Source organism: Propioniciclava sp. LT432 (assembly GCF_059515965.1).
Genome location: NZ_JCAKNE010000011.1, coordinates 1 through 57671 on the forward strand (window position 1 = coordinate 1; position 57671 = coordinate 57671).

Below are 57671 nucleotides of genomic sequence, written 5' to 3' on the forward strand. Positions count from 1 at the left end.
CCGTGATGCCTCATGTCAATACCTCCGGATGGATTAGGTCGTTGCCTCACCTGTGACCTCCGGTTCGGCAGGAGTCGTTGCCTCACGTGTCTCCTCCGGTTCAGCCGGTCGCGGCACGGCGTTGCCGGGCGGTACGGCCCTTGGCCTGGGCGAGGGCTTCGAGGCGTCCGGTGTGGTGGAGGATCTCGCGTTGCAGGGCACCGAGGCGAAGCTTCTTGAACCGGGCGTTCATCGTGATCACGGGCCGTTTCCGGGTCGCGGGGTGGGCGAGGGCACGCTGGTGCGGGGTGGCGGCCTGGTGGTACTTCTTGACGACCTTGGCGCCGTCGCGGTGCTTGGAGGCCAGCTTCAGGCTGGGCAGGAAGTAGTTCGCGAACGCGTCATCCAACGCCCAGATCCGGTTCAGCAGCTCGAGCTCGGCGTCGGTGTCGTACCGGTAGTAGCCGACCAACTCCCGCACCCGGGCCCAGTTCTTCTGCTCCACGTAACAGCCGTCGTTCTTCTTCCCCGCCCGCCCGCGCGTGAACGTGATCTTGCGGGTCTCGCAGTAGTGCAGGAAGTGGTGGTTGATGAACTCCGACCCGTTGTCGGAATCGATCCCCACGATCGGGAACGGGAACATCCCGGCGGCGTGGTCGATGGCCTCGATCACCCACCGACGGGCCCGGTTCGGCACCGACCGGTTCACCGTCCACCCCGTCGCCACATCGGTCATCGTCAACGTGTAGCAGTACTCACCCGAGGCCACCCCACCGTCGTGGGCGACCAGGTCGATCTCGACGAACCCCGGCGTCGCATCGTCCCAGTCAGCGAACGTGCGGATCGGGATCTGGTGTTTCAACAACGACCCCGGCTTGGTGTGCGTCCGGCCGCGTAGCGTCATCCGCTTCCGCTCCCCGGCGAGCATCCGGTCGATCGTGGCCGCCGAGATACCGGCCAACAACTCGGCCTGGGTGTCGTCCAAGACGATCTCCCCCTCCACCCGCAGCAGGGGCACCAGCACGGGCATGAACGGCGCCAGGATCTTCCCCGCCGGCGCCCGCAACAGGGTCCAACAGCGCACCAGGGCGGGCAGCAGGTCATCGCCGTAGACCCGCGACCGCGGCTTGCGAGGCCGGACCGGTTTGACGACCAGCACCTCCCGTAACGCCGCCCGCGCATAGTCACGATGCCAGCCCGTCAACTCGACCAACTCGTCCAGGATCCGCGACTTCCCGGCCCGGTCCGCCCCCTTGTAGGCCAACGCCTTCTTCACCGTGACAGCCCTGCGCTCGCTCAAGGTCAGCTCCATCCCCGGATCGTTCAGGCGGAGACCCTTACGCGAGGCAACGACACCCCCGAACCGGAGAAACTCACCTGAGGCAACGACCCCCTCGAAGCGGAGGTCTTAGGTGAGTCAACTCGGGGTCTTGTCTTTGTTGTGTGCCCACGAGTACCTTGCCTCATACGCTCGGGCCCTGGAGCGTGGCCTTGGAGGCTGCAATGGAGGCTGCAATGGAGCGCCAGGAGATCGTCGGGGAGCAGTTCGACCGCGCGACCGCGACCCAATTCGTCCGGACCTCGATCGACGAGCGGGGGGTGGCGGTCGTGACGCTGGCCGCGCCGGCGACCCGCAATGCCCTGTCGGAGCGCCTGCTCGACGAGTTGCTGGACGCCCTGGCTGCCTGCGAGCAGCGGGAGGACGTGCGCGTCCTCGTGCTGGCGGCCGAGGGGACGGCGTTCTGCGCGGGCGCGGACCTGAGATCCACGGCCGGACGGATGGACGGGATCATCTCGCGGCTGGTCGCCGTCGAGTCCGCCATCGTGAAGCACCGTGTCCCCGTCATCGCGCGCGTCCAGGGACCGGCGCGCGCCGGGGGGATCGGGATCATCGCGGCGTGCGACATCGCCATCGCCTCCACCGAGAGCGACTTCGCCCTCACGGAGGCGCGGCTCGGGCTGGCGCCCGCGGCCATCAGCCTGACGATCCTGCCCCGGATCACCGCGCGGGGGGCGTCCGAACTCATGCTCACCGGCCGGCGCTTCACCGCGGAGGAGGCGCGGGCCGACGGGCTCGTGACCACGGTCGTCGCTCCCGACGACCTCGACGACGGGGTCGAACGGACCGTCGCCGAGATCCTCGGGGCCGAGCCCCAGGGCGTCCAGGCGACCAAGGCGTTGGTCAACGCGCCGCTGGCGCACCACATCGAGGCCAACGCGGCGCGGATGGTGGCGTTGTCCGCGGACCTCTTCGCCAGCGACGTGGCCCAACGCGCCGCCGAGCGGTTCCGGTCCCCGGCGGCCCCTTCCGGCACCTCGAAGGGAGCACGTCCGTGACCGACGGCCTCAGGGAGTTGACCGCGGACCTGGAGCGGCGCCTGAGGGAGGTCCGGGTCGGGGGGACCGAGGCGGCCCGCAACAAGCACGTCGCGCGCGGCAAGATGCTGCCGCGCGATCGGGTGGACGCCCTCCTCGACCCCGGCAGTCCGTTCCTCGAGCTGAGCCCGCTGGCCGCCTGGGGAATGTACGGCGACGAGGTCCCGAGTGCCGGGATGATCACCGGGGTCGGCCGGGTCTCGGGGCGCGACTGCGTGATCGTCGCGAACGATGCCACGGTGAAGGGCGGCACCTACTACCCGCTGACGGTCAAGAAGCACCTGCGTGCGCAGGAGGTCGCCCTCCAGAACAACCTGCCGTGCCTGTACCTGGTGGATTCGGGCGGCGGGTTCCTCCCGCTCCAGGACGGCGTGTTCCCGGACAAGGACCACTTCGGGCGCATCTTCTACAACCAGGCCCAGATGAGCGCCCGGGGCATCCCGCAGGTCTCGGCGGTCCTGGGGTCGTGCACCGCGGGGGGCGCCTACATCCCCGCGATGTCGGACGAGACGGTCATCGTCCGCAACCAAGGGACGATCTTCCTGGGCGGCCCGCCCCTGGTGAAGGCCGCCACGGGTGAGGTCGTCACGGCCGAGGAACTCGGCGGCGGGGACGTCCACGCCCGCACCTCGGGCGTGGTCGACCACCTGGCCGAGGACGACGCGCACGCCCTGGAGATCATCCGCGGCATCGTCGCCACGATCGCCCCGGTGCCCGAGCTGAGCCTGGTCCCGGCGACGCCGCGCGAGCCGGTGGACGACCCCGAGGGCCTCTACGACGTCGTCCCCACCTCCTCGCGCATCCAGTACGACGTCCGTGAGGTCATCCGCCGGATCGTCGACGGGTCGGAGCTCCGTGAGTTCAAGGAGCTCTACGGCACCACGCTCGTCTGCGGATTCGCGCGCATCTGGGGTTACCAGGTGGGGATTGTGGCGAACAACGGCATCCTCTTCTCGGAGTCCGCCCTCAAGGGGGCGCACTTCATCGAGGTCTGCAACCAACGGCGCATCCCGCTGGTCTTCCTGCAGAACATCAGCGGCTTCATGGTGGGCAAGGAGTACGAGAACGCCGGCATCACGAAGGACGGCGCGAAGCTGGTCACCGCCGTGGCGTCGTCGGTGGTCCCGAAGTTCACGGTGATCATCGGCGGGTCGTTCGGGGCCGGGAACTACGGCATGTGTGGGCGCGCCTACGAACCCCGCTTCCTCTGGATGTGGCCCAATGCCCGCATCTCAATCATGGGCGGGGAGCAGGGCGGCCTCGGTCCTCGCGACCGTCCGTCGGGACGCCATCGAAGCCAAGGGCGACACGTGGTCCGCCGCGGAGGAGGCCGCCTTCAAGGAACCCATCCTGGAGCAGTTCGAGGAGCAGGCGTCCGCCTACTACGCGACGGCCCGGCTGTGGGACGACGGGGTGATCGACCCCGTCGACACGCGCCGGGTCCTGGGCATGGGCCTCTCCGTGGCGGCGAACGCGCCGATTCCCCACCCCTCCTACGGCGTCTTCAGGATGTGAGGGGAGCCATGACCTTCTCCAGCGTGCTGGTCGCCAACCGTGGCGAGATCGCGGTCAGGGTCATCCGCGCCGCGCGGGCGCGCGGTCTGCGCACCGTCGCGGTGTACTCGGACGCCGACGTCGCGGCCCAGCACGTCCGTGAGGCCGACGTGGCGCTCCGGATCGGCCCGGCGCCCGCGCTCGCCTCATACCTGAACGTGGACGCCCTCCTCGCCGCGGCGCGCCGATCGGGGGCCGAGGCCGTCCATCCGGGATACGGCTTCCTCTCCGAGAACGCCGGCTTCGCCCGTGCAGTCACCGAGGCGGGGCTGACGTTCATCGGCCCGGACGCCAGCGTCATCGAACTGATGGGGCGCAAGGACAAGGCGCGGGAGGTCGCCGAGCGGGCCGGCGTCCCCGTCGTCCCGTCCGCGGTCGTGACTGCCGGTGACCCGCCCCAAGGCGTCCCGTTCCCGCTCATGGTCAAGGCCGCCGCCGGCGGCGGTGGCAAGGGCATGCGGATCGTCCACGACCCCGCGGCGTTCGCGGAGGCGTTCGAGGCGGCGCGGCGTGAGGCGGGGGCGGCGTTCGGCGACGACACGATGATCGTCGAGCAGTACGTCGAACGGGGGCGGCACGTCGAGGTCCAGGTCCTGGGGGACCTCCACGGGAACGTGGTGCACCTCTTCGAACGCGACTGCTCCACGCAGCGACGCCACCAGAAGGTCGTGGAGGAGGCGCCCGCGCCGGGCCTCAGCCCCGCGCTTCGCACCACCTTGACGGACGCCGCGGTCCGGCTGGCCCGGTCGGTCGGGTACACGAACGCCGGGACCGTGGAGTTCATGGTGGCCGGCGACACCGTCCACTTCCTCGAGATGAACACCCGCATCCAGGTGGAGCACCCCGTCACGGAGTTGGTCACGGGGCTGGACCTGGTCGACCTCCAGTTCGCCATCGCCGCGGGCGAACCGCTTCCGTTCGAGCAGGCGGACGTGCGGTGCGAGGGCCATGCCATCGAGGCGCGCGTCTACGCGGAGGATCCCTACCACGGCTACCTCCCCCAGACCGGCACGGTGCGCCTGCTGAGCTGGGGCGGGGGCGTCCGGTGGGAGACCGCGCTCGAGGCGGGTCAGACGGTCGGGACGTCCTACGACCCGCTGGTCGCGAAGGTGATCGCCCACGCGCCCACGCGGGACGGAGCCCGGGCACGGCTGGCCGCGGCCCTGCGCGACACCGCGATCCTGGGCCTCACGACCAACGCCGGCTTCCTGGCGGACCTCGTCGAGTCGGCCCCCTTCGCCGCGGGCGAGGTGGACACGTCGTTCCTGGACCGGACGCCCGAACCGACCCCGGCTCCCGATTGGACGCCCCACGCGGTCGTCGCCGCGTGGGTGCTCGCCACGCCGAACGACCCCGCGGCCGGACCCTTCGGGGTGGGGGACGGGTGGCGCCTGGGGGCCGAGCGCGCTCCGTGGTCCCGGCGTCTGGCGCGGGCCGGGCAGGCGCTCGACGTCGGTGTCGACCGGGTCGCCGGGCGCGTCCTGGTCGACGGGCGGGTGCACGAGGTCAGGGCGTCCGCCGACGAGGGCACCGAGGTGCGACTGGAGATCGACGGGCTCCTCCGTCGGGCCCACGTCCTGCGCACGGACGACGCGGTCCTGGTGTCGGTCGACGGCCACGCCACCCGCTTCAGCGCGGCCACCCACATGGGGTTGGGGTCGGACGCTGCCACCGCCGACGGCACGATCACGGCACCGATGCCCGGCGTGGTCCTCAGCGTCACCGCGGAGCCGGGCCAACACGTGGTGGCCGGGGAGGTCCTGGGAACGATGGAGGCCATGAAGATGGAGCTCGCCCTGCGGGCGCCGACGGACGGTCAGGTCACCCAGGTACTCCTCAAGACGGGGGACCAACTGGCCATGGGGGACCGCATCTTCGTCCTGGAGCCGAGCGATGCGTGACCGCGACCTCCCCACCCCGGTCCGTGTCGACGGGTTCCCGACCTCCGTCACCGTCCACGAGGTGGGTCCCCGGGACGGGCTGCAGAACGAGGCGGAGATCGTGCCCGTCGCCGACAAGGCCGAGTTCATCCGGCGACTGGCCGCCGCGGGGCTGCCCTACGTCGAGGCCACGAGCTTCGTTCGGCCGTCGTGGGTTCCGCAACTGGCCGACGCGTCCGAACTCCTGGCGGCGCTGACGGCGTCCGGGGACTTCGTCCCGGCCCGCATGCCCGTCCTCGTGCCCAACGAGGCGGGCCTGGAGCGTGCGCTGGCCGCGGGGGCCGGCCACATCGGCGTGTTCGCCAGCGCCACGGAGACCTTCGCCCAGCGCAACCTCAACCGAAGCCTGCGCGGCCAGTTCACCCTGATCGAGCCGACCGTGGCGCGGGCCCTGGCCGCGGGGGTGCGCGTGAGGGGCTACGTGTCCATGTGCTTCGGCGACCCGTGGGAGGGCCCCGTCCCGATCGAGGCGGTCGTCGCGGTCGGTGCCAAGCTCGTCGAATCGGGCGTGGAACAGCTGTCCCTCGGTGACACCATCGGAGTGGGCACCCCGGGGCACGTCGAGCAACTGGTGGAGGCGTTCGACCGGGCGGGCGTGCCGAGGAGCCGCCTCGCCCTGCACTTCCACGACACCTACGGCCAGGCAGTGGGCAATGTGCAGGCGGGACTCCGTTCCGGGGTCACGACGTTCGACGCCTCGGCTGGGGGCCTCGGGGGATGCCCCTACGCGCTCTCGGCCACCGGCAACCTCGCCACGGAAGACCTCGTCTGGCTCCTGGACGGCCTCGGCATCGACCACGGGATCGACTTGGACGCCCTGGTCGAGACGTCGCTGTGGATGGCCTCGTTACTGGGTCGGCCGGCGCCGTCGAAGGTCGTCGCGGCCCTGTCGAAACGGAGGTCAGGAGCATGAGGATCCTCGTCCTCGTCAAGGAGGTCCCGGACACCTACGGTGCTCGACGACTGGACGCCGAAACCGGCCTCATCGTCCGGTCGGACGGGCCTGCGCTGGACGAGATCTCCGAGCGCGCGCTCGAAGTCGCGCTCAATCACGCCGACCACAACCCGGGGACCGAGGTGGTCGCGGTGTGCATGGGGCCGCCCACGGCGGCGACGTCGGTGCGCAAGGCGCTGGCCATGGGGGCGGATTCCGCCCTGCACATCTCCGACGACGACCTCGTCGGGGCGGACGCCATCCTCACGGCCACGGCTCTGGCCGCCGCCATCCGCCGCGCGCCCTTCGACCTCGTGATCACGGGGAACGCCTCGACCGACGGGGTCGGCGGCGTGCTGCCGGTCCTGCTGTCCGAACTCCTGGACGTCCCCGCGGCCACCCTGCTCACCACGCTGGAGATCACGGAGGGGACGCTCCACGGAACACGCGTGGCCGACGGCGTCCGGATGACGGTCACGGCCTCCCTGCCCGCTGTGGTGTCCATCACGGAGGCGTTCCCCGATCCGCGGTTCCCCAGCTTCAAGGGGACGATGGCCGCCAAGAAGAAGCCGCTCGAGCAGCTCACCCTCGGCGACCTCGGCATCACCGTCGACCCCGCCGCCACGCCCTACTCGATCATGACGTCCGTCGCCGCCAGGCCACCCCGCACGGCCGGGACCAAGATCACCGACAGCGGCGACGCGGGGCTCCAACTCGCCGCTTTCCTCCGCTCCGCCAATCTGGGATCGAGGACGCCATGACCAGCGACCACACGATCCTCGTCCTGCTGGACACCACGCCCGGCGGAGCACTGGCCCCGACCGGCGCCGAGGTCGTCGGGGCGGCGTCCGAACTTGGTGACGTGGTCGCCCTCGTGGTGGCCCCCGAGGGGGTCCTGGCCGGACTGGCCCGGGACGCCGCCGGTGTGGGCGCCCAGCGCGTCCTCACCTTCGCGCAGCCCGACGGGCCGGGCACGCACGAGGCCGATGCGCTGAGCGCGGCCTGCCGCCAGGAGAACCCCGTCGCGGTGCTCGCGGCGCATTCGATCCGGGGGCGTGAGGCGTTGGCCCGCGCCGCGCTCCGCACCGGGGGAGCCTTGGCCTGGGACGCCGTCGGGCTCTCCCGCGACGACCTCGGCGTCCTGGCGCAGCACTCGCCGTTGGGCGGCTCGTTCCAGGTGACCAGCGCCGCGACGTTCGGGACGCTCTTCGTCACGCTCCGGCCGGGTGCCGTCCACGACCGGGCGGGGGCACGGGAGCCAGCGGTGTCCCAGCTCGAGGTCGAATCCCAGGAGCGTCGGGCGGTGGCGGTGAGCGACGTGGAGCCGGTCGAGGTGGCGTCCGAACGGCCCCCCTTGTCGACGGCCGCCCGGGTGGTCGCGGGTGGCCGCGGTCTGGGCAGCCGGGAGGGTTTCGCGCTCGTCGAGCGATTGGCGGACGCCCTGGGCGCCGCCGTCGGTGCGTCGCGCGCAGCGGTGGACGCCGGCTTCATCGACGCCAGCCACCAGGTCGGACAGACCGGCGTCCTGGTGTCGCCCCAGCTGTACGTCGCCCTGGGCATCTCGGGAGCGACCCAGCACCGCGTGGGCATGCAGACGGCCGGGACGATCGTGGTGATCAACAGCGACCCCTCCGCGCCGATCTTCGACATCGCTGACTTCGGCGTCGTCGGGGACGTGTTCACCGTCGTCCCGCAGTTGATCGAGGCGCTGGACGCCGAGGCGGGTGGGTGACGATGGGCGCGCCATCGGTCCGGCAGGGGCTACCCCGCACACGCGGTGGGGATCCCTGGCCCCCCGCCGGCGTGGGGATGGCGGAAGCAACGCCGCCCGGGGCGGAGGCGGTCGCTGTGCCGAGCCGCGACATCGCTCCCGATCCCGGTCCGGACGTGCTGCGCTCGGCCGAGCCGTTGGCTGTTTCTGCTGGCCACGTCGCCCTCCGACAGGGATTGCCAAGGTCCCCGGGACAGGAACCCTGGCCCCCCGCCGGCGTGGCCGTCGCGCCGGCGTCCGTGGAAGTGTCTCCTGCGGCGTCCGTGGAAGTTACTCCGGCGGCGTCCGCGGAAGTGCCTTCCTTGGCCGCCGCGGAGGTGACGGACGCGCGGTCCCCGCAGAAGCCCTCGAGGAAGTGGCCCTGGATCACGCTCGCCGGCGCCGCGGTGGCGTCCGTCGTCCTGGTCCTCGTCGCCCGGTGGCTCCGCACGGAGGACGCCGGCGTCCAGTTCGTCGCCCGCTACCCCGGGACCTACCCGCTCCCGGACGGGGCTCCGGTCGGGATCCCCGCCTGGCTCGCGTGGCAGCACTTCTTCAATTTCTTCCTGATGGTCCTCATCGTGCGAACCGGCCTCCAGATCCATGGTGAGAAGCGGCCGCCCGCCTACTGGACCCCCCGTGGGGACTCCGGCCGCAAGGTGAGCATCACCGTGTGGTTCCACCAGGCCCTGGACGTCCTGTGGCTCGCCAATGGGGCCCTGTTCCTGGTCTTGCTCTTCGCGACGGGCCAGTGGGTGCGGGTCGTCCCGACCAGCCCGGACGTGTTCCCGCATGCCGTGAGCGTCGCGCTGCAGTACCTGTCCCTGACGACACCGGCGGAGAACGGGTGGGTCCACTACAACGCGCTCCAACAGCTCGCCTACTTCGTGACCATCTTCGTCGCCGCGCCGCTGTCGGTGCTCTCGGGCCTGCGCCTGAGCAGCCTGTGGCCCCAGCAGGACGGGAGGCTGAGCAGGGTCTTCCCCGTGGGGGTGGCCCGGGCCATCCACTTCCCGGTGATGGTCTACTTCGTCGTCTTCATCGTCACCCACGTGGTGATGGTGCTGGTCACGGGAGCCCGGAGGAACCTGAACCACATGTTCGCCGGACGCGGCTCGGCGACGGATCCCCTGGCGTACGCGACGGACTGGACCGGAGTGGTCATGCTCGGCGTCGCGGTCATTGTCACGGCGGTGGCCTGGATCGCCGCCCGGCCGGCCGTCCTCGCTGCGCTGGCCGGGTTCACGGGGCGGGTGACCAACCGCTGACCGTCCCAGCACCTTCCCGTCACCCGCCGGATGAGCGCACTCGCGCCGTTTCTATCCGTGGCATCCTTCTGGACCTGGCGCGCGGGAGGGGCGCACGTTTCCTCACCCGGCGGATCTTTCCTCATCCGGGGGATGTTTGCTCATCCGGCGCCGAGAGAGCCGGCGCCGGGGGAGACAGCCGCCAGGGAAGACAACCCCAAGGAAGACAACCCCAAGGAAGCCAACCCCAAGGAAGCCAACCCCAGTAAAGCTGGCGCACGCCGCGCGGTGCAGCGAGCCGCCGGTTTGTTCGGGCACCGTCCCGGGTAGTGCAGCAGAAGTGACCGCGGCGATGTGCCCGGCCCAGATCCAGGAGGTGTCAGATGGTGGTTCGCGATCCTCTCCAGACACTGAGGAGTTCCGATCTCGGGAAGCCCCGCTTCGCCAAGGCCTACGGCTTCGGCCTCGTCACCGGCGTGCTGTTCCTCGGAGCCTGGATCGGCCAATTCGTCACCCAGCTGATGGTGGTGCGCAACGAAGCCGAACAGCACGGCGCTCCCTTCGCCTGGAGCGATTTCCTCGCGCAGTTCTTCGCGTCCACGTTCGAGAACTGGCAGTCGGAGTTCCTCCAGCTCGTGTGGCAGGCCGCCGGACTGGGGCTGTTGCTGTTCTGGGGGTCCTCCCAGTCCCGCGAGTCCGACGAACGCATCGAGGCCAAGATCGACCTGCTCCTCGAGAAGCAGGGCATGGATCCCGACGCCGTCACGCGTGAGGTCAACGGAGCCGTCTGAGGTGGACGGCGATGAGCGCCCAGGTGGACGGTGATGAGCGGCCGGCTTCCCGATGAACCCGTCGCGATCCCCGTCAACCTGCAGGACTGGGAGGACCTGACCTTCCTGCACTGGGAATTCCCCGTCGGCGTGATCCAGGGGTTGCTACCCCCTGAGTTGCGCGCCCAGGAGTGGGAGGGCAGCACGTGGGTGGGTCTGACACCCTTCCGCATGGCGCGGGTCCGGGTGCCCGGCCTGCCCACCATCCCGGGGTGGGGAGCGTTCGCGGAGATGAACGTCCGCACGTACGTCCGGGGCCCCGGAGGCAAAGACGGCATCTGGTTCCTCGGGATGGTCGTGGCCAAGCCGACCTTCGCCCTGGCCCTGCGCACGCTCGGGTTGCCCTACCTGCCCTCGGACAGTGCCGTCCTCAGCTGCGACGGTGGGGTCACCCACCGGTTCGGTGCTCCGGGCCTGAAGGGGTCGGGCGCCGACGACTGGTTCCTGGCACGCACCGAGTGGGGGGACCCGCTGCCCGAGGCGGAGCGGACCCCGCTCGTCGACAGCCTGACCGGCCGCTGGAACGCGTTCCACCGGCGGGCGGGCGTCCTGTGGCGGACGCCCGTGGAGCACGAGCCCTGGCCCTTGCTGCGCGCAACGGTCTCCGGACGCCTCACGGCGCCGCTGCGCTGGGTGGGTCTGCCCGAACCGAAGGGACCGCCGCTCGTGCAGGCGGCTCGGGTGGTGCACGCTCGGCTGGGCGCACCGCGTCCGGCCCGCGAACGCTCAGGGCGGACGCGCTGGGCGGACGACAGATGACCGGACCGATCGCTCGGAACCGTTGCCATGGGGCTTGTTCGCCCTTAGGCTCCCGCATGACCCGACCGTGGTCCCGCTAGGAGAAACCCCATGTTCCCTTCTCCCTCTCACCGGACGCTGCGTGCCCGCCTCCTCTCCGTGGCGGTGAGTCTGGCGCTCGCCTTCACCGGTGCTGTGGGGCTGACGTCCGCCGGGGCGCCGCCCGCGGCTGCGGCGACCGCGTCCGTCACCCTGGTCGGGGACATGCAGTCGGAGCTGGGTTGTCCGGGGGACTGGCAGCCGGAGTGCACGGCGACCAACTTGGCGGACGCCGACGCCGACGGCGTGTGGTCGGGCGACTTCACCGTTCCGGCGGGCAACTGGGAGTTCAAGATCGCCCTCAACGGCACGTGGGACGAGTCCTACGGCAACGGGTCCGGGAACTATCCCCTGCGCCTGGCCGAGGCGACCACCCTGACGTTCCTCTTCGACGACGCGACCAACAAGGTCTCCATCGCCGCGCCGAACCTGCCGGGCGCCTATGACGCAACCGCGGACGCCGGCCTGGTCGCCCCGCCGGTGCGTGAGCTTGGTGAGGGGGAGAGCTTCTACTTCGTCCTGACCGACCGGTTCGACAACGGCAACACAGACAACGACACCGGCGGCCTGACGGGCGACCGGATGACCACCGGCTTCGACCCCGCGGACAAAGGCTTCTACCACGGCGGCGACATCGCCGGCCTGTCCCGGCAGCTCGACTACATCGAGGGCCTCGGCACGACCGCCATCTGGCTGACCCCGTCGTTCAAGAACAACTACGTGCAGGGCACCGGGGCCGACGCATCCGCCGGCTACCACGGCTACTGGATCACCGACTTCACGCAGATCGACCCGCACCTGGGCACCAACGAAGAACTCCAGGCCTTCATCGCCGACGCGCACACCCGCGGCATCAAGGTCTACTTCGACATCATCACGAACCACACCGCCGACCTCATCGACTACGCCGAGGGTCAGTACGACTACATCGACACCGCGACCAAGCCCTACAAGGACGACGACGGGAACGTCGTCAACGTGTCCGAGTTGGCCGGTCAGCCGGGCTTCCCCGACTTCCACCCCGACACCCGCTCGTTCCCCTACACCCCCGTGCGCAGCGCCGAGAACACGGTGATGGTGCCCGACGTGCTCAACGACGTCACGCTGTACCACAACCGCGGCAACTCGACCTGGAGCGGCGAGTCGGTGACGTTCGGCGACTTCGTGGGCCTGGACGACCTCATGACCGAGGACCCGGTCGTCGTCAACACGATGATCGAGATCTACAAGACCTGGGTGGACCTCGGCATCGACGGCTACCGGATCGACACCGCCAAGCACGTCAACTTCGAGTTCTGGGAGGCGTTCACCACCGCGGTCAACGACCACGCGGTCACCTCGGGCAATCCCGACTTCTTCATGTTCGGCGAGGTCTACGACGCGGACGCCACCAAACTGTCGCCCTACGTCCGCGACACCGACATGACGAGCGTGCTCGACTTCGCCTTCCAGTCCTCGGCGCTCGGCTACGCCAAGGGACTCCGCGCCGACGGGCTCTCCGGCCTCTACGCGACCGACGACTACTACACCACGGACCACTCGTCGGCGTCCGCGCTGCCGACCTTCCTCGGCAACCACGACATGGGTCGCGTCGGTCGCCTGCTGCAGGGTGCGGGCTCGGAGCTGGATCGCTCGCGGCTCGCGCACGCCCTCATGTATCTGACGAGGGGCCAACCGGTCGTCTACTACGGCGACGAGCAGGGGTTCATCGGCGACGGCAACGACAAGGACGCCCGCGAGGACATGATGGCCTCCCAGACGGCCAGCTACCTCGACAACGTCCTGCTGGGCGGCCAGCAGTACGGCACCGGGACCCACTTCAACACGGGTGCGCCGCTGTACACCCACATCGCCGCGCTGTCGGCGCTGCGCGACGCCCACCCGGCCCTCGACACGGGCGCCCAGGTCGAGCTCTTCGCGGCCGACGGCCCGGGCATCTACGCGGTCGCGCGTGTCGACCGCACGGAGAAGGTCGAGTACGTGGTGGCGTTCAACAACACCACCGCGGACGCCACGGCCACCATCACCACGCTCACCCCCGCGGCCACCTACGCGCCGCTGTTCGGCGGGGGCGCCTCCGTCGATTCGGACGCCGAGGGTGCGCTCACGCTGACGGTGCCGGCGCTCTCGGCCGTCGTCCTCAAGGCGGACGCCCCGTTGGCGGACGCCGGCGCGACGCAGGCGATCACGTTGGCGTCCGGGCCCGTGGACTCGATCGGCCTCGTGCCGGTCATGGCCGACATCGCGGACAACCGCTGGGCCGAGACGTCGTTTGCGTACCGCGTCCTCGGGTCGGCTGACTACATCCCGCTCGGCACGGCTGAGGACGACACCCCGCGCGTGTTCGCGGACTTCCGCGACCTGCCCGCCGGCACCACAGTCGAGCTGCGCGCCGTCTCGGTGGACGCCGACGGGTCCGCTGTCGCGACCTCCGCCCTGCACGTGGTGGGCACCGACCTGACGGATCCGTTCGTCGAGCCGGAGCCGGAACCCGTCGGCGGTCGTACCGGACTGGTCGTCACCGTTCCCGGCAGCATGAACAGCGAGCTCGGCTGCAACTCCGACTGGCAGCCCGACTGTGAGGCGATCAAGCTGGACGACCTGGGCAGTGGCGTCTACGCCAAGACGCTCACGGTGCCCGCCGGTTCCTGGGAGTACAAGATCGCCATCGGTGGCACCTGGGACGAGAACTACGGGGCCGGCGGCGTCCCGGGCGGTGCCAACGTCACCTTCACGCTCGCGGCCACCCAGCCCGTGACGTTCGTCTACGACGACGCCACCAAGTGGTTCACCTCGAGCGCCCAAGGTCCCCTCATCACCCTGCCCGGCTCGTTCCAGAGCGAGGTCGGCTGCCCGGGTGGTGACTGGCAACCCGACTGCCTGCTGACCTCACTCCAGGACCTTGAGGGTGATGGCACCTACACATGGACGGCCGCGGCCCTGCCGGCCGGCTCCTACGAGGTCAAGGTCGCGCACAACCTCAGCTGGGCGGAGAACTACGGCGAGGGAGGGGTTCCGGGCGGTGCCAACTACGCCTTCAGCGCGCCCGGCGGCAAGCCCGTCACCTTCACCTACGACATCGCGACGCACCTGCTGACGATCGCCGTCACCGACCCGCCGCTCGCCGGCGTGGGCCAGTTCCTCGGTCACTGGATCGACGCGGAGACGATCGCCTGGCCGTCGAACCTCGCCCCCGACCCGGCTGAGACGACGTGGCAGCTGTGGGGGGACGCCGACGGCGGCCTCACCGTCACCGATGGCGCGGTCACCGGTGGGGCCGGTGAGCCGGCGGTCCTGCTCGGCACCCTGACCCACGACCCGGCCGGTCTCACGGCCGCGCAGCTGGAGAACCGGAAGCACCTGTCCGGCTTCCTCGCCCTCAAGCTCACGCCTGAGGAGGGTGTTTCGATCGAGGAGGCGCTCAAGGGGCAACTCATGGTGCTGCAGGCGGGCACGGATGGCGTCCCGGACGTGTTCACCGGACTGCAGGTCCCGGGCGTCCTCGACGACCTCTACGCCGCCTCGGCCCGCGAGACCGACCTCGGGGTGACGTTCGCGGACGGCGTCCCGACGTTCCGGGTGTGGGCGCCGACGGCCCGCTCGGTGGCGCTGGAGCTGTTCCCGGGAGTGGACGTGACGGAGACGCCAGAAGTCATCACGATGACTCGCGCCGCCGACGGCACCTGGAGCGTGCCGGGCAAGCGGGGCTGGAAGAACCGCGCCTACCGGTACGTGATCGAGGTGTACGCCCCGAGCGCCGGCGGCGTGGTCACCAACCACGTCACCGACCCGTACTCAGTGGGGCTCACGCTCAACTCGACCGCGTCCGTGGCCGTCGACCTCGACGATCCCGCCTGGGCGCCGGACCTGTGGGCCGACACGCCCGCGCCGGTGATCGAGCAGTTCGTCGACCGGACGATCTACGAGCTGCACATCCGTGACTTCTCCATCTCGGACGAGACGGTCCCCGAGGAGCTGCGCGGCACCTACGCGGCGTTCGCGCTCGAGGGGACGGACGGCGTCCGGCGCCTCGGTGAGCTGGCGGACGCCGGCATGAACACCGTCCATCTGCTCCCCAGCTTCGACATCGCGACGATCGAAGAGGACCGGGCGGCCCAGGTTGTGCCCGCGATCCCGACTGGCGCGGCGCCGGATTCGGACCAGCAGCAGGCGGCCGTGATGGCTGTCGCGGACCAGGATGGCTTCAACTGGGGCTACGACCCGTTCCACTACAGCACCCCCGAGGGCTCGTACGCCTCGCCCGGCAATCAGGTGGGTGGCGAGCGCACCGCGGAGTTCCGCTCGATGGTCGGCGGCCTGCACCGCACGGGCTACCAGGTCGTGCTCGACGAGGTGTACAACCACACCGCCCAGTCGGGGCAGGGCGACAAGTCGGTGCTCGACAAGGTCGTGCCCGGCTACTACCACCGCCTGAACCTGACCGGCGCCGTCGAGACCTCGACCTGCTGCCAGAACGTGGCGACCGAGCACGAGATGGCCGAGGAGCTCATGGTCGACTCGGTCGTGACGTGGGCGCGTGACTACCGCGTGGACGGTTTCCGGTTCGACCTCATGGGCCACCACTCGTTCGACAACATGGTGGCCGTGCGCGCCGCCCTCGACGAGCTCACCCTGGCCGAGGACGGGGTCGACGGGAAGAACATCTACCTGTACGGCGAGGGCTGGAACTTCGGCGAGGTGGCCAACAACGCCCGCTTCACGCAGGCGACCCAAGGCCAGCTCGACGGCACCCACATCGGCGCCTTCAACGACCGGCTGCGCGACGCCGTCCACGGTGGCGGCCCCTTCGACGACAACAAGGCGAAGTTCCAGGGCTTCGGCACCGGCCTGTACACCGACCCCAACGGCGTGACCGACGAGTCGGAGGAACAGCAGCTCAAGAACCTGCGGCACGACCAGGACCTGATCCGGCTCGGCATGGCCGGCAACCTGGAGGACTACGCCTTCGAGACGTCCGCGGGTGCCGTGCAGACCGGCGCCCAGCTCGACTACAACGGGTCGCCCGCCTGCTACGCCACGGAGCCCGACGAGTCGGTCAACTACGTGGACGCCCACGACAACGAGACGCTGTACGACCTCGGGATCTGGAAGCTGCCGGTCGACACCCCGATGGCGGACCGGGTCCGGATGAACACGGTGTCGCTCGGCACCGTCGCGCTCGGACAATCGCCGGCGTTCTGGCACGCGGGCACGGATCTGCTCCGATCGAAGTCGCTCGATCGCAACTCCTACAACTCCGGTGACTGGTTCAACACGCTGGACTGGTCGATGCAGTCGAACAACTTCGGGGTCGGCCTGCCGCCGGAGCCGGACAACGGCTCGAAGTGGGACGCCATGCGTCCGCTGCTGGCCAACCCGGCGCTCAAGCCGGCGCCGTCCGACATCGCGACGTCGCACGACGCCGCGCTCGAACTGCTCCAACTGCGGTCGACGAACCCGCTGCTCACCCTGGGGTCAGCGGACCTCATCAAGGACCGGGTCACGTTCCCGAACGCCGGCGCCGATCAGACCGCGGGCCTGATCGTCATGCGGGTCGACGATCCTGCCGGGGACGGCGACCTCGACCCCGCCCGGGACGGCGTGCTGGTGGCGATCAACGCGTCCCCCGAGCCGATCACCGAGGCGATCGAGGGTCAGGCGGGCGTCGAGTACGTCCTCGACCCGGTGCTGACCGACGGCGTCCGGGATGATCCGGTGCTGCTGGGCACCACCTGGGCGGCCGCCACGGGCACGCTGACCGTGCCCGCACGGTCGGTCGTGGTGCTCAGCGAGAACGCCGAGCCGCCGCTGACGATCGTCTCGCCCGTGGCCCCGACGTTCCACGACGTCAACGGGTGGAAGCACGACCGGGTGGTCATCCCCAGCACCGAGGGTGTCGAGTACCTCCTCGACGGTCGCGTCGTCGCGGCGGGCTCCCATGAGGTCACCAAGGCGCAGTCCGTCGTCGTGACGGCTCGCCCGCTGGAGCGGTACGCCTTCTCCGACGGCACGGTGGCGCGCTGGGAGTACCAGTTCGGCAACACCGCAGCGAAGAAGAACGGTCCGGTCTGATCACCGGGCAGGGAGGCAGCCTCGACATCGTTCGGGATCAAGCCGGTGAAGCCAGCGACCCGTTGGCGCAGGAGTTCACGGCATGATCCCGAGCGTGCGAGAAGCAAACCGAATGAGACACTGAGCTGTCTCCGGAATATCTCCTAGTCAAGAAGAGTGCTCCCCGCTCAGGCGGGGATGATCCGGGCACCGCGCTCCCCGCCGACGAGACCACCACGTGCTCCCGGCTCAGGCGGGGATGATCCCTCGCAGGGCTTCACTTCGTCATCTCCTTGGCGGTGCTCCCCGCTCAGGCGGGGATGATCCGAGTTTCCTCGGCATCCGGTCGCCGTCGCGGCTGTGCTCCCCGCTCAGGCGGTGATTGTCGACGCCGCCTGAAACGGAACAGTTTTCGCCGGTGAGAAGTGGACACCACCACGTCGCTATGGCCTCATTTTCGAACGTCGCCGACAGCCCCCGCCAGGGCGGGATGATCCAATGGCGCAGCGGTGGGGCCCCTCGCGTGTTCCCTGCTCACCATCACCAACCCCCCGCGATGGCCAGCAGGACCGGCGAACGCCGCACGATGGTCCAGACGGCGGCCGGGACGTCCCCGGAGGCGATGATGTGGCCGTCCGGGCGGACGAGGGTCACGGGCGGCAGGTCGGCGTCCGCTGGGACGGCCACGAGGGGGAGGCCGCCCCACGGCCCGTCGGATGCGGGTTCGCGCACCACCCACGTGGGGTCCTGCGGATCCACGTGGGAGAGCACCCGGGAACCGTCACCCAGGTGGACGTTGGCCAGCCGCGCGCCCGAACCCGGGGCTTCCTTCACGACGAGCGGACCGCCCGCGTAGGCGACCTCGAGTCCCGCCAGCGGACGCCCCAGCGCGAGCCGGAGGCGGGTCCTGGGCAGGATGCGCGGACCCAGCGCCCCGACGACGCGCCGGGCGAGCCCGCCGCGTCCGGCCACCAGCGAAGTCGCCCGACGGACGCCGCCCACCATCGCGTGCGCCACGAGCCCCCGCTCGACGGCGTAGCTCTCCAACAGGTCCTCCCGCGCCTCGGCGGGGATCCGGTCGGCGAGCGCCAGCTTCCAGACGAGGTTGTGGGCGTCCTGGACGCCCGTGTTCAGGCCCTGTCCGCCGACGGGGCTGTGCACGTGGGCGGCATCGCCGGCCAGGAACACCCGTCCGCGGCGGTGCACGTCGGCCACGCCGTGGGTGAGCGCGAAGCGGGAGGTCCAACCGAGGTCGCGGGCGCCGAACTCGATGCCCGTTCGCCCGCGGACGAGGTCGTCGAGGTACCCGGCGTCGATGGGGGTTCGTGCCGCGGGCGACTCGCCGGGCGCGTGGGCGATGATGCGCCACCGTCCCGGATCGGGCAGGGGCACGATGATCAGGAGCCCGTCGGGGTGCAGGAAGAGGTGGCCCTCGTCCTCGGCGAGCGACGCCGAGGTCTGCGCATCGGCGAGGATGAACGTCGCCCCGGCGTCCTCGCGTTCGAGGGTTCCGCCGATGGCGTCCCGGACGGTGCTGCGCCCGCCGTCCGCACCCAGCAGCCAGCGTGAGCGGACGACCTCGGTTCCGGCCGGGCCCGTGAGGGTGGCCGCCACGACGTCATCCTCCTCGGCCACGCCGGTGAAACGGGTGGCCCACTCCACCTGGACGCCGAGGGCGGACAGGGCGTCCTCGAGCACACGCTCGGTCTCGTACTGCGGCAACGTGAGCCAGTGCGGGTGGTCCGTGTCGCCCCAGTCCAGGTCGAGCAGGTCGATCCGGCCGCGGGCGCCGGCCACGCCGCGGAGGTTCAATGCCGAGAACCGGGCGCTGCGCGCGGTGAGGTGCTCGGCGAGCCCGAGCCCATCGAAGACCTCCATCGTGCGCGCGTGGACGACCAGCGCCTTGGAGAAGGGGGACCGTCGCTCGCGGCGCTCGACCACGCGGACGGAGAGTCCGCGGCGGCGCGCCTCGACGGCGGCGGTCAGGCCGGTGGGGCCTGCGCCGACCACCAGCAGGTCCAGGTGATCGTGGGTGCGGGACGCCATGGATCCTCCAAAGTGAGACTGTAGTGTCCCAGTTTAAGGCATGGCTCAAGAAGCCGGACGCCAGCCCTCGACGACGGTCTCCCAGACGAGCCTCGCGGGGTCCTCCCTCTCGTCGGCCACCGCCGCCTGAAGGAGGGCGATCAGCGCGACGACGGCCCAGGTCGGGTCAAGGTCGGAGCGGAACTCGCCCGCGGCCTTGCCGCGCCGGACCAGATCGGCGATCGGCTGGAGGACCTGCTGGCGAGCCGTCGTGAAGCGGGGATCGGACCCGATGTCGAGCCGGAGCAGCACACGGAACCCGGCACCCTCGATCACGAGTCGCTCCAGGAGGTGGCGCAGTCCGGCCTCCGCCGAGCGGTCCGGGCTGTCCGGGGCGCCCGGGGCGTCCGTGTCGGCCACCGCCCGACGTGCGGAGTCGAGGGCCCACTCCGACAACTCCGCCAGCAGGTCGGCGCGTCCGCTGACGTGGCGGTACATCGTCGCCCGCCCCAGACCGGCGCGGGCGGCGATGTCGTCCATGCTCGCCGAGGGATCCGCGGCCAGCACCTCGGCGGCCGCCTTCAGCAGCGCCTCACGGTTGCGACGTACGTCGCTGCGCTCATGCCTGTCCACCATGCGATGCCTCCTGTGCCGGACGACCCGTGCGGCCCTGAACTCCTCCGGCATCCTCGCACGGGGGCCGGCCGGCCGGGAGGGGCCGGCGTTTGGCGCTGGTCAGCCCAGGTTCGCCTCAGCCCAGGCGATGAGGTCGCGCGGCCGCAGGAACGGCGGGAGCAGGTCGATCTCCTCGTGCCCGCAGTGGGCGATGACGCTGCCGCCGTCCGGGGTGATGGCGGACCGGAGCAGCGGCGCCCCTCCCGACGGTGTGACCCCGGTGACACCGCGTCGGCTCCGGATGCAGAACGTGTTCAGGCGCACCGAAAGGCCGCACGAGCGGTACTTGAGGTAGCTCTCCTTCAATGCCCACACGGTCGTGAACCGAACAGCCTCCGCCTCGGGCCCCCGCCCGAAGACGAAATCGACCTCGTCGGCGGTGAAGTGGGATCGCGCAAGGTGGACCGCGCGGCCGTCGACGGTTTCCACGTCCACACCGACCGGACGGCGGCTCGTCGCGCACACGACCAGGTCGCCGGCGTGGGAGAGGTTGAAGTGCAACTGCGGGTGGTCGCGCAGGAACGGCTTGCCGTGGTGTCCGGTGGCGAATGCAGCGCGGGAGGAGACGCCGAAGTCCTGCGCGAGGGCGAGGTCCAGCAGCAGACCCGCGCCCAGGCACCGCACCTGGTCCTGCGAGAACCGGAATTGTGCGGCTCGGTCCCGACGTTCATGTCGGGAATGGGTGTGGAATGCTGCCCTCTCGGACGGAGAAATGCCACTCAGGTCGAGCACGCGGATTCGTCCCATGCCAAGAGGGAAGGACTTGGAATCACACGTGGACGGAGTCCTGAATGATCGGCTCCAGCCGCCGGATGATGGCCTCGGCGATCTCGGCGACGTGCTCGGTGATGAAGAAATGGCCACCGCTGAAATAGGTGAGGTCGACGCGGGAGGTCGAATAGAAGGCCCAATTGTCCACCGTCACGTTGTCGTCCTCTCCCTGGAACAGGAAGAGGGGGCACGGCAGAGGGTCGGGGCGAGGATCGCGGTAACCCGACAGCAGGCGCAGGTCGTCGGTGATGATCGGGCGGAAGTAGCCCATGAACTGCGGATCGCGCAGGGTCGCCTCGTCGAGCCCCCCGTAGCGCCGGAGGATCCGTTCGAGGCCCCCGGCCGTCGACAGGGAGCCGGCGTCGCGAAAGGTGCTGTCACAGGGGGCCGATGACCCGGACGAGAAGAAGGCCAACGGGAGGTTGACCAGCCGCTCCCGGGCCAGCTTCGCCAGTTCGTACCCCACCACGCTGCCCATGCTGTGGCCCCAAACCACGTAGTCGCCGCGCAATTCATCTTCGAGCTGCCCGTAGAGTTGCTCCACGAGCCCGCTCACCGTGGCGGGCATGGGCTCGGCCAGGCGCTGCTCGCGGTGGGGGTACGCCGCGACCCGGAAGTCGACCGTGGGCTCGAGCAGCCGGCGCCACCGCTCGTAGAAGAGTCGCCCGCCACCGGCGTGGGGGAAGCACAGCAGGGTGACGCGTCGGTCATCGCGGTTCATGTCACAGCTCCAGACGGGGGGTGGACGGCCATGGTCGAAGGACGAGCGAGACCCTAGCAGGCTCCGGGGACGATCAGGGGACTCTCGGATGGCGGGCGGGATCCGGTGCCGGAGGTGCGCCATCTCGTCCGTGGGGGTTCATTTTCCTGTGGTATGAACACGCGCGCGTGTCTGCTGTGCATTCGGATTCGGACTCTTCAATTGCTTTCCTCGAATGTGTCGGATGACGTGAAGATGACCAGTCGGTGACCGCTGGGAGTTGGGTGGCTGAACTCTCCCAGTCCGGGTGGCACCGGGGTTTCTCCCGCTGCTATCTTCCAATCAGGAATGCGACCCCCCGTGTTCCGCCCACCCCGAAGGACACCGTGATGAACTCCGTGCCCGCCCTGGCGCCCACGCGCCGGGAGACAGCGTCCCCCAGCGGCGCGGACCCCCGCGACCCGAACGCCCGACTGGCGGCGCTCTTCGATCCGGGGTCGCTCGCCCTGATCAGCGCCCACGACGGGTCGGGCATGCTCGCCGGACACGGCACCATCAACGGGCTGCCGACCGTGGCCTTCTGCTCGGACGCCACGGTCATGGGTGGAGCGATGGGGGAGCAGGGCTGCCAGGTGGTGGTCGAGGCCTACCGCCGCGCCCGTGTTGCCGGGTGTCCGATCGTGGGCATCTGGCACTCAGGTGGCGCGCGCCTCGGCGACGGCGTCCTGTCGCTCGACGGGGTGGGGCAGATCTTCAACTGCATGACCGCCGCCTCGGGCAAGATCCCCCAGGTCTCGGTCGTGCTCGGTGCCGCGGCCGGCGGTGCGGCGTACGGGCCCGCGCTGACCGATGTCGTCGTCATGTCGGAGGGTGGGCGCATCTTCGTCACCGGCCCGGACGTGGTCCGGTCCGTGACCGGCGAGGACGTCGACATGGAGAGCCTCGGAGGGGTCGACACCCACGCTCGCCGCTCGGGTGTCGTCCACGTCGGGGTCGAGACCGAGGCTCAAGCGCTGGCCTGCGCCCGGCAGGTCGTGGACCTGTTCGGCAACCAGGGACGTGTCGACGACGAGGTCACCGACGTCGAGGTGGCCCCCCTGCTGCCGGCCCAGCCCAAGCGCGCCTACGACGTCCGCCCCCTCGTGGAGGCGCTCCTGGACGACGACACGGTCCTGGTCCTGCAGGAGCGCTGGGCCCCCAATATCGCCACGGCGATCGGACGCCTCGGCGGCCGCACCGTGGGCGTCATCGCCAACAACCCCCTGCGCCTCGGGGGGTGCCTCGACTCGCTGAGCGCCGAGAAGGCGGCCCGCTTCGTCCAACTGTGCGACGCCTTCGGCATCCCCCTGGTCGTGCTGGTGGACGTGCCCGGTTACCTCCCCGGCATCGGTCAGGAGTGGGGCGGGGTCGTGCGTCGCGGGGCCAAGCTGCTGCACGCGTTCTCCCGCACCGTGGTGCCGCGCGTCACGGTGGTGACGCGCAAGGCCATGGGTGGGGCCTACATCGCCATGAACTCGCGGGCCCTGGGTGCCACCCGTGTGTTCGCGTGGCCCACCGCCGAGATCGCCGTCATGGGTCCCCTCGCCGCGGTGCGCATCCTGCACCGCCGCGCGCTCGCCGCGGCGCCCGAGCACGAGCGTGCGGCCCTCGAGCAGGCGTTGGCCGACGAGCACGCCCTGACCGCCGGCGGTGTCGACACCGCCGTGCGCATCGGCGTGGTCGACGAAGTGATCGACCCCGGGCGAACCCGCTCCGCCGTGGCCACCGCGATCCGCCGGGCGGACGACGGTGTCTGCGGCCACTCGACCAACATGCCGCTGTGACGGCTCGTGACGACATCGCCGACGGCGGGCCGCGCCCCGCGTGGGGGACCCCCCAGGAAGGAGACAGGCCGTGACGGTCGTGGGCATCATCGGTGCCGGGGTGATGGGCAAGGACGTGGCCCTCACCTGCGCCGCCCATGGATACGAGGTCGTGCTCTGCGACGCCGACCCCGATGTCCGTTCCCAGGCGCCCGGGCAGCTGCGCCGCCTCGTCCGCAGTTATCGCATGATGCCCGACGGGCCCACCTGGCACGCCGACGACGTGCTGGGGCGGATCACGGTCACGGGCGAACTCGCTGAGTTGGCGCCGGCCATCTGGATCATCGAGAACATCACGGAGGACCGCGCCGCCAAGGAGTCGCTCTACCGCGACCTGAGCGCCACGTGGGTGACCGGCCAACGCCTGGCGATCAACACCAGCTGCATCCCCATCACGCGCCTGGCGGCACGGCTGCCCGAGCCCGAGCGGGTGGTGGGCATGCACTTCATGAACCCCGTCCCCCTGATCCCGGGCCTGGAGGTCATCCGGGGGCACCGCACGTCCGACGACACCACCGAGGCCGCCCGCGAACTCGCCCGGGTGCTCGGAAAGACGCCCATCGTCGTGAACGACCAGCCCGGGTTCGTCTCGAACCGGCTCTCGCACCTGTTCATGAACGAGGCCGCCTTCCTCGTCCAGGAGGGCGTCGCCGGCCCGGACGAGGTGGACGCGATCTTCCGGCTCGGCTACGGCCACAAGATGGGCCCCCTCGAGACCGCGGACCTGATCGGGCTGGACACCGTCGTCGACTCGCTCGCGGTCCTCTTCGACGAGCTCCAGGACCCCAAGTTCCGGTGCTGCCCGCTGCTCAAGCGGATGGTCGCGGCGGGGGAGCTCGGCAGGAAGTCGGGTCGTGGCTTCTACACCTATTCAGCGGCACGAGCGTGAGGAACCCGAACATGAAGATGGCCAAGTGCGTCGTGTGGGATCTCGACGACACCCTGTGGACCGGCACGCTCAGCGCGGGCGACGACGTCGTCCTCAAGCCGGGCATCCGGGAGCTGGTCGTTGCCCTCGACGAGAGGGGCATCCTCCAGTCGGTCGCCAGCAAGAACAACCACGCGGACGCGTGGGCGAAGATCCAGGAGTTCGGCCTCGCCGAGTACTTCCTCTACCCCCAGATCAACTGGAACCCGAAGTCGTCGTCCGTCGAGGAGATCCGGGCCCGCCTCAACATCGGCGCGGACACCCTCATCTTCGTCGACGACCAGCAGTTCGAGCGCGACGAGGTGTCGTTCCACCTGCCCGAGGTCGAGACGGTCGACGCCCTCGAATACGGCGAGCTCGCCTCGCGGCCGCGGCTCTCACCCGCCGTCGTCACCGAGGACGCCCGGCGTCGTCGCCTCATGTACGTCGAGGACCAGGAGCGCACCCAGTCCGAGGAGGCGCACCAGGGGACGCGCGAGGAGTTCCTGCGCGGCCTCGGCATGGACTTCCGCATCTCGCGTGCGGTGGAGGGCGACCTGCCGCGGCTGGAGGAGCTGACCCGTCGGACGAACCAGCTCAACTCGACCGGCGTCCAGTACTCGTACGAGCAGCTCGACGAGCTGAGCCGCGACCCCGGCCACGACCTGTGGGTCTGCGAGCTCACCGACCGGTACGGCTCCTACGGGAAGATCGGGCTCGCGCTCGTCACGCGCGGCACGGACGCCTGGACGATCCGGCTGCTCCTCATGTCGTGCCGGACGGTGTCCAAGGGCGTCGGCACGGTGCTGCTGTCCTTCCTCAGCCAGTCGGCCCGGCGCGCGGGCGTCCGGCTCCTGGCCGACTTCCGTCGGACGGACCGCAACCGCCAGATGCTCGTGACCTACCAGCTGGCGAACTTCAAGCCGCTCTCCCGCGACGGGGACGACTACCTCTACGAGAACGACCTGTCGACGTGGCAGGAGTTCCCCGACTTCCTCACCGTCTCGGTCGACGAGACGTCCACCCAGCGATTCGAGACGAGTGACCATGCCTGACGTTCGCGACGAGATCCGCGCCTTCGTGGCGGCCAACATGAGTGCCCTGGCTGACGGGACGCTCCAGGACTCCGACAACATCTTCGAACTCGGGTTCGTGACCTCACTGTTCGCGATGCAGCTCCTGGACTACCTGGAGACCACGTTCGGCGTCGAGGTGCCCGACGAGAGCATCACCCTGGCCAACTTCAGCTCGGTCGACCGCATGGCCGAGCTCGTGGAGGAGCTGCGCAGTGTCGCTGCTCGCTGACCACCTCACCGACGTCGCGGGCCGCGCCCGGGGGCTCGCCGACGAGATCGCGCCCCGGGCCGGCGAGTTCGACACGCAGCAGGCGCTCCCGCGCGACGTCATCGACCGCATGGCCTCCGAGGGCTTCCTGGGTGCCATGGTGCCGACCGAGTGGGGCGGCCTCGGCCTCGACCCGCTCGCGTACGGCGAGCTCACCGAGACCATCGGCAAGGCCTGTTCCTCGACGCGCGCCCTGCTCACGGTGCACGCCTCGCTCGTGGCCGAGACCCTGGTCAAGCGGGGGTCGGAGGACCTGAAGGCGCGGTACCTCCCCGACCTCGCGTCGGGGCGCAAGCTGGCGTGCTTCGCCCTGTCCGAGCCGGAGGTCGGGTCGGACGCCACCGCCGTCCGGACGACCTACCGCCAGGAGGGGGACACCTTCGTCCTCAACGGGCTCAAGCGCTGGATCTCGTTCGGCGCCATCGCCGATGTGTTCCTCGTGATCGCCTCCGACCAGGGGGCCGTCACCGCCTTCCTCGTGGAGCGCGAGATGGGTGGCGTCACGACGCGTCCCATCACGGGCATGCTGGGCAGCCGCGCCGCCCACCTCGCCGAGGTGGAGTTCAAGGACGCGGTCGTGCCGGCCGAGAACGTCGTGTCGCGCGTCGGCGTGGGGTTCAGCTTCGTGGCCAACACCGCCCTGTTCTACGGCCGCTACAGCATCGCGTGGGGTGGTGTGGCCATCGCCCAGGCCGCCCTGGACGTCATGTGCTCGTATGCGACCCAGCGCGAACAGTTCGGCCAGAAGATCGGCTCGCACCAACTCGTCCAGGGCCTGGTGGCGGACTCGGTCACCAAGGTGGCGGCGGCCCGCGAGCTGTGCCGTCGAGCCGGCCGGCTCCGCATGGAGAACCACGTCGACGCGGTCATGGAGACCAACGTCGCGAAGTACTTCACCTCCACCGTGGCGCGTGAGGTCACGGACGCCGCGGTCCAGGTGCTGGGCGGGAACGGGTGTTGGGACGGGTACCCCGCCGAGCGCCTGTACCGCGAGGCGAAGATCCTGGAGATCATCGAGGGCACCTCCCAGCTGCAACAGGTGATGATCTCCAACTTCGGTTACAAGAAGTTCGGTCGCGGCACCCAGGGGCGCAAGCCGTGAGCCGCTTCGAGACGCTGACGGACGCACTGGCGGCGCAGGACGACCAGCGCATCGGGCTCGGGCTGGTGCAGGAGTCCGGTGGCATCGACCAGGTGCCCTACCCGGATCTGCGCGAGCGGGCCGAGGGCTACCTGTCGTACCTGCAGGAGCAGGGCGTGAGCCGGGGCGACGAGTTGGTCATCGCCTTCCGATCGCCCGGCAACCTCATCGTCTCCTACTGGGCGGCCCTGCTGGGCGGGATCGTCCCCGTCCCGTTGGCGACGCCCAAGAGCGACGACGAGCTGGAGAAGCTGCGGAACGTCTGGGGGATCCTGGCCAGCCCGTGGCTCGCCCTCGACGACGCGTCCGTGCTCGAACGCCTGCAGGACGGGCCCGAGTCGGACCCCTTCGCGTCGGGAACGGCGACCCCTCGCATGCTGGTGTCCGAGGACTGCTCCGCGCTCCGCGGGTCCTCCCCGGCCCGGGTCGTGCCGGCGTCCCCGGACGACGTGGCCTTCGTCCAGTTCTCGTCCGGCTCCACCGGGTCGCCCAAGGGCGTCACCCTCACCCACCGGAACCTGCTGACCAACGCCTACGACATCATCGAGGCGTCCTCCATCACCGCGGACGACGTGTTCCTCTCGTGGAAGCCGCTCTCGCACGACTTTGGCATGATCGCCTTCCACATCACGCCGCTCGTGGCGGGCTGCCACCAGTACCGGATGACCACCAAGCACTTCATCTGGAACGCCACCGACTGGCTCGTCCAGGCGTCCCGGGTCGGCGCGACCGTGCTGGGCACCCCCAACTTCGGCGTCCAGCACCTGCTCAACCGCTTCGATGCCGAGCGGGCCGACCGCGAGGCGCTCGACCTGAGCGCGGTCCGCATGGTGTGGAACGCCGCCGAGATGATCAACGCGGAGCTCTGCGCCGACTTCGTCCGCACCCTGGCCCCCTACAGCCTGCGCGAGGACGTCTTCCGCCCGGGCTACGGACTGGCCGAGAACACGCTCGTCGTGTCGGTCGTCCGCGAGGGCCAGCGCCTGGAGACCGTGGTCGTCGACCGGAACCACCTCTCGGTGGGTGAGCGCGTCGCGGTCCTGGCGACGGACGTGGAAACCGACCCCAACGCCCTCGAACTCGTCCTCTGCGGGGAGCCGTGCACCCACTCCGAGGTACGGATCGTGGACGACGCGGGACGGCCCGTCCCCGAGGGCGTCGTCGGACACGTCCACGTCCGTGGCGACTGCGTCACCCTCGGCTACTATCGCAACACGGCCGCGTCCGGCGAGATCCTCCTCGACGACGACTGGATGAACACCCAGGACCTGGCGTTCCTCCACCGCGGCCAGATCGTCATCGTGGGGCGCCTCAAGGACGTCATCATCATCGGTGGCGTCAACTACCACCCCAATGACATCGAGAACGTCATCCTGCGCGGGGTGGGCAACGCCCGGCTCAACCAGTTCGTGGCCTGCGCGATCCCGGGCGCGGAGACGAACAGCGACGAACTCGCCGTGTTCGTCCAGCACCGGGGGAGCGCCGAGCAGTTCTCGGAGGTGGAGCGCGAGGTCCGCCGCCTGGTGATGACCGGGCTCGGCCTCACGGTCGAGCACGTCGTGCCCGTTCGCAGCATCCCGCGCACCACGAGCGGGAAGGTGCAGCGCTTCCGGCTCGTCCGCGACCACCTGGCCGCCACGCGTCCGGCCGCGGCTCCGGCGTCCGACACACCTCCCGCCGCACCCGCGGCCCCGGCGAGGGCGACGCCCGCCGCGGACGACGTCACCAGGGCCGTCCTCGCCGTCGTCGCCGACTTCGTCACCCTGCCTCCCGACGGACGCGGGCGCAGCCTGTTCGAGCTGGGGTGCAACTCGTTGCAGCTCATCTCGCTGCAGGAGGCCCTCCAGAAGCGCCTGGGCCTGACGCTGGAGAGCACGTTCGTGCTCGACCACCCGACCGTGGACGACATGGTGGCCACGCTGTCCGGACGCCTGGCCGGCGGCGGTCCCGTGGACGCCGCGCTCCCCGTCACCCCGACGCTGCGCCACCCCGACGCGTCGGACAACGAGCCGATCGCGATCGTGGGCATGGGGTTCCGCCTGCCGGGAGACCTCCGGACGGAGGCCGCCCTCTGGGCCGCGCTCGACCGGGGCGCCGACTGCGTGGGACCCCTGCCGTCCGGACGGTGGCGCCACAGCCCGCTCGACCGGTCCACCCTCACGACGACCCAGGGCGGCTACCTGTCGGACGTCGCGGGGTTCGACCCCCTGCTCTTCCGTATCTCGCCCACCGAGGCGGAGTCCCTCGATCCGCAGCACCGCCTGCTGCTGGAACTCACCTGGGAGGCCCTGGAGGACGCCGGCCTCGACCCCCTCACCGTCGGGGCGCAGCGCCCCGTCGGCGTGGTCGTCGGCATCTCGTCCCACGACTACCTGCAGGTGGCCCGTGACCTCGGCCGCGAGCCGGAGGCCTACTCCTACACGGGAGGCCTGTCCAACGCCGCGGCGGGTCGGATCTCGTACACGTTCGGCCTGCGCGGGCCCTGCATGTCGGTGGACACGGCGTGCTCCTCGTCCCTGTACGCCGTCCACCACGCCGTCCGCGAGTTGCGGCACGGGACCTGTGACGTGGCCCTGGCGGCCGGCGTCAACCTCATCCTGTCGCCCGAGGGCCACGCGTCCTTCGCCCGTCTGGGCGCCCTCGCGGCCTCCGGTCGGTGCCGCAGCTTCGACGACTCCGCCGACGGCTACGTCCGCAGCGAGGGCGGTGCGGTCGTCGTGCTCAAGCGGCTGGTGGACGCCGAACGCGACGGCGACGAGGTGCTCGCCGTGGTGCGCGGCACCGCGGTGAACCACAACGGCCACAGCGGCGGGTTCACCGTCCCCAGCGGCGAGGCGCAGGCGGGCGTCGTCCGCGCCGCCCTGGCGAACGCCGGGTTGACCCCGGCGGACATCACCTACGTCGAGGCCCATGGCTCGGGCACGCCGATCGGTGATCCGCAGGAGATCAACGCCCTGGCGACGGTGTTCGCCGGCCGCGAGGACAAGGTGCTGGTCGGAAGCATCAAGTCCAACCTCGGCCACCTCGAGGCCGCGGCTGGCATGGCCGGCCTGTGCAAGGTCATCGTCTCGCTGCGCGCCCGGCACATCCCCGGGACGGCCCACCTGCACCGTCCCAACCACCTGGTCGACTGGGATCGCGTGCCCCTCGAGGTGCGCGCGGACACCACCGCGTGGCCCCCGGCGGCCGACGGGCGACGTCGCGCCGGGATCAGCTCGTTCGGCATCAGCGGCAGCAACGCGCACATCGTGGTGGAGGAGCACGTCCACCACGTCGTCGAGGACGCCGTGGGCGTCGCCGAGGGCCCGCAGTTGCTCCGGCTCTCCGCCGGCTCCCCGGCCGCCCTCGAAGCGGCGGCGGCCGGTGTGGCGGCATGGAGCGGGTCGGGGGTCTCCCTTCCCGACCTCGCAGCCTCCCTCACGGTGCGGCCCGTGCTGGCCCATCGGGCCGCGGTCGTGTGCGACTCGGTGCGTGACGTCCCGGAGCGGGTCGCGGCTGCGGCGGCCGACAGCCGGCACGTCCCGGGCTCCGCGGCGCCCGTCGCCTTCGTGCTGCCCGGCCAGGGCTCCCACTACCCGGGCATGACGAGCGGGCTCCACCGGGCGTCCCCCGCCTTCCGGGAGGAACTGGAGCGCATCGACGAGGTCCTCTCCGACGCCGCCGGCTTCCCGGTCGTCAAGACGATGCTCACCGGTGACGCGGAGGCGTTCGACTCGCCCCGCCTCACGCAGCCGATGATCTTCGCCGCCGAACTCGCGCTGGCCCGCCACTGGGTGGCTCTCGGCGTCCGCCCGCACCTGGTGCTGGGGCACAGCATCGGCGAGTACGCCGCCGCGTGCTTCGCCGGCGTCCTGTCGCTGGAGGACGCGTCCGCGATGGTCAGCGCCCGCGGGCGCATCATGGCGGACGCCCCCCAGGTCGGCCACATGGCCGCGCTGCTGTGCCCGTTGTCCGAGGCGGTGGAGCTGGTGGAAGCGTTCGAGGGCGTCCACGTGGCGGCCGTCAACGGTGCCCAGAACGTGACCATCGGGGGCCTGACCGAGGCCATGCACGCGCTGCGCCGCGAAGCCCGCAAGCGCAGGATCTTCGTGGAGGCCCTCCCCATCTCCCACCCGTTCCACACCCCGCTCATGGCCGACGGCGCGGCGCGCCTGGCCGACGAGATCGCAGGGGTCGGCTTCGGGCAACCGGAGGTCCCCTGGGTGTCGGCGCAGACGGGCAGGCTCGTCGACTCCGACACGATCGTCGACGCCGCCTACTGGGCGCGACACCTCACGTCACCGGTCCGGTTCGCGGACGCCGTGGCCACGGCCCGCTCCCTGGGCCACGACACCTTCCTGGAGACCGGAGCGATGGCCACCCTCGGTGGGCTCATCGCCCAGGACCACCCCGACACGGTCGCCCTCCCCAGCCTCCGCAAGGGACGCGACGACCAGCACCAGTTCCTCCAGACCGCCGGCGAGCTCTGGAAGCTCGGACACCCCGTCGAGGATTCACTCCTCCCGGGCGGTCGGGCCGGACGCCGTCGCCGCGGCCTCCCGCACACCCCCATGGACCGGCGACCCATCTGGTACCCCACCCCGACAGAGGAGACCCCGGTGTCCCACCACGAGGCACGGCCGTCGGACGACCACCGGGCCGCGGACCGCGATCGCGTCCTGTCGTTCCTGACCCAGTCGCTGAAGCAGATCACCGGGGTCGCCCCCGACCAGCTGTCGGGGAGCGTGGAGCTGTTCTCCCTCGGCATGGACTCCCTGATGCTGGTGCAGCTCGGGCGTCGTCTCGAGAAGGAGTTCTCGATCGAGATCCCGGTCAAGACGTTCTTCGAGTCGCTCCACACGCTGGATGCCGTCGTCGAGCACGTCGTCGGCGTCATGCCCCAGCCCGAGCAGGCCGCGTCCGTCGCGGCGGCCTCCGTCCCCGCTGAGGCACCGCTCGTCCCGGCCGTCGCACCGGCCGCGTCCGCCGACCGCGCCGTGGTCCCGGCGGCGTCCGGCGGTGTCGAGGCGATCGTCGCGGCCCAGCTGCGGCTCATGGAACAGCAACTCGTGGCCCTGCGCGGCGGAGCGGGAATCGCGGCCCCCGTGGCGTCGGCGTCCGCCCCCGCCGTCGAGGCCGTGCCGGTGCCCCAGGCACTCGCGGCGGCCGCGCCGGCCGAGCGCCGCGTCGGCACCTACGGGAACAACATCGAGTTGGTCGACGAGAACCTGACGGAGCGTCAGGAGCAGTTCCTGGCGGGCTTCGTCGCCGACTTCATCGACCGGACGCACACCTCGAAGGAGTACACGGAGCGTCACCGCCGGACCCTGGCGGACTGGATCGCGTCCCTGAACTACAGCCCGAGCCTGAGGTCGGTGACCTACCCTGTCGTGTCGTCGCGCTCGGCGGGGGCCCACTTCTGGGACCTGGACGGCAACCGCTACCTCGACACGGCCATGGGCTACGGCGTCCACTTCTTCGGCCACCAGCCCGACTTCGTGGTCGACGCCGTGCGTCGGCAGCTCGACCTCGGCTTCGAGCTCGGCCCGCAGAACCGGGACGCCGGTGAGGTGGCCGCCCTCGTGGCGGAGCTGACCGGGGTCGAGCGCGTGGCCTTCTGCAACACCGGGTCGGAGGCCGTCATGGTCGCCCTCCGGCTGGCCCGCACCGCCACGGGCCGAGACAGGATCGCCAAGTTCGTGACGTCCTTCCACGGCAGCTTCGACGGCGTCCTCGCGGAGGCCGACGGGGAGGGCACCGTCCCGATGACCGTCGGCACCCCCCAGTCGATGGTGGAGGACACGGTCGTGCTGACCTACGGCAGCGACGAGGCGCTCCGGTATGTCGAGGAGCACGGCCACACGCTCGCGGCCGTCCTGGTGGAGCCGGTCCAGTCGCGCAACCCCGGCCTCCAGCCGCGCGAGTTCCTGGTCCGCCTCCGCGAGCTCTGCACCGGACGCGGCATCGCGCTCGTCTTCGACGAGATGATCACCGGCTTCCGGATCCGGCTGGGCGGGGCCCAGGAGTACTTCGGCGTCCGGGCGGACCTGGTGCTGTACGGCAAGCTCATCGGTGGCGGCATGCCGATCGGTGTCGTCGCGGGGTCCGCGCGCTTCCTCGACGCTGTCGACGGCGGCGCCTGGAGCGACGGGGACGACTCGCGACCCGCCGCGGAGACCACGTTCTTCGCCGGGACGTTCTGCAAGCACCCCCTCACCATGGCTGCCTGCCGAGCCGTCCTGACGCACCTCAAGGACCACGGCGCCGCCGAGATCGCCCGCGTCAACGACCTCACGGCGTCCTTCGTGGAGCGGGCCAACGCGTGGTTCGAGGAGGCGGCGGTTCCGCTGCGCGCAGTCTGCTTCGGCTCCCTCTACCGCTTCGAGTCCCTCGTCGCGGCCGAGATGCGCACGTTCGCCCTCGAATTGAACGTCCTGTTCCGGATCATGGCAGCGCGCGGGGTCTACGTCTGGGAACGCCGGACGGCCTTCTTCTCGACCGCGCACACCGAGCACGATGCGGACACGATCCTGGCCGCGCTGCGATCCGGCGTCGACGACCTCCGCAGCGGTGGCTTCTCGTTCCGCCGGGCCGGTCGTGAGGTGCCTGTGCCGGCGCAGCCGGCCCCGGCCGCCGGTGCCCTGTCGTCACAGGAGAAGCGGGTGTACGTGCTGTCCCGCATGCGGGGAGGCAACGAGGCGTACCAGATCCTCGGCGCGCAGCGTTTCGAGTCGCCCCTGCCCGACGAGGCCCTGGACGCCGCGTTCGCGGCCATCGCCGCCCGCCACGACAAGCTCCGCACGCGGTACGCCATCGAGGGCTCCGAGGTCGTCTCCGCCGTGGAGGCCACCGTCGTGCCCGACCGCGTCCGGCTCGGTGAGGGCCACTCCCTGTCCAGCGATGAGGTGGTGGCCGCGATCAGCGCGCCCTTCGACCTGGGTCGTGCGCCCCTGTGGCGCTACGGGACCCTCGTGGACGACGCGGGGCAGCAGCTCCTCCTCGTCTCGTTCCACCACCTGGTTGCCGACGGCACCTCGGTCGAACTGATCCTCGACGACCTCGGCCGGGCCCTGAGCGGGGCCGACCTCGAACCGGTCGCCTCCCAGTCCTACGCGGCCTTCGTGGCCCAGCAGGCGCGCCAGGGCGACCACCCCTCGGTCGCCGAATCGCGGCGGTGGTGGCAGGACCAGTTCCGCACCCTCCCCGAACCGCTGGCGATCCCCACCGACGGGCCGCGCCCCGAGGTGAACGACTTCGCCGGGGGGTTCCGGAGCATCCAGTTCGACGACGCCCTCCGCGAGGCCGCGGGCGCGCTGGTCCGGTCCTCCCGCACGACCCCCTTCGTGTTCCACCTCACCTGCTGGGCGATCCTGCTCGGCGCGGTCTCGGGCAGCCGGGACGTGTGCGTGGGCGTCCCCTTCGACCAGCGGGCGATCGGCGACTTCGAGGAGACGGTCGGCATGTTCGCCCAGTCGTTGCCCCTGCGGATCGCCCTCGAGCCCGAGACCCGCGTCCGCGACCTGGTGGCCGAGGTCGGCGCCCTGAGCCTCGCCGCGGTCGACCACAGCGACTACTCGTACGACGAGCTCGTCCGTGACCTCGACGTGCCGCGCGACTTCGGCCGGAACGCCCTCTTCGACGTGATGTTCACCTTCACCAACGCCGCGCGGCGCACCGCCGACTTCGGGGGTGTGCGCGGGACGACCGAGCACGTCCCGGCGCCGTACGCGATGTTCGACCTGTCGCTGGAGCTCACCGAGCGCGACGGCCACCTGTTCGCGGACCTGAACCACGCCGCGATCTTCTCCCCGGAGCGCGCGGACTCGCTGCTGGCCGGCCTCGTCGCCGTGCTGGAGCAGGTCGTGGCGGACCCGGACATCCGGGTCGGCGACGTGAGCCTCGTCCGGACCGCCCAGCGGAAGCGCCTGCTGGCGCTCGGCACCGGCCCCGAGCCGGAGGTGCCGCCGCTGTGGCAGCTGCTGGACGACGCCTGCACCCAGCACGCGGACGCGGTGGCGATCGAGTTCCCCGACGGCCGGCTGACATACCGCGAGCTCTCCGACCTCGCGGACCGCCACGCGGCGCTCCTGCGCCGCGAGGGCGTCGGCGTCGGTGACCGGGTCGCCCTCATCCTGCCGCGCGGTCCCGAGCTGGTCGTGTGGATGCTGGCCTGCCAGCGGGCCGGCTGCGCCTGGTTGCTCATGGACGTGAACAACCCGCTGTCCCGGTTGAACGACATGCTCGACACGGCGTCCCCCCGCCGCGTGGTGTGCTCCGACGAGCTGGCCGAGGGGCTGGAGCTGGGGGAGCGGGGGCTGGTCGTCCGCGCCGAGGACCTCTCCGAGCCCGACGGTGCGGCGGCCGCGCACCCCGGCCCGGAGGAGCTCGCCTACGTGATCTTCACGTCGGGCTCGACCGGTCGCCCCAAGGGCGTCCAGCTCACGAACCGTGCGCTGGCCAACTTCCTGGTCGGCATGCCGGACGCGCTGCGCTGGGCGCCGGGCAAGAGGGTCGCCAACCTCACCACGCCCTCCTTCGACATCTACCTGCTGGAGACCCTGCTGACGATCAGCCGGGGAGGCGTCGTCGTGCTGGGTGACGAGGCCGCGGGGTCGTCGCCCGCCGCGATCGAGTCACTGGTGGTCGGCGGGCACGTCGACTACCTGCAGGTCACGCCCACCAGGCTCCGCCTGCTTCTCGCTGATCCGGCTGCGGCCCACCGGACGCTGGCCGCCCTGGAGAAGCTCATCGTCGGCGGCGAGGCCTTCCCCCCGGACCTGCTGGACACCCTGCGCCGGCACGTCGGCCTGGAGGTCTTCAACGTGTACGGCCCGACGGAGACGTGCATCTGGTCGAGCGTGAAGGACCTGACCGGCGCCACGGAGGTGACCATCGGGGAGCCCATCGCCAACACGACCGTGTACGTGCTGGACGACGACCTCCGCCTCGTGCCCGAGGGCACGGTCGGCAACCTGTGGATCGGTGGGCTCGGCGTGTCGCCGGGCTACCTGAACCGCCCGGACCTCGACGAGGGCCTGTTCCGCGACAACCCCTTCGGGACGGGACGGATCTACCTCACCGGCGATCGCGCCCAGTGGGTCGACGGCGAGCTGCACTGCCTGGGCCGCATCGACAACCAGGTCAAGATCCGCGGCTACCGCGTGGAGCTGGAGGAGATCGAAGGGGTGCTCGCGAGCCACCCCGCCGTGACGTCGGCCGCCGTGGTGGTCGAGACGTCCGGGGCGGGGAACACCGTGCTCCGCGGGTTCGTGCAGGCGGCCCCGGGTGCCCGTCCGGAGCCCCAGGAACTGCGCAGCTGGCTGGCTGGGCGACTGTCGGAGTACATGGTCCCGGCCACCATCGCCACGGTCACCGCCATTCCGATGACCACCAGCGGGAAGGTGGACCGCCGCGCCCTGCTGGCGGCGGAGCCGCTGGCCCTGCCGGCGGAATCCGCAGCCGGGCCCACGTCCACCGAGGGGCGGGTCGAGGAGGCCTGGCGCACGATCCTCGGCGACATCCCGATGGGACGCTCCGACAGCTTCTTCGACCTGGGGGGCAACTCCTTCAGCATCGTCCTGCTCCTGACGGAGCTGAACCGTGCCTTCGGGGAGATCCTCGACGTGAGCGACCTGTTCGCCCACGCCACCATCGCCACGCAGGCGGCCCACGTGGACGCCCTGCTCCGCAGCTCGGCCCCCACGCCGGCGATCGGCGTGGACGCCCCGGCCGGCTGGCTGGCCCACGGGCAGGAGTCGGACGGCCGCGTGGAGGCGGACCTGACGGGCCTGACGCTCGCCGCGCTCGACGCGCTGGGGAAGTCCGCCGGTGGGCGAGCGCCGTTGGCCGGCGCCGTGTTCGCCCTGAGCCTGAGCCGGACGCTCGGGGTGGACGAGGTCACGCTCGGCCTGGTCCGCCGCGACGAGGTGCAGCCGGTCCGGTTCGACTTCGCCGAGCGGGCCGACCTGACCGAGGTCCTGGACGACGTCCACGAGCAGGTGCGTCCGGAGGCCGCCCTGGCCCTGGACGACCTGAGGGCCGCGGGGCACGACGGCCGGGTCGGGGTCGCCGTCACCACCGAACCCGCCGACTCCGGACGCCTGCTGCGCCATTTCGACCTCGTGTTCGGGCTGGCGGACACCCGGGACGGCGTGCGGGTCCACATCGACCACGGGCGCCGTGTGGACGCGGACGCCATGGCCTCCCAACTGGGGCTCTTCGTGAAGCTCCTGGAAGTCCTCGGGGACCGGCGGGAACCGGCCGCGACGACGTCGACCAACGGAAAGAGGAACGCATGAACGAGATCGTGGTTGTCTTCCCCGGCCAGGGGTCGCAGTACGACGGGATGGGACAGGCCCAGTACGAGGCGCACCAAGGCGTCCGCGACTGCTTCGCGCAGGCGTCCGAGGTGCTGGGCTACTCGCTGGAGAACCTGTGCTTCCGCGGGGCGCCGGGAGAACTGACCCGCACCCACCACGCCCAGGCGTCGATCTTGGTGCTCAGCTACGCGATGTACCAGGTGTTCCAGGAGTCATCACCGGTGGCCGTCGACTTCATGACCGGGCACAGCTTGGGCGAGCTGACCGCGCTGGCCGCCTCGGGGGCGATCTCGTTCACGGACGCCGTGCGGCTCGTGAAGGTGCGTGGGGAGGCCATGGAGGAGTGCGCTCGCTCCACCCGCACCGGCATGGTCGCCGTCATCGGGCTTGAGTCCGCTGAGGTCGACGCGCTGAAGGACGAGTTCAACGCGGGCGGCCATGCCCTCCAGGTCGCCAACTACAACAGCGACACCCAGACCGTGCTCGGCGGCACGATCGACGAAGTCGAGCGGTTCACCGCCCTGCTGGACGCCCGGGGCCACCGCTCCGCGCGCCTCAACGTCGCCGGCGCCTTCCACAGCTCCCACATGGCCCCCGCGGTGCCGGCCTTCGTCGCGGCGGTCGAGCAGACGGAGATCGTGCAGCCCACCGTCCCGGTCGTCAGCAGCGTGACGGGCCGGGCCTACACGTCCGTGGAGGAGATCCGCGAGACGCTGGCCGTCCAGCTGACCGAGCCCGTGCGCTGGCGCGACGTGGTGGCCGGCCTCGCCGAGCGTGACGTGCGGCTGTGGATCGAGTGCGGCCCCAAGAAGGTGCTGTCGAAGCTGGTCGCCGCCGTCGTGGGCGAGGATCGCGTGCGCAACCTCGACCAGGACGCGGACGGGGCCCGCGCGGCCGTGGAGGACGTCCTGGCCCACCGGCGCACCGAACCCAGCTTCCCGGGCCTGTGCCTGGGCGCCGTGGCCGCGACCCGCAACCGCAACTTCGACAAGGACGCCTACGCCACCGGCGTCCTCGCCCCGTACCGGGAGCTGCAGGAACTGGCCGGCCGGCACGAGGACCCGCGGGGCTTCACGACCGAGGAGAAGGAGTCGGCCCTCCGCCTGCTGCGCACGATCCTCGACACCAAGGGCGTCCCGTCCGACGAGCAGGCCGACCGGATCCAGCAGATCCTCCGTCGCTCCGGCACGCCCGCGTTGGTGGGCTGAGGAGACATGATGCCGTCCCTCCACGACCTCAGGGCCCTCGACCTCGACGCCACGCCCGGCGACGAGGTGGTGATCCGCCGCTCCCGTCCCACGACGGCCAGCGGTGAGGTCGCCATCATCGGCATGAGCGGCCGCGTCGGGGCGTCCGAGGACCTCGACGACTTCTGGCGCCGCGTCGTGGCGGGCGAGCAGGGCTTCGCCGACCTCTCCGAGGTGCGACGGGCCGACACCGATGCCTACCTGGCCGCGCGCGGCGCCTCGCTCCCGATCGACCCGGCACGCTACGTGGGGGGAACCCGCCTCCCGGACCTCGCCGCCTTCGACCACAGGTTCTTCGGGATGTCGGCGGTCGAGGCGCGGCTGGTGGACCCGAACCAGCGGATCTTCCTGCAGACCGCCTGGGCCGCGCTCGAGGACGCCGGACGCCTCGGGGAGGACCTCCGGGGGAGCACGGTCGGCGTCTACGTCGGCATGTCGGCCGACTTCGGGCCCGACTACCGCACGATCATCGAGGCGATCGCCCCCGACGCCCCCGAGGTCTCGGTGGCGGGGAACATCAAGTCGATCATCGCCAGCCGCCTGGCCTACCTGCTCGACCTGCGCGGCCCCTCGATGCTCATCGACACGGCCTGCTCCTCGGGCCTCGTCGCGACGCTGGCGGCCGTGCGGGCGATCCGGTCGGGCGAGTGCTCCATGGCCGTCGTGGGGGGCGTCAAGTCCGACCTGGTCCCCGTCATCGCCGGTGAGGACGGCCTCGGCATCCGCGACCTGATGGAGACCTCGTCCGCGGACGGGCGCACCCGCACCTTCGACCGCCGCAGCGACGGCACCAGCTCCGCGGAGGGCGCGATCGCCTTCGTCCTCACGTCCCTGGAGGACGCGCAGCGCAACGGCGACCACATCCGCGCGGTCATCAGCGGCGGGGCCATGAACCAGGACGGCGCCTCGAACGGCATCACCGCGCCCAACGCCGACGCCCAGGGCCGGCTCATCACCGCCGCACTCGCGGACGCCGGCGTCCGGGCCGAGGACGTCTCCTACATCGAGGCCCACGGCACCGCGACGCGCCTGGGGGACCCGGTGGAGGTCGGCGGCATCCAACGCGCCTTCTCGCGGGAGACCGAGCGCAAGCAGTTCTGCGCCGTCGGGACGGTCAAGTCGCTCATCGGCCACATGGACAACGTCTCCGGCCTCGCCGGCCTCGCCAACGTCGTGTCGGCCCTGGGGCACCGCACCCTCCCGGCGAGCCGGAACTTCGAGGAGCCGAACCCGAACATCCCCTTCCCCCAGAGCCCCCTCTACGTGAACGACCGCGTCAGGCCGTGGGGGGACGACCCGGCTGCGACGCTGTACGGGGGGGTCAGCAGCTTCGGCCTCAGCGGGACGAACTGCCACCTCGTGGTGCGCAGCGCCGACCCGGTCGCCCCGCGCGCGCCGGCCGAGGGGTGCCACGTGCTGCCGCTGAGCGCGAAGCGTCCGGACGCCCTGCGGATCCTCGCGCAGCGCTACTTGGACCGGCTGGCGGACGCCGACCTGGCCGCTGCGGACGTGGCCTGCACCGCGGCGCTGGGACGCCTGCACCACCCCCACCGCACCGCGATCGTGTTCGAGACGACCGAGGAACTGCGCGGGCACCTGCGGGTGTTCCTGGACGGGGGCACGTCACCCGACGTCGCTGGGCAGGACGTGGACGCCCGCCGGTCACAGCCCGCCCCCGCGGAGCTCGAGGCACTCGCGCGGGCCGCCGATCCCCTGGCGGATCAGCACGACCGGGTGTCGCTGCGCGAGCTCGCCGCGCTGTACTGCGCGGGGGCCGAACTCCCGTGGGCCAGGATGCACCGGGGCCGTGACGGTCGCCGCGTCCCGCTGCCCACCTACCCGTTCGAGCCGACCCGCTGCTGGGTCGAGGGGAGCGGCCGGCCCCGGGGGCTGGCGTCCGACCTGCAGCTTGTCTCGTCCCACGGCGTGGACGTCGGCATCGCGCGGCTGAGCCCGCGCCGGCACTGGGAACTCGACGAGCACCGCATCAGCGGCAAGGCCGTGCTCCCCGGGACCGGACTGGTGGAGCTGGTGCTGCGCACCGCCCGGGAGGCGGGGCTCGAGCTGCCGCTGGCCGTGGATGGCCTGCTCTTCCTCAACCCGCTCGCGGTCGAAGACGACGAGGTCCGCGAGGTCCACGTCAGCCTGCGCGGCACGGACGCGACCCGCGCCGTCGGCATCGCGAGCCGTCTCGCCGACGGCACCTGGGTCGAGCACGCCACCGCCACCCTGGCGCCCGCTGCGGTGACCGCCCGCTCGATCGACGCGGACGCGCTGCGCGCGGGCCTCCACCGGCGCTTGGACGCCTCCCCCGAGGTGGACGTGGCCAAGGGCCTGGTGCTGTCGGAGCGCTGGACCGGCTCCTTCGTCGAGGGCCGCGGCGACGAGGCGGCGGACGAACTACTCCTCGAGTTCGCGTTGCCCGACCGCTTCGTGGGCGAGGTCGCGGACTACGTCTCCCACCCCTCCCTCCTGGACGCGGTGATCAACGCCCCCAGCAGCCTGCACGACAGCGAGCGCCTGTACCTGCCACTGTCGTACGGCCGGTTGCTGGTCCGGGGCTCCCTCCCCGGGAGGGTCGTCGCCCACGTCGTCCGGCGCCCCGAGTCGGTCGATGGAAGCCTGCTGGCGCTCGACGTCACCCTGGCCGACGAGGCGGGCCACGTCGTGATGACGGCCGAGAACTACTGCCTCAAGGACGCCACGGACCTCGCGCTGGAATCCGACTCCGGCCACGGCCATGTGCAGGCGTTCAAGCGACTCCCCGACGCCCCCGCCGCCCGGCCCGGGCGCGGCGACGTGCTCGTGTGGGGCTTCCCCGAGCCGGACGCCCGCGCCCTCGCCACCCGGCTGGCCGCCCTGGGCCACGAGGCCGTCCACGTCCTGCCCGGGTCGGACCAGCCCGAGCACGGACGGGCGTTCGCGTTCGGCCTCCTCGCGGCGGAGGCGTCCGACCCCCGCACCGCGCTCGCCGCTGCCCAGGCGTTCCTGCGCGATGCCGCCGACCGCGAGTGGGTGTTCCGGGACGGCGTCCTGGCGGTCACCAGGGACGCGCTCGCCGTGACGGCCGACCAGCCCACCGTCCGCCCCGACCAGGCCGCCCTCCTGGGGCTGCTTCGCGTGGCGGCGCTGGAGTTTCGCGGCCTCGGGCTGCGCTGCCTGGACACCGACGGCTCCGGCGGGGCGGAGGCCCTGCTGGCGCAGGCCGGCGACCCCGAGCGACGCGACCTCGTGGTCGCGCGGGACGGCGTCCGGTACGCGCCCGAACTGGTGCGCCACCGCATCAACGCCCCCGTACCCACCCCGGACGCGGCGCCCACCGCGGGTGTCGTGCTGGTCTCCGGCGGGACGGGTGACCTCGGCCGGGCCGTCGCGAGCCACCTCGTCGAACGCGGCGTCGCCCGGTTGGTGCTGCTGGGCTCTCCCGCGGGGAGCACGCCGGAGGGCTTCTTCGACGACCTCGCGGACCGGGTGGAGTCCCTCGAGGTCCACCGGGTGGACCTGACCGACCCGGTCGCTGTGTCCGCCCTCTGCGCCGGCGTCCGCGATCGCCTCGGGCCGATCACCGGCGTCCTGCACCTGGCCGGACGCCCGGGGGTCGGGTTCCTCTACGACAAGGGTCCGGACGCGTTCGCCGACGTCTTCGACGCCAAGGCGTTGGGCGCGGTCCACCTGGACGCCGCCACCGCCTCGGACGACCTCGACTTCTTCGTGGTGTTCTCCAGCATCTCCGGGCTGCTCCTCAACCCCGGGCAGGCGGACTACACGGCCGCGAACATGTTCCTCGACGGGCTGGCCGAGGCGCGTCGCCGGGCGGGTCGTCCGTGGGTGAGCCTCCAGTGGCCCGCGTGGCGCCAGACCGGGATCGCCCAACGGCTCGACGCGGTGGACGAGGAGGAACTCCTCCTGCCCGTCGACACCGAGGAGGCGCTCGGCCTCCTGGACCGCGTCCTCGCCGACACCGACGTCCCGGCCGTCCTGTCTCCCGCGCGGCGCCGGGCGTCGCGTCCGGCCCCCACCCCGGGGGCGCCCGTGCTCCGGGAGCGATCCGTGCGGCTCTTCGGCGGACGGGACGGGGACGAGATCGAGCAGGCCGTCGCCCGCGTCTGGGCGGAGACCCTGGACCTGGCGGAGTTGGACGCCCACGACGAGTTCGCCGCCCTCGGCGGGAACTCCCTGCTCACGTCCCACCTGCTCAAGGCGTTCGAACAGCACTTCCCCGGGCAGGTCGACATCACTGACCTGTTCCGGCACACGACGGTGGCCAGCCAGGCCGAGGCGATCCGCGCCCGCTCGGGCGCGACGTCGGACGCTCCCGCGGCGGAGCCGCTCGAGGACGACCTGGACAGTCTCCTCGACGCCCTCGAACAGGGCCGCATCACCGTCGAACAGTCGACCAGATTTCTCTAGGAGTGGACGCAGCGATGAACCATCTGAAGTCACTGATCGCCGAACAGTTGGTCGAGAAGCGCATCAGCCGAGAAGCGGCCAAGGAGCTCCTGCGGGCGCTCTCCCAGCCGGGCCAGCAGGAGCAGATCGCCGTCATCGGCATGGCGGGCCGCTTCTCGTCGACCCGCGACATCGACCAGTTCTGGGAGTTCCTCAAGCTGGGCAGGACGGGCATCCGCTCGTTCCCCGAGGCCCGGCAGGCCGACATGCGGGAGGTCTTCGCCAACCCGTCGTACGCCGAGCTGATCCTGGGTGCGCCGGTCGCCGAGGCCGACCTGCCCCACCTGTACGCCAAGAGCGGGTACATGGAGCGGATCGACACGTTCGACGCGGCCTACTTCGGCATCCCGCCGTTGGAGGCCGACTACATGGACCCGAACCAGCGGCTCGCCCTCGAGGTCGCCCACGAGGCCCTCGAGAACGCGGGCTACGGCGGGCCGGCCTCCCACGGCTCGCGGACCGGAGTCTTCCTGGGGCGCGACCACGCGAACTTCTCCTTCTACCGGATGGCCTCCGAGCGCCACCCGATGCAGCTCTCGGGCTCCTGGGAGGGGTTGGCCGCCAGCCGGATCTCCTACGTGTTCGACCTGAAGGGGCCCTGCCTGGTCACCGACACGGCGTGTTCGGCCGGCGCGGTGAGCATCCACCTCGCCATCCAGTCGCTGCTGGCGGGGGAGTGCGACACCGCACTGGCCGGAGGCATCAACCTGTCCTCCATCGGTGAGCCGAAGGCGAACTTCATGTCCGGGGCGACCATGGACAGCGTCGAGTCGGCCGACGACACCATCCGCACCTTCGACGCGCGCGCCAACGGCACCCTGTGGGGTGAGGGCGTCGGCATGGTCCTGCTCAAGCCGTTGCGCCAGGCGATCGCCGACCGGGACAACATCCGTGCGGTGGTCCTGGCGACCGCGATCAACAACGACGGCACGTCGAACAGCATCACCGCGCCGAACGCCCTGCAGCAGGAGCAGGTGATCCTCGACGCGTGGAAGCGCGCCGCGGTCGACCCCGCGACGATCAGCTACGTCGAGGCGCACGGCACCGGGACGGTGCTGGGGGACCCGATCGAGATCAAGGGCCTGACCAGCGCCTTCAGGCGGCACACGGATCGGCGCCAGTTCTGCGCGATCGGGTCGCTCAAGACGACCATGGGCCACATGGTGGCCGCCTCCGGCGTGGCGTCCCTGGCCAAGGTCGTGCGCTCCCTGGAGACAAAGGCCCTCGCGCCGTCGGCCAACTTCCAGGTGCCCAACCCCTTCGTCAACTTCTCCGACAGCCCGTTGTACGTCAACGACCGGCTGACCCCCTGGGAGACGGACGGGCCGCGCCGGGCCGCCATCAACTCCTTCGGCTTCATCCGGACGAACTGCCACCTCGTGCTGGAGGAGGCGCCCGCTCCACTCGAGGCCCCGCTCGCGGCGGAGCGCTACTGCCTCACCATCAGCGCGCGGACCCCCGCCGCCCAGGCACGCCTGCTCGACGCGTACGCCGAGGCGCTGGAGGACGAGCAGTGGAACTGGGCCGACGCGTGCTACACGTCGAACGTCGGGCGCGCGCACCACGAGCACCGGACCATGCTCGTCGCCCGGTCGCGGGCCGAGCTCGGGGAGTCCCTCGACTGGGCTCGGTCGCACCCCGGCGCCTCGGACCCGTCCCGGGGGGTCAGCCAGGGCCACCACAAGGTGGTCAGCGACAAGAAGCGTGAGCTGTCCGCCGGCGAGCTGACCGGCGCGCGCAAGCGTGACCTGACGCGGGCCGCCGCAGCGGTCGTCGTCCGCCACCGGTCGATCCGGCACCCGCACGACCTGGCCGAGCTGGCGGCTCTCTACGCCGAGGGCGCCGACGTGGAGTTCACGGCTCTGCACGAGGGCGATCCGCGACGCAGGGTGCCGCTGCCCACCTACTCCTTCGAGCCCACCCGCCACTGGGCCCGTCCCATGCGGACCGCCGTGACCGTGCCGACGGTCGCCGTCGCCGCCGCCGCGCCGGAGCCACTCTGTGGTGCCGAAGCGCTGCGGACCGACACGCGCCTGGAGTTCGAGCGCCTCTTCGAGGTCACGGACTGGGTGCTCGCCGACCACCGCATCGGGGGACGGGCCGTCCTCCCCGGGACCGTGTACCTGGAGATGGTGCGCGCGGCGTTCGCCCTCGCCACGGGGTCCGACCGACTCGGCCTGTCCAACGCCATCTTCCTCCAGCCGCTCACGGTCGAGGAGGGCGCGCCGGTCAGCCTCCGTACCCGTCTGGACGCCGAGGGCGACGGCTTCCGCTTCGTCGTCTCCAGCCTCGACGACACCGGCCGGTGGACGGACCACGCCGAGGGCCGGGTCGACCCGCTGCAGGAGCCCGCTCCGACCGAGCGCGTCGACGTGCCTGCGCTCCGGGCCGCCGCCACCGAGGTCGCCGACCCCTTCGTGGGCGAGGCCGAGACCGGCGTCTTCACCTTCGGGCCCCACTGGGACGTCGTGCGCGCCATCTGGCGTGGGGACGCGGGCGTCCTGGCGCGGTTCGCCCTGCCGGCGGGGCTGGAGGGGGAGACGGACTGCTACCGGCTGCACCCCTCCCTCCTCGACAACGCGGTGAACCTCATCTCGCAGACGGGCGCTGACACATACCTCCCCTACGTGTACCGGTCCCTCAAGCTGTACGGCCCCATGCCGGAGACGTTCCACTCGCTGATCCGGGTCGTCCGGGACGGCCAGCCCGGGGACGAGACCATCACCTACGACGTGGACCTGGCCGACGAGTCCGGCGCGGTGTTCGCGCGGGTGCAGGACTACACCGTCAAGAAGGTCGACTGGGCGCGCTTCCGGGCCGCCGAGGCGGATCGGTGCCTGCGCCTGGGCTGGACGCCCGTCGAGGCCGAGACGGTCCCGGCGGACGGGTGCTGGGCGGTCGTGGTGAGCGACACGGACGCGGGGGCGGCCGTCCTCGACGCGGCCCGCGCCTCCGGGCTGGATGTCCGGGCTGCCGTCCTGGGTGAGGTCGCCGACCCCGCCGCGGGCCGCTTCGGTCGTGGTCGCGACGGGATCTCCACGCTCGTCACCAGCTGGCGGGACGCCGGGGTGGACGGGGTGGCCTGGCTGGTCGAGCCCACCTCCGACCTGGGCCCGCTGGACCCGGCACGGCGGGACGGTCTGACCGACCTGCTCCGGCTCACGTCGGCCCTGGTGGCTGAGCGCGTCCGGTTGCCGCGCGGCCTGCGCGTGGGCGTCGAGGGTGCGGCCCAGGTCTCGGCCGCCGAGGCGGGCACCCCGTTCGGGACGGCGACCGCCGCCCTGGCCAAGGTGGTCGGACAGGAGAACGCCCACCTGGGCGTCCGTGTCGTCGACGTCGCCCCGGACGCCTCGTCCGAGGACCTCGTCGGGGTGGTCCGCGCCGGTGGGCCGGCCCTGCAGGCCCACCGTGGCGGTCGGGTCTGGGTGCCGCGCCTGACGGCGGCGACGCTCCCCGGTGCCGAGTACGACGACACCTTCCGCGGCGGCGTGTACCTGGTGACCGGCGGCCTCGGCGGTCTCGGACGGGCCGTGGCCGAGACGATGGTGGCCCAGGGAGCCGAACGCGTACTGCTGGTCGGACGCCGCGACCCGAGCCCCGAGGAGTCGGCTTGGCTGGCCGGCCTCGCCGGGGTGGACCACCACACCTGTGACGTCGCCGATCCCGAGGCGCTGGGCGCCCTGGCCGATGCGCTGGACGCCGAGGGCGTCCGCCTGAGCGGCATCGTGCACGCCGCGGGCGTGGCGGGCGCGGGGTTCCTCGCCGGCAAGTCCGACGACGAGTTCACGGCCGTGCTGCGGCCCAAGGTGGACGGCGGGCTGGGGGTCCTGGCCCTCGCCCGTCGGCATCCCGGCGCCTTCCTGGTGCTGTTCGCCTCGATCACGGGCGTCGTCGGGGGGCCCGGGCAGGGCGACTACGCGGCTGCGAACGCCTTCCTCGACGGGCTGGCCTCGCTGGCCCGCGCCGAGGGCATCCCGGCCGTGGCCATCGACTGGCCGTCCTGGGCCGAGGTGGGGATGGCGGTGCGCCACGGCGTGGGTGAGGACGACTCGCTCGTCCGCCCCCTGTCGGTGGCCCAGGGGCTGACCTGGTTGCAGCGCCTCCTCCGGGATCCGGCGCCGGGAGTGGTGCCCGGCGAGTTGAACCTCGAGGTGGCCCGCGCCAACGCCGACGACCTCGGCACGCTGCTCGACCTGCCCGGGGGGACGCGCGCGCCCGCCGATGCGCCCGTCGCGTCGGGTGACGGCGTCCGACTACGCGGACTGGGTGAGCCGACGATCGTCCAGCAACGCGTCGCGGACGCTTTCGGGGCCGTGCTCGGACTGACCGAGATCGACGCCTTCGCGGGTTTCCAGGAGCTGGGCGGCAACTCCCTGATGACCACCCAGCTGCTGAAGCTCGTGGACGAGGCGTACCCCGGCGTGGTCGACATCGCCGACCTGTTCTCCTACGCCAGCATCGCCGACCTGGCCGGGTTCATCGCCGACCAGGTGCAGGACGAGCCGGCCGCCGGGGAGGCGGCGGAGGCCGGCGACCTCCTGCGCGACGTGCTGGACGAACTGGGGGACGCGGAGCTGCTGGAGATGTTCTCCGGGGGCGAGGAGGCCAGCCTGTGAGCACCGTGGACGCCCGGAAGGACCTGATCCGCTACCTGCTGGGCCAGGTCAAGAACAAGGCGCTCGACGTCGACGTCGCCAAGCAGTACATCGCGTCCCTGACGGCGGCGGTGCCCGTGGCCGACGACCCCGTGGCCGTGGTGGGGATCGCCTGCCGGTTCCCCGAGGCGGGCGACAAGGACGCCTTCTGGGCGAACCTCGTGGAGGGTTGCGAGTCCATCGGCGAGTTCCCCGCGCTCCGTCTGGAGGACTACCGGCGCATCGAGCCGGGGGACCAGGCGCTCCGCCGCGGCGGGTACCTGGACCGCATCGACCTGTTCGACGCCGAGTTGTTCGGCCTGCCGCCCCAGGTCGCGCTCCAGATGGACCCGTACCACCGGCTCCTCCTGGAGGTCCTCGTCGAGACCGGTGAGGACGCGGGGTACCCGCGGTCGGCCCTGTACGGCTCGAACACCGGCATCTTCGTGGGCAACGACCACACGCACCGGCTGAACCGGTCCTACCTGCCCTTCCTGGCCGACGTGGACTTCTCCGCCATCACCGGCTCCTGGTCGTCCATCCTCGCGAGTCGCCTGTCCTACCTGTTCAATCTGCGCGGGCCGGCGAGTGTCATCGACACGGGGTGCTCGTCCGGCCTCGTGGCCCTCGACGCGGCGACCAAGGCGCTCCGGGCGGGGGACTGCGACGCCGCGTTCGTCGCGGCCATCAACCTCTTCCTCGACCCGACCAGCTTCGGCGACGAGACGTCCTCACCGCAGTTCCGCGTCCGGCCCTTCGACGATGCCGCCGACGGGACGGTGTGGAGCGAGGGCGTGGCGGGCATCCTCATCAAGCCGCTCTCCCGGGCCGTCAGCGACGGCGACCACATCTACGGCGTCGTCCGCGCCGTCGCGACCAACAGCGACGGGCGGAGCAACGGTCTGACCGCGCCGAACGCCCAGGCGCAGAGCGAGCTGCTGTCGCGCGCCTGGCGCAGGGCCGGGATCGCGCCCGAGACACTCTCCTACCTCGAGTCCCACGGCACGGGCACCGTGCTGGGCGACCCGATCGAGGTCAAGGGCCTGGTGTCGGCGTTCGCCCAGTTCACCGACCGGCGCCAGTTCTGCGCCATGGGGTCGGTCAAGTCGAACATCGGCCACACCGTGGGCGCCGCCGGGCTGGCGTCCCTGGTCAAGGTGCTCCTGTGCCTCGAGCACGGCGTCCTGCCGCCCAGCCTGAACTTCGAGGTGCCGAACCGATTCGTCGACCTGGTGGAGTCACCGGTCTACATCGCCGATCGGGCACTGGACTGGCCGCGCTCGGACGTGCCGCGCCGGGCCGGCGTCAGCAGCTTCAGCCTGGGCGGGACGAACGCCCACGTGGTCGTCGAGGAGGCGCCCCCGGCCGACCGTGCTCCCGCGGCGGAGCGCGCCTTGGCAGCGGACGGCGTCCGTGTCTACCCCCTGTCGGCGCGCACCGAGGAGCTCCTGGCCGCGTCGGCCGCCGACCACGCCGATCGTGTCGGCGCCGACCTGCTGCTCGACCTCGACGACGCGTGCTTCACGCTGCAGGCCTGCCGCGACCACCAGCCGGTCCGGTCCGCGGTTGTCTTCCGCGGCCGGACGGGGCTGCTGGCCGGCCTCGCCGCCCTCGCCGCCCCCACGTCCGGCTCGGCGGCCCGGGGTGAGGGCTGGTCGCTGGTGCTCGCCGACGACCCGGGCCCTGACGCCGAGGTCCTGAGGATCGGCCTGGACGCCGCCCGCGCCTTCGTGGCCGGCGAGAAGGGGGCCTTCGCCGGCGTCCCGCGCCCGGCGGGTGTCCGCCGGGTCCCCCTGCCGGGGCAGCCGTTCGACCGCCGCCGGTTCTGGGACGAGACGCCGCGTGCGGCCATCGCGTCGTCGCGGGCCACGGTCGAAGACCCCATCGCCCGGTTGCGCGAGGCCATGGACGGCCCGTCGCGGGTGACGGGCGAGGACGCCCCGTCCGCGCCGCGTCGGCTCGCGTCCATCGTCTGGACCGAGGTGTTGGGTTACCCGCAGGTGGCGGCGGACGACGACTTCTTCCGGCTGGGCGGCGACTCCATCTCGTCGATGCGGATGGCCCAGCTGCTCGGCGACGTCGTCGGCCTCTCCGTCCCTGGCACCGTGCTCCTCGAGCGGCCCACCTTCGACGCCTTCGCAGCCGTCCTGGAGGACGAGTACGGCCTGACGGCCGAGCGGGTGGACGCCGTCGTGGCGTCCGGCCCGCGCGAGGAGCGCCGCGTCGAGGAGCGGGCCTACGAGCTGCCCCTGACGCCGGCGCAGCGCTCGGTGTTCCTCGCCGTGGGCATCGAGCCCGACTCGGTGGCGTACAACGTCACCGGGATCACGTTGGGCGAGGGACGTGTGGCGCCCGCTCGCCTGCGGGCGGGGCTCGCCGCGCTGGTGGAGCGCCACGACAGCCTCCGCGCCACCTTCCACCTCGTGGACGACCAGCCGGTGCAGCGGATCCACGCCGAGGTGCCGACCGACGTCCGGGTCATCGACCTGCCCGCGCCGGCGCCGGGCGTCTCCCACGAGGACGCGGCCAGGGCTGCCCTCGACGGGTTCGTCCAGCCGTTCGACCTGGGGGCCGGCCCCCTCTTCCGCGTGGCGCACCTCCAGTTCGAGGACGGCGTCTCCTGCACGGCCGTGGACGTCCACCACCTGGTGACGGACGGCACCTCCATGGGCATCCTCATGCGCGACTTCGCCGCGCTGAGCGCCGGCGAGGCGCTGCCGCCCCTCGCGCTGGGCTACCGCGGTGCCGTCGAGGAGCTGCTGGCCCGCGCGGGGACGTCGGCGATGGCCGAGCACCGGCAGTACTGGCTGGAGCGCTTCTCCGACGAGCCGCCGGTGCTGCGCCTGAACATCGACGGCGCCCGCCCCGCGGTGGCCGGGGGGCCGGGTGCCACCCTGTTCTCCGAACTGGACGGGTCCGTCCTGGCGCAGGCCAAGGCGTTCGCGCAGCGCCACGGCATGACCTTGAACATGCTGCTCCTGGGCACGTACCACCTGCTGTTGGCCCGCATGAGTGGCCAGCGGGACATCGTCATCGGGACGCCGGTCCTCGGACGCTCCGACCCCGGCTTCCGCGACCTCGTCGGGATGTTCGTGAACACCCTGCCGGTCCGCCTGTCCACCGCGGGCTCGCCCACGGTCGCCGACTACCTCGCGGGGCTGCGCTCCACCGTCGTCGATGCGCTCGCCCACCAGGACTTCCCCTTCGAGTCGCTCGTGGAGGCGGTGAACCCGCCACGCGAGCCCGGACGCCGGGCGCTCGTGGACGTCTACTTCGCCCACCAGAACAGCGACATGGGGCTCGACCACGACGGCGAGCGCGCCCTGACGTTCGACGCCGGCACGGCCAAGTTCGACCTCACCCTGACCACCCGGGAGGCCCGGGGCCGCCTGCTGCTCTCCTGGGAATACGCGACCGAGCTCTTCCACGCGGACACAGTCGGCCTCCACGCCGAGCGCTTCACCCAGTTGCTCGCGTCGATCACGGCCGCGGACGCCGGCGACCCCGTCGACGGCCTCGCGCTCATCGGCGCGGAGGAGGAGCGGCTCCTGCAGGCGTGCTCCCGTCCCGAGGACGACCGGCTCGAGGAGGACCGGTTCGAGGACGACCCGTTCGAGGAGTCGGGGCTCGTCGCCCTGTTCGAGAGGGTCGTGCGCGAGCGCCCCGAGGCGGTCGCCCTGGTGCAGGGCGACGAGCGGCTGACCTACGCCGCCCTGGACGCCCGGGCCAACCGCATCGCCCGCGGCCTGGTGGGCACGGGCCTGGCCGGTGGCCCGGTCGCGTTGCTGCTGGACCGCTCCTTCGAGTTGGTCGCCGCCATGCTGGGCGTCCTGAAGTCGGGCAGCCACTACGTCCCCCTCAACACCGAGTTTCCGGGCGAGCGGATCGGCGCGATGCTGGACGACTCGGCGTCGCCGTTGCTCCTGACCTCGGACACGCGCCTGGAGCAGGCGCGCGGGTTCGCCTCGGAGCGCCTGCACGTCCTCACCGTCGACGCGTGTGCGCGGGCGGCGGACGGCGACGGCCCCCTGGGCCTGCCCAGTCGCGCGGAGGACCCCGTCTACGTCATGTACACGTCGGGGACCACGGGCCGTCCCAAGGGGTCGCTCATCCGGCAGCGCGGTGTGCTGCGCGTCGCGTGGCACGCCAACTTCTACGACGCCGGCCCGGACGACGTCTTCGTGATGCTGTCGGACTACTCGTTCGACGGTTCCGTGTTCGACATGTTCAGCGCCCTCCTGAACGGTGGCCGCCTCCTCGTGCTCGAGCCCGAAGTCGTCCAGGACCTGGATCGGCTCGCCCGTCAGGTCCGGGACCACGGGGTGACCTGCTTCTTCGTGACGACGGGGCTCTTCAACGCGCTCGTCGACCACAACCTCGACGCGTTCGCGGGCGTCCGCCGGGTGATCTTCGGCGGTGAGGTGGCCTCGCAGGCCCACGTCCGTCGGGCGTTCGAGGCGCTGGGCCCGGGCCGGGTCGCGCAGGCCTACGGGCCCACGGAGACCACCGTCTTCGCCACCGTGCACATCCTCGACGCGCTGCCCGGGAGCGGGCCGGTGTCGATCGGCCGCGCGGTCAACGGCACGACGCTCTGGGTGCTGGACGAGCAGGGACGTCACCAGCCCATCGGCGCGACGGGTGAGCTCTTCATCGGCGGGCGCGGGCTCGCGGACGGTTACCTGAACGAGCCGGAGATGACGGCCGAGCGGTTCGTGGAGGCGCCGTCCGTCCCGGGCGAGCGCCTGTACCGCACGGGTGACCTCGTCACCTTCCGCAGCGACGGTCTGCTCTACTTCGTCGGACGCCGCGACGACCAGGTCAAGCTGCGGGGCTTCCGCATCGAGCTCGGTGAGGTCATCAACGCGGCCAGCCGGCAGCCCGGGGTGCTGCAGGCGTACGCCGGCGTCATCGAACTCGGGACCGGCCGCTCCTTGTGCCTGTGGGTCCGCCTGGAGGACGCCTCCCCGGACGCGGTCCGTGCCGTTCACGCCGGGCTCTCCCGTCAGTTGCCGGCGTTCATGGTTCCCTCGGTGGTCGTCCCGACCGACGAGTTCCCGCTGAACAAGAACGGCAAGGTGGACGTCGCGGCGCTGCCCACCCCCGACTTCTCGTCGGAGTCGGCCGTCGCCCCCTCGTCGGAGCTCGAGCAGCGGGTGGCAGCCGCCTGGTCGTCCGTGCTCGGGGTGCCGGTCGAGGACGTCCACGCCAACTTCTTCTCCCTGGGTGGGGACTCGATCAAGGCCATCCAGGTCACCGCTCGCCTGCGCGAGGCCGGCATCGTCGTCCAGGTCCCGGACCTGCTGGAGCACCAGACCGTCCGGAACCTCGCAGCGGCGCTCGGCTCCCGGGACGCCCCCGAGGCGGCTCCGCTCCACGACCAGCGACCCGTGGTGGGACCCATCGACACCACCCCGGTGCAGGCCGACTTCCTGGAACTGCCGGGGGCGGCCGACCTGGTGTTCAACCAGTCCCTCCGGGTGACGCCGCCGGCGCCCATCCCGACCGAAGAGTTGGTGTCCGCTGTCGACGCCCTGGTGCGCGCCCACGACCTGCTGCGGGTCCGCGTCCGGCCGGACGGCGTCCTGATCGTGCGTGATCCGGGCGAGCACGGGCTCGTCGTCCACCGTCCGGCCGCCCCCGCCCTCGACGAGGAGGAGACGTCGCTGTTCCTCGCCGAACTGCAGCGGCGGGTCGACGTCGTCCGGGGGCCGGCCGTCGCCCTCGCGACCGGACTGGGGCCGGACGGAGCCGGCTTCGCGCTGGCCATCCACCACCTGGCGGTCGACGTCGTCTCGTGGGGGGTGCTGCTGGGGGACCTCGAGCGGTGCCTCACCGACGGGGCGGACGCCCTGCCGCCGCGCACGATGCCCTTCCCGGCCTGGGCGGCCGCGTTGCGGGAGCACGCCACCGCGGGCGGGTTCCGCCACGAGCTGGGCCACTGGCTCCGCACCGCGACGCTGGCGCAGCGCGCCCCGAAACTGTTCGGGGGCGAGCCTCCCGTCCGGGGTGCGACCCACCGCACGATGGTCCGCATCGGTGCCGACGACGTGTCCGGCCTGCTGGTGTGGGCGCGGGACAGGTTCGGCGCCGAACCCGCCGAGGCGGTACTGGCCCTGGTCCTGCGTGGCCTGGCCACGTGGCGCGGGGCGTCCCGCGTCGGCGTGACCGTCGAGGGACACGGCCGCGAACCCTTCGGGCCGCGGCAGGACCTCAGCCACACCGTCGGCTGGTTCACCACCACCTTCCCACTCGTCGTCGACATCCCGGACGCCGCGGGCGACACGGTGGCCGCGGTCCACCGGGCCTTCGGCCGCCTGCCCGGACGTGGCCTCGGTTTCGGGGCGCTGCGGCGCTTCGACCGGGGGCTGGCGGACGAGGACGCCGCCCAGCTGGCCTCGCTCGCGCCGCAGGTGAGCTTCAACTACCTCGGTGAGCAGGACGAGTTGGCCGACACGGGTCTCCGCGTCGAGCACCTCTCCGGCGACCTCACGGTGGACCCCCGCTGGCCGATGGCCCACCTCGACGTCGTGGCCCACCGCAGCCAGGGCGACCTGTACCTCGACGTGCGCCTGTCCGAGGCCGAGTCGCTGGACGACCTCGCCGCAGCGCTGCACGCCGCCGTCGCGGAACTGTCCTCGAACCCCACGGGACGCCGTGAGGCCGGCCTGGTCGCCTCCGCGCCCGTGGAGGACCACGTCCTGGACGCCGTACTCGCCGACATTCTCGGGGGGAATTGATGAGATCCCATCCATTTCCTCCTGCCTGCGACGGCGGGCATCGACGGGATCGCCGGATTTCCATTCGCCCACTCCCGGATCATGGACACGAGAATTCGCCTCCATGCCGTCAGGTAGGTTTCCACGCGAAGCCCACCGTCGCCACACCCCCTCACCCCACCCTCGGCGTCAAGGAAGAGCTAACAGCATGATCAACAAGGCCGACATCCAGACCGTCTTCGGTCTGGCCGCCATGCAGAAGAGCATGCTCCTTGCCCATGCCCTCGACCCCGATTCGGGCGCCTACATCGAGCAATTCGACTTCACCCTGGAGGGCACCGTCGACGTGGATGCGATGCGCCGCGCCTTCGGCTCCCTCTCCCGCGAGTACGCCGTACTGAGGACGGTGTTCAGCTTCCGCAACACCGACGACCCCTACCAGTTGGTGCTGCGTGAGTGGGAGCCGCCCCTGGTGGTCGAGGATGTGCGGGGGACGGCGTCCGTCGACGAGGCCGTCCGCCGCATCAAGGACGCCGACCGTTCCCGCGGCTTCGACCTCGGGCAGGACGTACTGTTCCGCGCCACGCTGCTCCGCGTGGGGGAGGAGGACTGGCGACTCGTCCTGTGCTTCCACCACATCATCCTCGACGGCTGGTCGCTCGGGCCGCTCTTCGGCGCGCTGATCAGGTATTACGAGCAGTACGTCAGCACGGGGCAGGCCGTCCAGGAGGTCGAGCCGACGCCCTACGCCGACTATGTCCGGTGGTACGAGGCCCAGGACCCCCGGCGCGCGCGTGACCACTTCCGCGACCTGTTGGACGGCTACGAGAAGCCCGCGGTCCTCCCGGCGACCCCCGCGGACGGCTACACCACCGCCGTCCACCGCTTCTCCCTGCCCGACGCGGTGAACGCCGGTCTGTCCGACGTGGCGCAGCGGGAGCGTCTGACGCTCAGCGCCCTGTTCCAAGCGGCGTGGGGCGTGCTGCTGCAGCGCTACAACTACGTGGACGACGTCGTCTTCGGCTCGGTCGTTTCCGGTCGGGGAATTCCGATCGAAGGCGTCGATCGCATGGTCGGGTTGTTCGTGAACACCCAACCGCTGCGCATTCAATGCAAGCCGCAGGATTCGTTCATCGACGTGGCGCGCAATGTTCATGATTCGTTCATCCGGGGAAGTGCGCACGAATATGCGCCGCTCTTCGACATCCAGTCCGACACCGCATTGAAGAACAACCTGCTCAACCACGTCATCGCGTTCGAGAACTACCCCTTGGCCGACCAATTGCGTGCCTTCTCCGACGGGCCCGGTCATGACCTGCGGTTCGTCGGGGTCGACTACGTCGAGCAGACGAGCTACGACCTGACGGTCACGGTCAACCCGGGCACGACGTTCGACGTCACGTTCGCCTACAACGCCCGCGCGTACAGCGCGGACCTGATGGCGGACGTGGAGCAGGGGCTCGTGCGGATCCTCGAGGCGGCGTGCGAGCAGCCGGACGCGCCGGTGGCCCGGGTGGCGATCGCCGCCCCGCCGGCGCCGGCCCCCGCGCCGTCCCTGCCCGAGGCGACGGTGGTCGACCTGTTCGACGCCGTGGTGGCCCGGTGCCCGGACGCGGTCGCCCTGACCTGGCGCGGCATGCACCACACGTACGCCGAGGTGGACGCCTGGTCGGACGCCGTGGCCCAGCAGCTCGTGGAACGCGGCGTCCGGCCCGGTCAGGGGGTGGGCCTGCTGTCCGATCGGCGCCCCGAACTGGTCATCGGGATGCTCGCGGCGATGAAGGCCGGCTGCCACTACATCCCCATCGAGGTGAAGGAGGCGACCGCCCGCATCGAGTTCCTCCTCGCGGACGCGGAGTCCCCCTGCGTGCTCACCGTGTCCGAGCTGGCCGGGCGGCTTCCCGCCGGCACCCCCCACCTCCTCGTGGCGTCCCCCACCGGAGCCCCCGCGGTCCGGTTCGAGCGGGTGGCGACCGGGCCGGACGCCACCGCGTACATGATGTACACCTCGGGGTCGACGGGCCGCCCCAAGGGCTGCTACATCACCCACCGCAACATCGTCCGGCTCTTCTCCGACCAGACGTTCCACGACTTCGACGCGGCCGAGACCCTGATGCTCACCAGCTCGCCGGCCTTCGACGTGTGCACGTTCGAGATCTGGGGTGCGTTGCTCTTCGGCGCCCGCCTGGTGCTGCCCGACGAGATCGACATCCTCGACGTGGTCCGACTGCGCGAGGTGTTGGCCCGGGAGCAGGTGCGTGGGCTGTGGCTCACCGCGCCGCTGTTCAACCAGCTCGTCGACGTGAACCCGGACGCCTTCGCTCCCCTGCACCATCTGCTGATCGGCGGCAGCGCGCTGTCGGTGAAGCACGTCGCCAAGGTCATGGACGCCTGCCCCGGGCTGGTGGTCACGAACGGGTACGGCCCCACCGAGAACACGACGTTCTCCACGACGCACCGCGTCCGCGCCGCGGACCTGTCGCGCGACCGCATCCCCATCGGCCTCCCGGTCGCACACTCGACCGGCTTCGTCCTGGACCGCGGTCTGCGCCCGCTGCCGCCGGGCGCCATCGGTGAGCTCTGCGTGGGTGGCGCGGGCGTGGCCCCGGGCTACCACCGGCGGCCCGAGCTGGACGCCGAGCGCTTCGTCACCGTGCCTGGGCTGCCCGGTCGGCTCTATCGCACCGGGGACCTCGTCCGGCAGTCGCCCGACGGTGGCTTCGACTACCTCGGTCGCGCCGACGACCAGGTCAAGATCCGCGGGTTCCGCGTGGAGGTCGGCGAGGTCGAGATCGCGCTGCAGTCCGTCCCCGGCGTCCGTGACGGTGCCGTCGTCGTGGTGGAGCGCCAGGGGGAGAAGCGCCTCGTCGCCTTCTACGCCTCGGACGAGGGCCTCGCGCCGGACGACGTCCGCCTCGCGCTCGGCCGTCAGTTGGCCGCCTACATGGTGCCGACCGGCGTCGTGCCCATGGACGACCTGCCCCTCAACAAGAGCGGCAAGGTGGACCGTCGTGCGCTGGTCGCGGGGTACCAGGATCGGGAGCCGGAGAGCGCGGCCCCGCGCGACCTGCGCCACCTCACCCCCACGCAGCGCCACGTCATGGAGATCGTCGAGGACGTCCTGGGCGAGCACGTGTCCGACGTGCACGGGAACTTCTTCGACATCGGCATGAACTCGCTGAGCCTGCTCACGATCAACAACCGTCTCAGGAAGGCCGGGTGGGACGTCCCGCTCAAGGCGCTCTTCGAGCACACCTCCGTCGCGGCCCTGTCCGCCCACCTGGACCGGGGTGCCCCGGACGACGTGGACGTCCCGGACACGGTGGCCGAGGAGGACGCGGAACAGGACGCGCTGGCCGCGAGCCAGCTGTTCCTGCAATTCATGGACGAGGAGGACGCGCATG

Annotated in this window: 26 protein-coding genes (2 of these 26 only partly in view); 21 read left to right on the forward strand and 5 right to left on the reverse strand. The window is 71.5% G+C overall.

Annotated elements, in window-relative coordinates:
• Nucleotides 1–100 precede the first annotated feature (100 nt).
• Nucleotides 101–1291, reverse strand: coding sequence for an integrase catalytic domain-containing protein (locus AC5YDV_RS07430; RefSeq protein WP_496182577.1), 1191 nt, complete (start codon nt 1289–1291; stop codon nt 101–103).
• 191 nt (nt 1292–1482) lie between these two features.
• Here AC5YDV_RS07430 and AC5YDV_RS07435 point away from each other — a divergent pair, with 191 nt between their 5' ends.
• The 9 genes from AC5YDV_RS07435 to pulA all read left to right on the forward strand — a co-directional run bounded on the left by AC5YDV_RS07435 (nt 1483) and on the right by pulA (nt 17519).
• Complete coding sequence (locus AC5YDV_RS07435; RefSeq protein WP_496192453.1) at nt 1483–2316, forward strand: enoyl-CoA hydratase-related protein; 834 nt, start codon at nt 1483–1485, stop codon at nt 2314–2316.
• Nucleotides 2313–5810, forward strand: coding sequence for a carboxyl transferase domain-containing protein (locus AC5YDV_RS07440; RefSeq protein ID WP_496182579.1), 3498 nt, complete (start codon nt 2313–2315; stop codon nt 5808–5810). The genes AC5YDV_RS07435 and AC5YDV_RS07440 overlap by 4 nt, the downstream gene beginning before the upstream one ends.
• Nucleotides 5803–6762 (forward strand): hydroxymethylglutaryl-CoA lyase, encoded by a 960-nt coding sequence (locus AC5YDV_RS07445; RefSeq protein ID WP_496182580.1) that lies wholly within the window; start codon nt 5803–5805, stop codon nt 6760–6762. Before AC5YDV_RS07440 ends, AC5YDV_RS07445 begins: the two co-directional genes overlap by 8 nt.
• Nucleotides 6759–7544, forward strand: coding sequence for an electron transfer flavoprotein subunit beta/FixA family protein (locus tag AC5YDV_RS07450; protein ID WP_496182581.1), 786 nt, complete (start codon nt 6759–6761; stop codon nt 7542–7544). The genes AC5YDV_RS07445 and AC5YDV_RS07450 overlap by 4 nt, the downstream gene beginning before the upstream one ends.
• Nucleotides 7541–8515 carry an electron transfer flavoprotein subunit alpha/FixB family protein gene (locus tag AC5YDV_RS07455; RefSeq protein ID WP_496182582.1) on the forward strand — a complete coding sequence of 325 codons (975 nt, stop codon included), beginning with the start codon at nt 7541–7543 and terminating at the stop codon, nt 8513–8515. Before AC5YDV_RS07450 ends, AC5YDV_RS07455 begins: the two co-directional genes overlap by 4 nt.
• A 116-nt stretch (nt 8516–8631) precedes the next feature.
• A complete protein-coding gene (locus tag AC5YDV_RS07460; RefSeq protein WP_496182583.1) occupies nt 8632–9801 on the forward strand; it encodes a cytochrome b/b6 domain-containing protein in 1170 nt (389 codons plus the stop codon).
• Between the two features lie 362 nt (nt 9802–10163).
• Entirely contained in the window at nt 10164–10571 is a 408-nt protein-coding gene (locus AC5YDV_RS07465; protein ID WP_496192454.1) for a DUF6766 family protein, read from the forward strand.
• A 33-nt stretch (nt 10572–10604) separates the two neighbouring features.
• Complete coding sequence (locus tag AC5YDV_RS07470) at nt 10605–11369, forward strand: YqjF family protein (RefSeq protein WP_496182585.1); 765 nt, start codon at nt 10605–10607, stop codon at nt 11367–11369.
• 90 nt (nt 11370–11459) lie between these two features.
• Nucleotides 11460–17519 (forward strand): pullulanase-type alpha-1,6-glucosidase, encoded by a 6060-nt coding sequence (pulA, locus tag AC5YDV_RS07475; protein ID WP_496182586.1) that lies wholly within the window; start codon nt 11460–11462, stop codon nt 17517–17519.
• A 519-nt stretch (nt 17520–18038) separates the two neighbouring features.
• Here the strand turns inward: pulA and AC5YDV_RS07480 are convergent.
• From AC5YDV_RS07480 to AC5YDV_RS07495, 4 genes are all read right to left on the reverse strand, one after another.
• Nucleotides 18039–19544 (reverse strand): FAD-dependent monooxygenase, encoded by a 1506-nt coding sequence (locus AC5YDV_RS07480; RefSeq protein WP_496182587.1) that lies wholly within the window; start codon nt 19542–19544, stop codon nt 18039–18041.
• A gap of 45 nt (nt 19545–19589) precedes the next feature.
• Complete coding sequence (locus tag AC5YDV_RS07485) at nt 19590–20159, reverse strand: TetR/AcrR family transcriptional regulator (RefSeq protein WP_496182588.1); 570 nt, start codon at nt 20157–20159, stop codon at nt 19590–19592.
• Nucleotides 20160–20258: 99 nt separating this feature from the next.
• A complete protein-coding gene (locus tag AC5YDV_RS07490; protein WP_496192455.1) occupies nt 20259–20930 on the reverse strand; it encodes a 4'-phosphopantetheinyl transferase family protein in 672 nt (223 codons plus the stop codon).
• Between the two features lie 37 nt (nt 20931–20967).
• Entirely contained in the window at nt 20968–21690 is a 723-nt protein-coding gene (locus AC5YDV_RS07495; RefSeq protein WP_496182590.1) for a thioesterase II family protein, read from the reverse strand.
• Between the two features lie 368 nt (nt 21691–22058).
• Between AC5YDV_RS07495 and AC5YDV_RS07500 the strand changes: the two genes are divergently transcribed.
• Nucleotides 22059–23492 (forward strand): acyl-CoA carboxylase subunit beta, encoded by a 1434-nt coding sequence (locus tag AC5YDV_RS07500; protein ID WP_496182591.1) that lies wholly within the window; start codon nt 22059–22061, stop codon nt 23490–23492.
• 70 nt (nt 23493–23562) lie between these two features.
• Entirely contained in the window at nt 23563–24420 is an 858-nt protein-coding gene (locus AC5YDV_RS07505; protein WP_496182592.1) for a 3-hydroxyacyl-CoA dehydrogenase family protein, read from the forward strand.
• Nucleotides 24421–24431: 11 nt separating this feature from the next.
• On the forward strand, nt 24432–25493 hold the full coding sequence (locus tag AC5YDV_RS07510; RefSeq protein ID WP_496182593.1) for an HAD-IIIC family phosphatase: 1062 nt from the start codon (nt 24432–24434) through the stop codon (nt 25491–25493).
• On the forward strand, nt 25486–25743 hold the full coding sequence (locus AC5YDV_RS07515) for a phosphopantetheine-binding protein (protein WP_496182594.1): 258 nt from the start codon (nt 25486–25488) through the stop codon (nt 25741–25743). Before AC5YDV_RS07510 ends, AC5YDV_RS07515 begins: the two co-directional genes overlap by 8 nt.
• On the forward strand, nt 25727–26884 hold the full coding sequence (locus AC5YDV_RS07520; RefSeq protein WP_496182595.1) for an acyl-CoA dehydrogenase family protein: 1158 nt from the start codon (nt 25727–25729) through the stop codon (nt 26882–26884). Before AC5YDV_RS07515 ends, AC5YDV_RS07520 begins: the two co-directional genes overlap by 17 nt.
• Entirely contained in the window at nt 26881–37200 is a 10320-nt protein-coding gene (locus tag AC5YDV_RS07525; protein ID WP_496182596.1) for an amino acid adenylation domain-containing protein, read from the forward strand. The genes AC5YDV_RS07520 and AC5YDV_RS07525 overlap by 4 nt, the downstream gene beginning before the upstream one ends.
• On the forward strand, nt 37197–38429 hold the full coding sequence (fabD, locus tag AC5YDV_RS07530) for an ACP S-malonyltransferase (protein ID WP_496182597.1): 1233 nt from the start codon (nt 37197–37199) through the stop codon (nt 38427–38429). The genes AC5YDV_RS07525 and fabD overlap by 4 nt, the downstream gene beginning before the upstream one ends.
• A gap of 9 nt (nt 38430–38438) precedes the next feature.
• Nucleotides 38439–42878, forward strand: coding sequence for an SDR family NAD(P)-dependent oxidoreductase (locus AC5YDV_RS07535; RefSeq protein WP_496192456.1), 4440 nt, complete (start codon nt 38439–38441; stop codon nt 42876–42878).
• 14 nt (nt 42879–42892) lie between these two features.
• Nucleotides 42893–47533 (forward strand): SDR family NAD(P)-dependent oxidoreductase, encoded by a 4641-nt coding sequence (locus AC5YDV_RS07540; RefSeq protein WP_496182599.1) that lies wholly within the window; start codon nt 42893–42895, stop codon nt 47531–47533.
• Nucleotides 47530–54288, forward strand: a complete 6759-nt coding sequence (locus AC5YDV_RS07545) for an amino acid adenylation domain-containing protein (protein WP_496182600.1) — start codon at nt 47530–47532, stop codon at nt 54286–54288. Before AC5YDV_RS07540 ends, AC5YDV_RS07545 begins: the two co-directional genes overlap by 4 nt.
• A 187-nt stretch (nt 54289–54475) precedes the next feature.
• Nucleotides 54476–57671 carry the 5' portion of a non-ribosomal peptide synthetase gene (locus AC5YDV_RS07550; RefSeq protein WP_496182601.1) on the forward strand. Its footprint extends 5 nt past the window's final position, so only the first 3196 of its 3201 coding nucleotides appear in the window; its start codon is at nt 54476–54478; its stop codon lies beyond the right edge, outside the window.
• Nucleotides 57669–57671 carry the beginning of a beta-ketoacyl synthase N-terminal-like domain-containing protein gene (locus AC5YDV_RS07555; protein WP_496182602.1) on the forward strand. The gene runs 5922 nt beyond the window's last position, so the window shows 3 of its 5925 coding nt (coding positions 1–3); its start codon is at nt 57669–57671; its stop codon lies off the right edge, out of view. Before AC5YDV_RS07550 ends, AC5YDV_RS07555 begins: the two co-directional genes overlap by 8 nt.

Bases quoted from the DNA above. Each gene is read 5' to 3' on its own strand.
- AC5YDV_RS07510 (WP_496182593.1), top strand. From the start codon at position 24,432: ATGAAGATGGCCAAGTGCGTCGTGTGGGATCTCGACGACACCCTGTGG.
- AC5YDV_RS07540 (WP_496182599.1), top strand. From the start codon at position 42,893: ATGAACCATCTGAAGTCACTGATCGCCGAACAGTTGGTCGAGAAGCGC.
- pulA (WP_496182586.1), top strand. From the start codon at position 11,460: ATGTTCCCTTCTCCCTCTCACCGGACGCTGCGTGCCCGCCTCCTCTCC.
- AC5YDV_RS07435 (WP_496192453.1), top strand. From the start codon at position 1,483: ATGGAGGCTGCAATGGAGCGCCAGGAGATCGTCGGGGAGCAGTTCGAC.
- AC5YDV_RS07480 (WP_496182587.1), bottom strand. From the start codon at position 19,544: ATGGCGTCCCGCACCCACGATCACCTGGACCTGCTGGTGGTCGGCGCA.
- AC5YDV_RS07515 (WP_496182594.1), top strand. From the start codon at position 25,486: ATGCCTGACGTTCGCGACGAGATCCGCGCCTTCGTGGCGGCCAACATG.
- AC5YDV_RS07470 (WP_496182585.1), top strand. From the start codon at position 10,605: ATGAGCGGCCGGCTTCCCGATGAACCCGTCGCGATCCCCGTCAACCTG.
- AC5YDV_RS07535 (WP_496192456.1), top strand. From the start codon at position 38,439: ATGCCGTCCCTCCACGACCTCAGGGCCCTCGACCTCGACGCCACGCCC.
- fabD (WP_496182597.1), top strand. From the start codon at position 37,197: ATGAACGAGATCGTGGTTGTCTTCCCCGGCCAGGGGTCGCAGTACGAC.
- AC5YDV_RS07445 (WP_496182580.1), top strand. From the start codon at position 5,803: ATGCGTGACCGCGACCTCCCCACCCCGGTCCGTGTCGACGGGTTCCCG.
- AC5YDV_RS07455 (WP_496182582.1), top strand. From the start codon at position 7,541: ATGACCAGCGACCACACGATCCTCGTCCTGCTGGACACCACGCCCGGC.
- AC5YDV_RS07430 (WP_496182577.1), bottom strand. From the start codon at position 1,291: ATGGAGCTGACCTTGAGCGAGCGCAGGGCTGTCACGGTGAAGAAGGCG.
- AC5YDV_RS07465 (WP_496192454.1), top strand. From the start codon at position 10,164: ATGGTGGTTCGCGATCCTCTCCAGACACTGAGGAGTTCCGATCTCGGG.
- AC5YDV_RS07450 (WP_496182581.1), top strand. From the start codon at position 6,759: ATGAGGATCCTCGTCCTCGTCAAGGAGGTCCCGGACACCTACGGTGCT.
- AC5YDV_RS07495 (WP_496182590.1), bottom strand. From the start codon at position 21,690: ATGAACCGCGATGACCGACGCGTCACCCTGCTGTGCTTCCCCCACGCC.
- AC5YDV_RS07500 (WP_496182591.1), top strand. From the start codon at position 22,059: ATGAACTCCGTGCCCGCCCTGGCGCCCACGCGCCGGGAGACAGCGTCC.
- AC5YDV_RS07485 (WP_496182588.1), bottom strand. From the start codon at position 20,159: ATGGTGGACAGGCATGAGCGCAGCGACGTACGTCGCAACCGTGAGGCG.